Genomic DNA, 57,671 nt, shown 5'->3' with positions numbered 1-57,671 from the left:
AAAGAAACTATTGATAGATATTCAAGAAGAAATATATATAAAGCTGAAGAATTTTCTAAGAGAATGAGAAAATTAATTGATAAATATAATAATCGTGATGAACAAAAAATAATTTCAACTGATGATATATTTAATAAATTTATTGATTCTTTAAGTCAAGAAGCTGAAAAGATTTTTGAAGATTTGAAGAAAGATAATGAGAAATACACTAAACTAAAAATTGAATTTGATGAAGCAACATTTTATGATATTTTAATTGATATTCGTGACAAATATGGATTTGAATATAAAGATCAAGATATTGTGGGATTAGCAAAAAAAATTAAAGAAATAGTAGATAGTAAAACTAAATACACAGATTGATCTTCAAAAGAAAATATAATAGCAAATTTAGAATCAGACATTATTCGTCTATTAAATAACAATAATTATCCACCTGCAACCTTTAAAGATGTTTATAATAAAATTTTGACTCAATTAAAAAATTTTGAAGGATATCAAAATAATAAATTTTTGTGATAAATGCTTTTATTTTGCTTTTAAATTTATTTATTAAAAATTAATGATCTAAAGGAATGAATGTATCAGCTTCAACAGCATTTTCTCTTTCAAGACAAATAACTTTATAGTTACATTGTGGAAGTTTGGTTTCTATATTTATAGAAAAATTAATTTCCATAATATGTACACTACTTATTTTTGAAATATCAGGATATTCAAATTCAAAGTATTTTTTAAATACTTCATCTTTGCATAATGCAAAGCCATTTTTTTTATATTTATTTATTAACTTTTCCATTTCGTTTGCATGTTGATATGAAAAAGGTGAATTATTTTTTGTTTTGAATATAAAAGCATTTTGAATTTCTTGAAGTTGAGAACTAGAAAGACGCAAATTACTATCATTAGAATTTTTAGTGTTATTGCATTTTAAAGAAATAGGTAAAATTAACATAGTAGGAACTAATGACGTGGTAATTAGTAGTGTTTTTAGTTTCATAAATTGCCTTTTTATGCCAATAATTTTAAAAATTTTTCAATGATTGAATAATTTGTATCTTCATTTAAGATTGTAAAAATTATATTGAAATTTTTGTCTAAATCAATGTGATTAACATTATCATATATATTTTGCTTAGCATTTTTATAATCACCATAAAATTTCAATAATTTGCCTTCACTTTTACCTTGTTTAATTTCTTCAAGGACATCTTTTAAAAGTTTAATAACATTTAAAAGAGGGGGCGGGGTTTCTTCTTCAAAAATTTTTAAATCATAGTTTTTATTAACAATAAATTCATCATATGATTTATCAATTTCTATTTTAGCATCCTCTAATTTTGTAGGATTTTTATCAAAATCATTATTTTCTAAATAAAAATTTAAATCTGAAAGACGTGAAATAATAGTTTTAATTAATCAATTTAATTTAAATAACGATTTTGAAAAAGGTTCAATATTAGCATTTTCTATATTAAAGTTTAAATCATAGTATTTTTGTAGGTTTGATTTTAAAACTTCTATAGATTGTTCTACAATTAATTCGCTAAATAAAGTTGCAAGATTGCTATATTCTTGAAAAAATAAATAGTATTTTTCATTAAATTCACGCATTATTTTTTTAATTTCTAATGCTTTATTTACAAATTTTTGTTGAAAATATTGATTAGTTTCACTATTAACGACATTATTATTTTCAACTGGTTTTATGTTTTTACAACTTATTGTTGTAATAAAAGTAGTTGAAGCTAAAAGCATAGAAGAAAATAAAAGCTTTTTCATATTATATTTTCCTCTTTTCTAAAACTTTAAAACCATTTGGCTCTGAACCTGAATAATTTAAAAAACCATTAATTTGTATTTTGAGTTTATAAAAAGGAGTTTCGTTTTTGGTTTTGAAATCTAAATCTTTTTCATTTAAAAACTTATAGAAATTAAAGGTTAGTTCTAATGTTCCGTTATTGTTGCCTTTAATTTCATCAAGCTCAATTTTCTTAATTCCAGTATGAATTTTTTCTTCTTCATTTTCAAGAGCATAAGCTAATAAATAATTATTTAAATGAGCAGTTAACATTAATAAATCATCATTATCTTTTGAAAGAGATTCTGCATTCACTAAATTCCGATTTTTTCATTTTGTATTCATTTTTAAAATCGCTTCTTTTACAAGTGATGCAAATGGTTTGGAAGAATCATTTTCATCGATAAAATCATCTAGCAAAATACCTTTTGGTGCTTTTTGTATATTTTCACGGAAAGTGAAAAAATCGGTGCTTTTGAGTTTATCAACTGAAAGATTTTTTAAAATAAGTCCTTTTAATAAATGCCCATGGTCATCAAAATTTTGGCTTAAAAGAACATAGCGTTTTTCTTCACCTGATTTTTTAATTACTTTAATTATTAATTTAATAATTTGATCAGTGTCAAAATAATTAGTAAATTGAACATCTTCAATTTCATATTTTTCATCAACATCTTTATATATTTTAGGAACATCAAGGAAAAGCAGCTTATCTTTAAATTTAGTAAATAAATAAACCAGTCCTTTTGAATTTCAATAATCAATATTTTGATAAACTTTAATAAAATTATTGATGTTATCTTGTACATCTAAAAAAGATGTACTTTTAATTTTTAAAATAGGATTTTGTACATAATCATTAAAAAGAGGAAGTTTTTCTTGAAGACCTTTTTGTCCTATTCCAAATTTTAAATTTGTTTGATAGTTTCTAAAATTATCAATATAAAAAGTTTTATTTTTTATTTCATCAGTAATTATATTTTTGTTATTAAAATCAATTATTTCACTCAATTTAAATGAAACAAAATCAAAAGTAGAACTTTTATCAGGTTTAATTTCAGTTTTAAGTCAATTAACTTTAATTTCTTTAATGTTTAAATTAAATTTATTTAAATATAAGACTAAAAACTTAAAAAATGTTTCACGGAATATATTTGCTTCTTGTGTAAGTCAAGTAACTGCTTGAATATATTGGTTTTTAAATATATTATTTAAAAACACAGCTTCACCTTTTTTATTAACAATATTGTGATTATTTACAAGGCCTTTATTTATCTTGATGTCTTCTACTAGTCTAAATATAATTGTTTGAAAATCAAAAAAATAAGGATCGCCTATTCTGTAATAATCTTTTTTTGCCAATCCACTTAAAAAATAAAACCAACTAGCATTATATCCATCATATTTTTTAATATCTTCAAATTTATACTCTGTAAAAAGAGCGGAAAATTCATTTGAATTTTTATTATCTTGCACTACTTTAATATTATTATAATTTGAAATTATTTGATTTCAAGGTTTGCGAAATTCAAAATCTAATGTATATCTTTTATTATTTTTATCCAATAACAAATTTCCATTAGCACTAGGCAAAAGTCCTTCAAGATATTTCTTTTCTTGACTTTTTCCTATGATAAATAAAAAAGGAGTTATATTATGCAAATTTATTATTTGATGAAGTGTCAAACGTTTTAAATATTTTCTTGTGATGATATTTTCATCGATTTGGACTTTGATAGTGTTATTGCATTTTTTCGAAAGCAAAGGAATAAAACAAACTGATGGAAGAATAGAAAGAGCAAAAAAATTTATTTTTTTCATATTGTAATTTTTCCTATTCTTCTAAATCTTTTCCTAAATCTAAAAAGACTTTACCACTTCCTTCGGTTTGCTTTCCATCCAAACATCTAATTTTAAAATAATAGTAAATATTTCTTTTTTCAGCATTTCAATCAAAATAGCAATACACTATGTGATTGCCAGCAAAATAACGTAAATTAGGAATATAAACATCTAAATATTTACTAAAATCAGGATGTGATAAACTTTCTGCATAAAATACATATCGTCCTAAACTATCTTTAGAATCTTTAAATCAAACTTTTATTTTTTCTCATAAATCTTGAATATATTTATCTTTTTGAGTAGAAGATTTTAATATTTGGTATTCTTTTTTAGCAAAATCTGTCATTTTAAAAGCAGCATTTTCAATAACTTCTCTAACTTTTTGTGCTAATTCTTCACCAATTAGTCCCTCATCACGATTAACATCTTCACCTGGTTTTTCATCTGAAAATAAATCAGCATTAGGATTTTTGCAAGATACTGAAAACAAAAAAGATGTACTTATAGCAATAAGTGGTAGTGAAAATAAGGCAATTTTCTTTAAAGAAGGCTTTTTTAAATATATATTTTTCTTTTGATGTGGCATACAATTTGTTAATGTAAAATAAATTATATTATTAATTTTTTCGAACTTTTTCAATTAAATAATAATTGCATTGACTAACAAATAACACTTATTTGGCGGTATTAAATATATAATTTTTATAGTCGCAAAAAAATACTTTATCGCAGACAAAGGAAAAAAAATCTCACAATATATGAAAAAACAGAAGATTATAGCAATTGTTTCACCATTAGCAATTGCATCTATTTTAGCCCCAATTGCAACCATTTCAGTTCAATGCGGAAGCAAAGCATTGCCAAAAGATTTGGAAGTATATAAACAATTTCAGTCTTTCATAAATACAACTCATGGGAGGAAGACCGGAAATTTAAATAATTTTAAAAAAGAAAGTCTAGAAGCCGAATTTAATGCAGATGGCTCTCTAAAAGCACACAAAGGTATAAAACTTCCAGCAGGAAAAGAACTAACATCAGAAGTGCTACAACCATATTATCCATTAGAAGATGCTAATGTGGATAAAAAAGTTAATATATATGGAAGCTATAGAGCATTCCAATATTTAAGAAAAACCATTGCTGATATGGGTTATAAAGACCATACCGGCAATATAATAAAATATCCTAAGCAAAATAAAGTAGAAGCTACAGCTATTACTGCCGAAACAGGAACAAGAATAGCTAATTTAGAAGATGGAGAAAAAACTATAACAGTTTATTCTGATGACCAACCAATTGTAAAAGAAATGAAAGAACACATCAAAAAAGATGGTTTCATCTCACAAGGTTTCTTATATCAATTAGGTGGTACAAAAGGACAAGTAATTAATACTAACAATATTGGAACTAATATTGTAGTAACAATTAATCCTTCTGAAAAAGTAACCAAAACTAAAGATGGCAAAACATTAGAAGTAAAAGATTTCTATATTGTCTCACACTTTGACTCAACAAATAATGTTGGACCTAAGGGTGTGTCATGAGGCGCTACTGATAATGGTTCAGGAGTTTCAGTAAACCTATCACTTTTAAAATACTTTTCAGATCCTAAAAATAGAGATAATTTAGGAGTTAGATTACACCTAGTATTTGTTGATGCAGAAGAAATTGGTGTTATGGGATCGCAAGCATTTGTTGAACAATTCTTGATTTCGAATATCCAAGGCAATAAAGAAACTAATGAGCTTCTAGCAAGCTCATTAGGTATGATAAATATGGATACAGTTTCAGGTGGAGACAAAATGTATGTTCACTCACCAAATACAAAACAAGATCCAAACTTAGGTTCGGCAAGTGGTAATTTATCAACAACAATTCGTGATCAACTACACTCACTTTCAAAATTAAGAAGTCAAAAATTAAATGATTCTGCTCAAGAACTTGAAATTCACCCACAATTTAGTCCAACTCAATATGGTGCGGGTGAAACAGGAGATTGATCAGACCACTTCCCATTCTATAATAAAGCTAAATTACCTGTAGCATATATTGAATCAACTAACTTTGCAATATTTTCAAAAACTGGTTCATATGATGGCTATGCTCAAACTACAAATCCAAAAGCATGAGTACTTAAAAATGGTAAAAATATGCAACTTGTAAAAAGAACATTAAATGGTGGATTACTTGAAGTTTATGATTGACCTGAAGGCATAACAAGAAAAGATATAGCTATAGCTGGTGACATTTGACATAGTGATCTAGACACTAACAAATGAGTAGATGAAAATCTAGGTGCGAGATTTTATAGACAACTTGATACCGTGCTAGAAACATTAAAAACATTCTTAGTTTCTATGTGAGAAATAGGTGATGATGGTAATGGAACACCTATAATCAACTACACAATATAATCAATTTAAAATAATAATTAACGCGATTGAATCTTTAATCGCGTTTTTTATATGTATAAAGTCCTAAAAAAAATCCCGACATATAGTCCCGAAAACAAAATTTTTATCTTATTTCAAAACTATTATTGTTCTTCAACAAATATTTTAACCCAAAAACTAAATAAATGTAATTTCTTTCATATTTTTATCATAAAAAAATCACTTATTTTGTTTTTTATATGCAAAAATTACGTAATAATTTCTTTTAGTTGCATACGTTTTAATGTATTTGAAATTGTTAAATTTGTTATTTGGTTTAACTTGAATTACATAAGTTTTATCATTAAAACTAGCTATTAGATCTATTCCAATAACAGCGTCAAGTATTAAAAAGCTTGGTTTTACAGAAAAACCTTTTTCACTTAAAATATTAAGTAATTCTTTCTCTCTTTTCTGATTAATATAACCATAATAAAATATGACGTTATAAGCCAATGAAAAGTTTTCTGCGGTGTGTTTGTTGTTCTTGTGCAAATAATGCCCTAAAATCGCGCAAAAAGGGGCAGAATAAGCGTTTTTAAAATCTTCAAAAGTCTTAAAATCATTCTTTCAAAGAATTTCTTTAATATTTATCCCCAAATCTTTATAAGTTGGAAGTTTTAACATATATACATTTTAAGTAAAAAAAATAAAAAAAATAGCAATAGCTATTTAAATAATTAATTTTTATGTTTTAAGATATCTTCTTCAACCAAATGAAGCGAAAAGAAACTATTATTTTGTTGTTCTAATTTTGCTTTTAGATTTGCAATTTCTTTTCTTAATTTTTGATTTTCTATATTCAAATCAATTTCGTTATTTTTATTATTTGTATCAATTAAAAAATTAGATATATTATGTTGCATTTCAGAAAGCTTTTTGTTTGCTAATGTAGGATTATATGTCAAATATGTTGAAGCAGTTACACTAGAATTAACGTGACCTAATATTTTAGATATTTCTTCGATTGTATGATTTTCAGCTGAAAGAGTAACAAATGTATGCCTTAATATATGAGCTGATATCTTATTTTTAAAATCTTTATGTTTATTTAATACATATTGTTGAAATACTTGGAAATAGTTTTTAATCGTTTTAGTTTTAATGTTTAAGTTTATATCGTTATCTATAGCTTCTCGAATATCTTTGAATATCCCATTATCGCTTTTTATTATTCTAAATGCTCTAGGGTTATTGTTCTTAGAAGTTTTAATTATTGTTTCATAATTATTTGCTTTCAAAGCTTCTCAATTAACATTTTCTAATTCACTAACTCTCACACCTGTTGTTAATAGTATTTTGAATATTATTTCGAACTTATAATTTCCAAATAGCTTTAATTCATTAAGCAATAACGCTAATTCTTCTTTTGTATATGATCTTCTAGTACCTCTTTCGATTCTATACTTGTTAATTCTTTCATTAAAAGGTATATAAACTCTATTTCTTTTTGAAAATCATTCACAAAAGCTTCGATAAATTGCTCTTATTGTAAATAGTGAATTAGTACATAAATTTGAATTATCTAATATGAAATTTATTTGATTTAATAATTCATCAACAGTTTTTCAATTTGTTAATTTATTTAAAGCAAACTTGTATGTTGCAAGTGTCTTTGCACTTCTATTATTAGTTGAAATACTCTTTTCAAAATCTGCGTAGAATATTTCTAGTTGTTCAATATTTTTCATTTTTCTCCTTTTAATTGGAGAAATTAACAAATTATTTAAATAGCAAGATATTCTATGTTATAATAATTATGCAATTTCTCGGTGAGATAAATTAGGGAGAAATTGCTCTTTTTTTTATTAATTTCTCCGTAGGTTGCTAAAAATAAAAAAGTGATAAATATTACAGTAATACCTACCACATGTCTTTAGTAAATGAAATGTTATTTTAGAAAATTTGCTAAATCATATAAAAAAGTAAAGGTGAGGTAGGTATTACTTTTTATTTTTTAGCATAATTATTATACTACATTAAAAATAACAATTATAATTTTAAGTATGACGAAACAAGAAAAAGAAGAAAAATTAAAGCAAGAAGCTGAAGAAATCGCTAGAATAAACGAGAAAAATGCAAAAATGTGGAAATTTAGACTTAAATGAGTAAAGATTTACTTAATTTATTTCTTTATTTTCATTGTTGTTGAACCTATATTAATTGCTTTAATAATCACACGCCCTCATACTAATAATTTTTTAATTCCAATTGTTTCGATACTTTTTATATATTGATTTGTACTTTATATAGTTTTTGGTATGAAAGTTAATTGGAAAATGGAAGTTAATGTTGGCTGATTTATTGTAACAGCTTTTATTTTTATCGGTGGTTTTATTATTGGTCTTTGCTATGCATTTACTATATTAAAGTATTGAAGAGAAGAACAAAGAGGTGAATTTTTTGTTTAATTAATACCTTTCTAAAAAAAAGTACTAAAAAAATACCCCCTCAAATGACAATTTTGTTGTAAAAACGTATAGTTATACATATTTTGCCGTTTTAGAGGGTATTTTTTATTAATAAAGCGTTGCTTTTACGGTACTTTTTGTCGTTTCTTCTTCTACTTTGGAACTTTTAACTAAATCTTTTATATTCAAATTTTCTTCTTCTTTAATTTTATTTTCGCTTACGATATTTTCTTTTAAAACTTTAATTTCAGTTTGCACTTCTGCTAAAGTAGCTTTAAGATTTTCGTTTTCAATTTCTTTAGATTTTAAAACCTCTCTCATTTTAACTAATGCTGTTTTATACTCTTCATTAGAAGCTTCTAATTTTACTAAATATGGATCTCCAGCTTTAGTTTCAATTTTTGATTTTAAAAGCTCAATAGTATTTAAAGCTTGCACTAATTGCTCTTTTAAATCTTTAATTATAATGTCTCTTTTAGCTAATTCTTCAGTATGTCTGATTTGTCGTTTTTGTGTTTCTTCATTTAATTTAGTTATTTCTTCTTTTAAAGTTTTGTAATTATTTTTGGCATTATAAACCTTAACAAATAATGCACTAATAACTCCACCTAATGTAACAATAAAAGGTGTAATTATTAATAGTAATTCTTTAATTGTTTCTAATTTCATTATTTTCTCCTTATTTTTTAAAAATTCTAAGTTTTATAAATAGTCAATTCAATCAACTTATTTCAAAGTTTTTATAAACTCATAGCAAAGCAAGAAATATGAATATTAAGCTTATTATTGTTCCAATAATTCATTTAAAAAATTTCATTTAATCTTCTTAAATACTTAAAATAAAAATTTAAAAGCTTCTTTCTACATTCTTCGTAATATGACAAATCTTCTACATTCTCTGTATATTCTTTAAGTCTTTGTATTATTTCCCAATTAGGCAAAGAATTATCAACTAATGAAGATATATAGCAAATATGATAGATATTTTTTCTACTAGTTTTTTTGTAGCTATAATATCTAATATTTATTCAAAGTTTTTCTATAAACTTAAATAATAGCTCATTTAACTTATTGGTAATTAACTCTTTAAAACTAGAAAAGTCAAAATCTTCACTTTTATATAATATATGCTCAGGTTTTAAAAATAAATATTGTAAAAGTACTATTTGTTCAAAAATGCTCTTTTTTACCGATATCTTTAATTCTTTATTTATGAAAAATATATCTATGTTATCTTCTTTGTAGCTTTTTGGTAAATCATTAGTATCTACTAGTATTTCGATATCAGTATCAGAGTTATTAGAAGAAATCCCTAACATTTTTGAACCCTTTAAAAATATAGCTTTTGGGTTATATTTTTCAACGTATTTATTAATGGATAACATTACTTACTTAATTCCTCACTTTCTTCTAATGTCATATATTTGTAATAATATATAGCACCTTCATAGTTTCCTCGAGTATCGGTTATTTCTTCTCATATAATATCTAAGATATATATTTTTTTGCCTTTATAATCTACAATATCTCCTATCTTTAATTCCGGTTCATTGGGTAGTTTCTCATAATCAGCTTTTATAAAATCAACATTTAAGTTTTTTTCGTTATTTTTAATTAATTTATTAACAAAATTTATTAAAACTTTAAGAATATCAATATCTTTTTGTTTTAGCGCCGTTAATTCATTATCAATGTTTTTTATTGTTATATTAGCTTTATTTAAAATATCTATTTTGTTGCTAAAAGCATTATTTTGTACTTCTTGATTAGATTTAAATTTAGAAAACGATAATTTAAGATTCTCGTCTGATTGTGAATTATCATTCAATAACTTCTCAATTCTATTGTCAAATTGATTTAATCTTTCTAAGGTTTGGGTAAATGAGTTGATTTTATTTTCTAAATCTTTAGTTTTATCTAAATTAGCATATAACGATTTAAGCTTGGATAAATTCAATTGTTCTTTGATTTTCACGTCGTTTATTTCGCCGGAAAATGTTAGATTTTCATTATCTATTGTAATTTCTTCGCTTCCTTCACCTGGTGCTGCTAAAGTAATATTTCCTGGATTTATATCACTATAAAAGTATTCACTTTTTACTGTAATACTTGGTGCTTCTTGTCCAAAGTTAATGATAATGCCGTCTTCTGCAATACTACTGCCTAATTGTTCTTCACTAGTAATGTTTTCCGAAAGAAATTTCTTTATTTTTTCAGGCAGTTTCTCTTCTTTTCTAATATTTAAATCATTAATTTTATTTTCTAAACTTGTATTTGATTCTAATTGATCAGATTTAAATTTAGAAAACGATAATTTAAGATTCTCGTCTGATTGTGAATTATCATTCAATAACTTCTCAATTCTATTGTCAAATTGATTTAACTTTTCAAGTACTGGAATAATATTTAAATAATCGTCTTTATTAGCTATTTTTAAATCATTTCAAGTCGGATAAGTTAAATAAGCAATTGATTCAGGTGATAATAAACTTTGGAAATTACTAAATTCTCTTCCAGCTGAGGCAACTGAAAAATTTGAAGTAATTAATTTATCTTTTTGTGAAAACTCCGGGAATTTTTCAGTAGCTAATCTATATTTTATTTCAGTATAAATTGAACTAATGAAATTTTTTACCCGCTGTTTACCTAAAATATCTTTAATTTGTTCTAAGGTAATATCGAGTGATAAAAATTGTGACATTTTTTGATTAATAAACAAATCACACGTTTGATACACATTTAACAATAACTTATTAAATAATTGATCTTCTGTAATATCTGGTTCGATATTTTTAATAAATTGTGGAATTTCGATAGTTTTCGAATATCAATATTCTGTTTTAAAATCTGAAATATTTAATTTTAATTTTTCTATTTCCTCTTTCACCTTCTGCCTCCCTTAGGCTTTTTATAACTGTAATTTTTAATTTTCTTAGAATAAGCTACATAAAAAGCAGCTTTTTTAATTGCCTTTTCACCAGCTCTAATTGCATAATTTCCCTTGCCCTCTATAGCACTTCTTGCAACGCTAATTGCAGGTCTAATATATTTAAAGTTTCAACCTTTTAAAGCACCTTCTGTTGCTCCCTTAAGCATATCTGCCTTAATATCTTCAAAGTTTTGCTTTCATAATCAATTATCTTTTTTAATAGATTCGTGAATTGCATTAATTGTTCGATAACTATTAGCCAAAGTTCCTATTAAATTACCAAATAGAGGGATTTTAGTTAAAGCAATAAAACCACTATAATTTCTTAAAATTTTGCCTATATCTCAACCTCAAGCAAAATACTTCAAATAATGCCGTCCAGGTGAAGAAGTAGTCAAAAATTCCATTATTAATTTAGAATCCTTTTGTCATAATACGACCGGTTTTTTATTATTTGTTTCGCGTTTTTTAAATCTAACAATTGCATTGAGAAATTTTAAACTTCAAGTATTATCGGGTTGTATTATTGTTATATTGTCTAATCAAGAACTATTTAAAGGTATTCGCTTCATAGCCTCTCTTAAAGTTTTTTTACCTTTTAAAAATACTTCTTTAACTTTTTTACTAATAAAGTTATTAAATATTTTTACTATTTTTTTTCTAGGTTTTTTTATAGCTATATCGATAGCTTTTTTAGCAGCATATCTAGGAGAAGTTAATAAGGATACAAAAGTTCTGATTTTAGTAAAAACTTTTGTAGTTTTATTTAAAAATGTTTTAGTTTTTTCAAAACTTTGTTTTGAGGCTATCGCTGTTTCTTTAAATATTTGCTTTGATTTATCTAATGTTTTAACTAATTCCGAAGAAGTGTTTTTAAAAGCTTTATAGTTTGGTATTGCATTTTCTTTTAAAGTTCTTGTTCCAAACAACGTAAGTTTCTTAGCACTATTTTTAAATTGGTTTTTAAATTGCTTGCTACTATCTTTAATGTTATCTGCTAATGATAAAACGTTATTTTTTACTCTAGCAGCTTTAAATTGTTTAAATACTTTTGAAATAGCACCAGCAGCATTAAAACCGGCTGATAATCCAAAATCTATAAAGTCTATTTTTCCTTCGTTTTCAATTAAATTGAACATTAAATCAATTAGTGTATTTAATGCAAATTCAATAAATGTTCCTAAACCAGGAATGAATACATCAATAAATTTTCCAAGTATTCCTATACCTATAGCTGAAACTGTTTGCACAATAAGTCTTAATCATTTTCACCACCAGGTATTTCTTACTAAATATTCTTTAAATTCTTTTGCCTGATTTGCTTTTATTGATAAATAAGCATATTTGCTCTTACCGCTATATAAAAGCATTATTTATTGAAAATACTTCTAAAACAAGTTGGATAAGCAATTCCGAATAAAGCCATTGCTTCGTAATACATACCATAATCGTTTGTAGGCGCTAGTCTTTCATAATTAGCAGCATTTACATTAACCATTGAAGCTACTGCGAAATTTGTACAAGCGATTGCGTCAATATCAGTTAAATATTTATTTGCTATAACTGTATAACCGCCTACTGTTGCTATTGAATATTGACCACCAACAAACATTTGTTCGGCATAGTTTCCAACTAATCCAGCTTCACTTAATCTGTCTAATACTTCAGGTTTAACGTGAATTATAATATCTGATTTTTTAATTCCATTAATCCCTTCTTTATCGTCTTTATGCTTTGTTAAGGCTGTACCTAGTGCAACCACTATTTTTCTTACCTCTTTATCCGTAATTGAATCAGCTAATAAATCTTTTACTTGTTTGTGTGTATCAGTTGTTTTAACTTTCTTTTCTAATTCACCTCAACAATAGGTTTCAAAATTATCATTAAAATCAGCTGAAGCTTTTTCAATTTTAATTGAAGCTGCAGCAGGTACTCCCAACAGTGTATCTGCATGTGTAAAAGCTAATGATTGATATTGTGGTGTATTTCAATTAAAGCTAATTTTTGTATAGTTACCTTTTTCAAATTCACCAGGTCCAGGATTTTTCTTTTCGTTTCAACTTTGTCCTATATTTTTAATAAAAGTTGCTGAAGCTTCAGAAACTGAACCTAATGCTAAATTAGTTCCTAATGTTCCAATTAATGAATATTGAACTATATAAGAGTTAATTTCGTTTCTAGTTTTTTGATCTAATGAAAATGCTTCATTTTCTTTTTGATTAGCAAATAATGCGTTTAAATATTGTTTAAATTCCATTTCTTTTGTTCCTTATTTAATTCTTCTTGCTCCTATATCGAATGATTGTGTTCCGTTTAGATTATTGTTTGGTGATTTTATATTTTCGATTTGTTTTGGATCTACAATCTCAGGAGTGATATTTTTTAATTTAGCAATTCTTAAAGCTTCTGATTTTAAATTTAAAAAATCTAAATCTTCGTATTTAATATCCTCTAAATTTGTTTTAGGTAGTTTTAAGCTAACTCATTCTTTTTCTAAATTGTTTTTAATTTGCGCGCTGATTTTAGAAAATTTGTCTTTTAGCTCATTATTAACCTTTTCAAAATCAAGTAAAGTTTTATTTTTATTATCTAATTCTTCATTTAGCTTTTCAACTTCACTTATTTTGTTTTGGACTTTATTTTTAATATATGTTTCCAATTCTGTTTTATCTAGGAAAAGACCATAAACACCTAGCGCTTCTTTAATTTCCTTAGTTGTAGCGTCTGGTTTTAAATTTAATTTTTTTGAAACTTCTGCTTCTTCTAATTCAAATAATTCAGCTAATTTTTTAAGTAAATTCATTTTTACTCTCTTTCTTCCGTCTTTAAAGGCAGCAGTTCCTTGTTCTTTTTATTCAATATGCTTAATATGTAGTTGTGTTAAATTCTTTATGTTGGGTAATATAAAACCTGCATTATTTATTTCTATTACACGCGGTAAAAACATACCTTTTATAATTAATTTTTCTCCCGGATTAATATTGAAGTCAAAAGGTTCAATTTCACCTAATGAACTTGCGAAATTCTTTCAAGTCGAAGGAGTTAAAATAAAATTATTTTCAAATAATAGTTTTGTTGAATAAGGGTATTGTTCAAAATTTGTCTTTTCGTCTTTTTGAATTCAAAATTCAACCGTATTTATAATGACGGTATGATAATAATGAGGCAAAGCTATAAATGGTAATCCGAATATAAGAATCGTAGCGATTCAGGCAAATACAACTTGCGAATTTCCTGAATGATATCAAAGTTCTTTAACAAGCGCTTTAAATTTAAAGTCAAATACTTCATTCACTTCTTTTCAATTAGATTGCTTATCATATTGAATTCATTTTTTATGATATTCAGGCACAAAATTATTTACATTAACATAATAATTAGTAGCATTTACCGATTCGTTTGCTTGATAATATATATCCATTGGAACTTCGCATTTTAAAACTTTAAAGTCAGATACTATATATCACTCTTTGCCATATTTTTCTTTTACATAATTTTTAATATAATTAGCGTCATAAACTTTATTTAATTCAAAATCAGAGGGATTTAAAATTATTTTCTTTTTTTGTTTTGGATCAAATTCTTTTCCAGCTGCATTTATTGCATTTTTATCTCTAAATAAAAAATCATAAATTAAATAGTTTTTATTAGGTACTACTAAATTTAATTTATATTTCAAAAAATCAGGAGTTATTTTAGAATAATCTAAATCTATATTTACTTCTTTTAAACCAATCGGTAAATCTAAATAATCAATTGCTTGTCAGTTTCGATATTTTTTATTAGTTGTGTTTTCTATTACTGGAATGTAATAATATTTATATTTTTTTCCAACAATTTCTCCTGTATCTGACGGCGGTATTCCTCCACCCATATCGTCAGTTATCTTGGGATTCATATTTACTGACATATTTATCTTTTTCTCCCTTCGCCTCTTTTACTTCTACGCTTTCTTTCTTCTTCGGCTTTCTTTCTTCTTTCTTCTAAAATTTTCAATTGTTCTTCTTTTCATTCTAAATCTTCTTCAATTTTTCAAAGTTGAGGTTTTTCTCGCAACTCATAAAATTCACTTTTTAAATATAAAACTCCACCTTGTATATCAAAATAAAACGGCAAAATATATTTATGTAATGTTGCAAAACCGCCGCTAACACAAAAAGCAGATTTTAAGAAACCAGAACACATTAAAATTAATAAATCTACCTGGTCTTTATCAAAAAGCGAATTATCTCTTAGTAGTGAAAGCTCATAATTAACATATTCTTCAGCATTAGTTCCATTATAGATTTTTTTAAATTCTTCTACTTCTTCTTTTGTTTTATTAGCAAAACCAGACATTATCAAATTCTGATTTTCATATATTTTCATTATTTTTTTAAAAAATTCTTTGTACCTATTATCGTATTGATTATCGTAATAAATGGAATAATCTGATTCTCCGATACAAATATCTCTAATATCTAATAAACCAAACTTTGATAATGTTGTCATAAATACTTTTGTTTGATCTTCATTAACTTCAATAGGATTACAAATCATTGATAGAAAATTCTTATCAATGAATTTAATTTCACGCAATAAATTTTCTTTGTTTTCAACAAATGCTTTTTGAAACAGAAAATTTTCTCTAATTTTAATATTTACTTTTTCAAGCCGCTCAGTAATTAAGTTAGGAAAGATAATAAATTTCTTGTTGTTTATGTAGTCTTCTAATTTTTGACAAACTGCAACATTTACAACTTCGTTTAGTTTTTCAGGTGAAAATGTTGTATTAATGTTTTCTACTACATAATATTCATTTTCAACTATTGCATTTTTTAAAATTAGAACTTTATTTGTGAAATTTAATTTTTCATTAAAAATAATTGAACATTTAGCGTCTGAATCTATTTGCTCAGTTAAAGGTGTTTGATTGTAAGATAAATCACTAATCATACCTTTAATTTTTTCTAATTTTGATAGATTAAAATCAATTATATTAACTGAACCGGGAATGGTACAAATTTCATTTATCGGTATTAATTTAGCATAAAAAGTTTGTAATACCGATTTATCAACTACTTCATTAATCTTGGTTATTTCCATTACTTTCCTCTTGAGCTACTAATTGATTTTGATTTATAACGCTTCCGTCTAAATTGACTGCATATTTTTTAGCTTCTGTAATTAATCATTCTGTCGAACCGTAGATTAAAACTTTTTCAACATTTAATTCAGGATAAAATTGATTTAGAAATTCTTTGAATTGCAATTCTCTTAGATTTGCTTTTGATTCTATGTAATCTTCAAAATCCGAGTTTAAAGCTTGCGCTTCAACGTTATGCATATTCTTTGTTCCAACGGTATTTGAATCTTGTTTTAAATAAGCAAAACGTTTTATTCAACTAATATTTTTTTCGATTTTTTGAATAACTATTTGTGATTGTGAATTACTTTGTAATATTCTTAAAGGGTCGAATTCATACATTTGTAGTTGAGGGGATATTCCAATAAATCTTTTATCTAAATCCTCTAAACCCTCTTGAATTTGCTTTTTAATACCGTTATTATCTATTGCAAATATTCAAGGAGCAGATAAATAAGAATCTTTGATTAATACTTCTATGTCTTTATCTAAAAGCTTAAAAAATTCTGCATTTACTAAATTTAAATCAGGCTGTTTTAATGTATTGTTATAAAAAATTTTGTATGGAATTTCAATATAAGTAACAGGTTTGTATTCACAAAAATTAAATAAAATATCTTTAGCTTCTTTGTCCGTAACCTTATCAGGTTTAACAATCGTATAGTCAAATAATAATTTGTCGTTTTTATATTCAAAAGTTTCAAATACGTAGATTGGCGTTTTAGCACTGTTAAATTCGAGCTTTGTTTTGAGATATTTTAGTTTTCCTTGAACTTCTACATAATCTAAGACATCCGCAACCAATCAATTATTCCGTAAAGCAGCGATTCCTTTTTCATACAATATAGCCTCAAGTTTTTGCAGGGACAATAATTTATACGTCAAACTCAAATCATTCGATTCTATGAGGTTTTTGCTATGTATTTTGGGGAAATTACTTCATAACGTTTGTATCGTTTGTTGAATACCATATTTTAGAAACTGATTTTTGCTATTTACTGGTTCTTTTTTAGGCTTAAATGATTTCTCATTTAATTGTAATTTGAATTTTTCTAACGCTTCTTCTGTGGTCATATTATTTTGTTTTTATTTCCTTATTCTTTTTCGATTAGTTTTAAAACCGCATTTTCAAAATCTTCTATGCTATTTCAAACTTTGTTAAAATTTGGAAATCTTTTCAAATTTGAAACAACACAAAAATCTTTTTCTTCAGCGCCCTCACGTAAAGTAAAAACTTTTCGATTAGTATTTAAGTTAGCATGGTTTTGCAAAAAATCTCAGAAAAAGGAAGGTTCAGAAGATTCGTAAATTATTAAATAATTTTTGTCTTTGTGAATTGTAATGCTAAATGCAATTGAAGCTGCTATTCATTCATTGTGTAATCTAATTCTTTCTCATAGAATGTCTCTATCGTTAGCATAATTAACACGTCTTACCCCTCAAAGATCGGCCTCGATTTTTGTATAAGGGCAAAGAGGACTTTTTTTATCTCAAAACGTTGTATTAAAATCTTTATAAACCACTAGCTTATAATCAGAGTGAAATAAACTTGTAGCTACATAATTTGTTTCATTACAATTGATATGTTTTATCGGTTCGTAATTTTCTTTTGTAATCATTTTATATTTCTCCTTCGTTTTCTAATTTTTCATAAATTAATGCATATTGATATCTGAACAATAAGCTACTGCTCATTTCAAAAGCGTTAATCACGTCATATATTTCGGGATTTATAGATTCGTCTCTTTTTTCGATTTTGTCAAGTGGCTTTGTACTGTCTTTAATGACCACTTGCTTGGCTAAACATTTAAGCAGTATTTCATTATTGGGTAAGAAATTAATTAAATTATTTTCGAATATATTTTTTTGTCACATTTGTCTATCAACAATGCCGAATTGTTGAGTTGGTTTTCTAACAGCTTTGATTGCAAAACAATTAATCTTATTTTCTTCAAACAGTAAATTTAATGCTTCAATACTTGCGTGATTATCACAAAAGAGCACTGAAGTTTTTGAATACAAGAAATTTTTACTTGAATAGCCATAAGGTAAATATTTTTCAATTTCTTTATTTTGCTTGTTGATAATTTGTGTTATTTTTTCATTAATTGCTTTATTTTTTCAAATAGTGTTTTTAGGAATTAGTAGCTTTATGTCTTCAATGACTTTTAGAACAATTATTCTTCCGTCTTTATGCAGTGCAACAGTAACAAATGCTGCATTATCATGAATACCTGGGTCATACCCGTGATAAATTCCTAAGATTTCACCATTGCTTAAATATTTATGAAATTTATTTTTCGAAATAGTTTTTATTTTTTTTCTTACGTTTCCCTCTTCGTCAAAAATGATATTTTTCATAAAATAATTTAACTTAGTATCTTCAAAGTTAAATGCATATCCAATAACAGTAATTACTCATAAACGATAATTTGTTTCTTTCAATAAATCTAAATTCTTTTCTTGAATTTCAGAAAAATATTTTTTAGGTATAAAGTATTTAGAAAACATTGTTACGATTATTCCTAGACCATTACTAAATTCAGTATTTTCTTTTTGCAAATAATGATTTTCTAATAGTTCGTTTAATACCTTTTGGTTTATCAAATTATCTTCTTCCAAAATTTTTATTGCTTCTTGGTGATAATTCTTGATTAAGAAATGGTTTGTGGTAAATATGTTGTAAAGAAATGTCACATTTATCCTAAAACCATTTGGTGATACTTCTCTTAAAACTGTATTAGCAATTAACAAAGGTAATTTCTCTTCTTGTAATGCATATATTTCTTCCAATTCATGAGGTAATTTATTACTATCAGCTGTATCCTCTAATGGTTCGTCTATGACTAATTCACCAAATCTGAAATTAGAATTTTTTAACGTAAAACCTTGAAATGCTTGTATCTTTTCTCAGTTTTGGAAATATATTGCTCTATCTATTCCACCGTCTTCATATTTTCAATAAGCAGCTTCATTTGTTACGTAAAAATAATCTCTAAAATCTAAATTATGTTCTTCAGCTAAGTAATATAAAACTTTTTCTAACATTGGTCTTAATGTATTGCGAATATGATTAAATTGATTTCTACACCATACAGAACAAAAATTATTTTCATTAACTACACGATAAATAGTTTCTATCATTCTACTAAAAGATTTAGAAACACCTTTAGCACCTGAATAGATTTTATAAAATGAATTTGATTTATATGCCTCATATGTTGGATTTGCTTCTTGATCTGTATAGTGTAATAATTGTCTTAATTTTTCTTCTGTAAATTTAGGTGGTTTATTTGTTATTTTCATAAAATTGTAAGTATTATCTTGATTAAAATTATGTGTTCTTATTGTTTAAAGTTTTTGTTTTGCTATAATGGTTTTAGGACAATTTTTTGTATCGTATTGTGTATTGTAATTATATCTACTTGTATGTATGTATATATACCTAGATATATAACTTTAGTTATATCTAGTATATACATACAAGTGGATACAATATGCTACTTCAGAACTTCACTAATATCAAACTCTTGAACTCATTATGATGAGCTTAGATCTTTTTCTAGATCTAAACGAATTTTTTTCATTTGTTCTGAAGATAATTTAGGATCTGCATATTTTGATACGTCTAGATTTTTTTCAAGCCCTGAAATAATTTCATTCATTTGGAATGAATCGAATTCCGGTTTTGCATATCAAGAGACGTCGAGACCATAGAAAAGACCATAACGAATCGCAAGCATTTGCCTATAGCTAAATTTAGGATCTGCATATTTTGATACGTCTAGATTTCCTCTAAGACCTAAATAAATTGTAGTCATTTGATGTCGATTAAATTCCGGTTTTGCATACCAAGAAACATCTAGACCATAGAAAAGACCCCGACGGATTTGTTCCATTTGCTTATAATTAAATTTAGGATTTGTATATCAAGAAACGTCAAGATTGTCTTCAAGACCTAAAATAATTTCAATTATTTGTCTTTGGGTAAAATCCTTCTTCTTAAGATTATTTTGTTTAAAATATTCTTTAATTGTCATTTTTTATTCCTTGTGTTATTAATTTGTTATATTTAATGTTTTTAAAGAATTTGAACTAATTCTTTATCGTCAAAGATTAAGTTAATTAAAAATTTTGTTTTAGTAGGAACAAATCTATAATTTTCATAAAGAAATTTTTTATATTCTTCAGGATTAAAAACACTGAAAAAAATTGTTTGTTTCCGATTTGCTTTACGAGTTAGTAAAATATTCATTAATGTGCCAAAATGTAAAAAACTTTTTGTTGGTTCTAGTCCTAATCCGTCAAGGATTAATACTTCACAATTTTTAGCGTCTTCCAAGAACGTAGATATTTTGCTTCCGTCTTCTATGTTAGCTAACAAAAATTTATGTAGTTTATCTAGACGTGTATATCCAATAGCGATTTTTGATTGCAAATATCCATTTGCAATTAAATTTGATATTTCATTTAGTTTAGTAAAGTTTTTCGAATGTACAAAACAGCTAGAACGTTTTTTAACTAAATCAACTAATTTTTTGATTTCTAGATTTTCATATTTTAAAATTATTTTAGGGTTAGTATCTTTTGAAAAACTATCAATGTATGAAAGTGTTTCATAATCAATTGGTTTTATACTATTGTAATCAACACCAAATTCAAAAACTAATTTACCGGTTTTTTTATCACGAAAAACAGAAGTATAAAAACCATTTCTTTTTTTTAATTTAACTATGTTAAAAAATTCAACAAAGTGATTTTTAATTTCTTCGTTTGAAATATTTAATTCCCTTATCAACTTTTTTATGTCATTGTCACTTAGGATTTCTTTAACGTATTCGTCGTCTCAAAATTCCAAAGGTTTTGAGTCAAAATCACTGTTTAACTTCACAAATTCTGTTTCCATAATTATCATTTTTCCTTGCACTAATCATTTATTTTTTCGCTTCTAGTTTTTTCAATAACTATAAAATTGTCTTTTTCATAAAACTTTCCTTGCTCTGTATTGAAGATTAAACTTGAAGTATTGCATAAACCATTGCGATTTTTTGCAATGGTGAGTTGAAGCTCTAAAATAGAATTATTGTTGAGAATATTATTATCTTGTGAATACAAGAACATTATTACGTCTGCGTCTTGTTCAATGGAACTTGTACCTTTTAAATCACTAAATGTAGGGATAACAGTTTTACGTTTTTCGTATTCTCTGCTTAATTGCGCTAGGCAAAATACGTTAATATTATTTATTTTTGCAATTTGTTTTAATTGTTTCGAAGTATCTTCTTGAGCTTTGTATTCAATAGCATTGAATAAATTACTATCAAGCAATTGAAAATAATCAATAAATATTGCTTTAATTTTAATGTTTCTTTCTTTTAGTTCGCTTAACATTTTTTGAATATAAGTAGGCGTTATTTGTTCATTTGTTTCATTATCAAAAATTAAAATATTTTTGTTTGCAAATTTGGTTTTGATTTTTTCAAATTCTAATTTAATTTGGTCATTGGGTTCATAATCATTAATATCAGATTTAGTCAAAATATCACTTTCAATTTGTAAAAATCTCTTATATACGTCAACAACGGACAATTCCAAACTTAAAAATAAAATATACTCGTCAGCTTTTAATTGTTTCGAAGCATTATTCATAATATTTTGTAATAATGTAGTTTTGCCAACACCGGGTCTTGCTGCTAAAATAAATAATTGTCTATTTTGCAGTCCGTCAGTGAATTTGTCTATGCTTTTAAATTTTGTAAATAGAATTTTGTCTGTTTTTTCAATCTCTTTCATGTCTTCATACTTTTTGAATAAGTTAGATAGTTCGTAGATTTTAGAACTCATTTATAAACTTCCTTTCTAAAATATCACATAGCATTAAATAAACAAAGGGGGTAATTTTTTTCAGGGGAACGATATATAGTCCCATATAAAGTCCTGAAAATTGCCTTTTTGGGTACTATATGTATATATAGTCCCGAAAACTTTAACACTTTTAAATTCATATCAAGAAGGATAAAAACTTTTAAATTATCTTTATGAGTGTAATCGAGCGGTGCGTATTGTTCGCGAGTTTCATATATACTTTATACGTAATACGTATAAGTATATATGAGCGAACATACGCACTATTGATTAGAAACTAGTAAAATACTTTAAATTTGTTCCTTATTTAGTTAATTTAAAAGTGTTAAAATAAAACATATTTAATAAACTATTGTGATTTCACTTTTCATTCACCAAAGAACATTTAATGCCTGAGATTTAAAAAAGTCCGCTTGTTGGGGACTTTATATGTATAAAAAAAAGAAAAAAAGACGAAGTTTCGCCTTTTATAGATTGAAAAGGATTTTTTTGGTGTTCTTTCAAACAATGGTGGAGAATGAGGGACTCGAACCCACGACCCTCGCCTTGTAAGGGCGATGCTCTCCCAACTGAGCTAATTCTCCATGGTGACCCTAGCGGGACTCGAACCCACGCATGTATGGATGAAAACCATATGTGTTAACCACTTCACCATAGGGCCATAAATGGCGCCGACTATTGGGATTGAACCAACGACCAACTGGTTAACAGCCAGCTGCTCTACCGCTGAGCTAAGTCGGCACAATTTTTTTTAATAAAATGCTTTATTATTATACTAAAAAAAGAACTTTTTTATATTTTTACAAAACATTTTTTTTATACCAATATTCGACTTGGTAATTTTCATTAAATGGTGCTGGTTAGAAGAATCGAACTCCCGACCCATTGATTACGAATCAATTGCTCTACCTACTGAGCTAAACCAGCATTTTTAAGGTAAATTATATTAAGTTTTACTATCGATTTTTCAATTTTTATCAAGTTTTAATATTTAACTTATATGCATATATGTAATCTTATCTTATTAATAATTTACCACTCGCAACATTTTCTTTCATCGTAACAGTAATTTTTAATAAAAAATCCTTCTATTTTCTTACATAGTAAGAAAATTGTAATTTTGTTTGCTCAAAATTACCATCGATTATTTATCTGCTTTTAATTTTAAAAACTGCCAAAATTCTTAATTTTTAAATTTAAATAAATTAGCTCTTTTTCAAGAGCTAAGGCTATTTTCTTAGCTAGTTTTTACAAAACAAGCATTTTGAAAATAAAAAATATTAATAAAAAAATAAGTCAAGTGGGAAAAAATATGTTAGAATTAGGTTGATAGTGGAAAGAAGTGGAAATGTTTGGAAAATATTACAGAACACTAGATGATAAGAACAGGATAGTAATTCCAACAAAAATTTTGAAGGAATTAGGATCTAACTTTTTTATCACAATAGGTTTAGACCGTTCACTTGTTTTAAGAACAGCAGCTGAATTCAATAAGTTGAAAAGCCGTTTGGAAGAAAACAATGAATTAGATAAAGAAATTCGGAACTTGAAAAGAATTATCTTTGCAAATACCGAAGAACTTGTCTCAGATAAACTTGGTAGAGTTACGTTTCCGAAACATTTACTTGAAAAAATCGCTATCAAAAAAGAAGTAGTTTTCATAGGCACTGGGAGTCAATGCGAAATCTTTGCAAAAGAAGAATTCGACAAAAACGAAGAGATGTATGAAAACGAAGAAAACCTTGATAAGTTAGCTGAAAGCCTATTTGAAAAGGGAGTAAAACTATAAAATGCACATACCAGTTTTATTACAAGAAGTCATTGACTATCTTGAAATAAAAGCTGATGGGGTTTATGTAGATTTAACCTTAGGCAGAGCAGGACATAGTCAAGAAATACTCAAAAAAATAAAAAATGGTAAATTAATTTGTTTTGATAAAGATATTGAAGCAGTTAATGCTAGCCAAAAGCTTCTTGAAAAAATAAATAGTAATTTCGTTCTGATTAAAAGTGATTTTAGAAACTTAAAAGAAGAACTTGAGAAACTAAATATAGCACAAGTTGATGGCATTCTGGTTGACCTCGGAGTATCTAGTCCACAATTAGACACTGTTGAACGTGGATTTAGCTACTCAGTAGATTCTCCTCTTGATATGAGAATGGATAGACAATCAGAATTAAAAGCTAGTGATATTGTGAATAATTATCCACAAGAAGAACTCGAAAAAATCTTAATCGAAAATGCTGATGTAAAGTTTTTCAAAAAAATTGCGAAAGCAATTATCGAAAATAGACCATTTGAGAGTTCAAAAAAACTTGTTGATGTAATAAAGCAATGTCTTCCAGCTTTTGAAGTGAGAAAGAAAAATCCAGCAAAACAGATTTTTCAAGCACTAAGAATGGAAGTTAATGATGAACTAGGTGCTTTAAAAACACTTTTAAAGCAAATTCCTAATCTTTTAAAAGAAAATGGTAAATTCCTGGCTATCTCATTTCATTCAAAAGAAGATAAACTCATAAAAGAGTTTTACCAAAAACTAAATTACGAAAATCCAAAAATTGCTAGATTACCCATTTCTAGCAAACAAAAATGAAGTCAAAAAATCATCTTTCCTTCAGAAGAAGAAAAGAACATAAACAAAAGATCGCAAAGTGCAAAATTAAGAATCATTTCTAAAAGGTAATAAGTATGAAGAAAACTGTTATAACAACTCTAAAACTACTAGCAAATTCATGAGAAATTGAAGCGGTAGAAAAATATGGAAATCAAACACTTCCTATATTTAAAGATGCGATTAACAGTTTGGAATTATCTAATTTAGATAAAAAATTCTTCATTCGTAATTCAAAAAAATCAATTGAAAAATTGATTAAGGGAAAGCTAAATGATCTTATTCTATTAATATCTTTTGAAAACATTGAAAGCAGCGCTAGAGTTGATAATTATTTGATTTCAGTAAACAACGAAAAAGAAGACGACAGATTCTTAATCGTAAATCAAATTGAGCAAAAATACTTAATGTCAAGTAAGAAAATTATTGATATTGTAGTTGATTCTAAAAATAAAACAAATAATTCAGAAACTGAATTAAATGTTAACATTTCAAGTATTAGCAATGATTTTTGAGAAACTATTAGTTCATTTATAGCAGAAAATGAACTTAAAATAGTGAAAACAGAAATTATGGAACATAGCAAAATTTCTTATTACAATCAAGCAGGATGAAACATCTTTATTGATATAAATAAAGAAGGTAAATTGAACTTTTATTTAACTCAAAATAATAAAATTTTGAAAAATGAAGGTCAAAAACTTGAAAGTAACCTATTATTTGAAAATTATTGAAACACCCCTTATGCATATTTCGTTTTAAATAATTTAAAAACTAATAATGTTGAATTTTTAGATGATAAACACACAAATTTCGAAGATTTCTATACGGAAATATTTGAAAAAACCACTAATTTCATTAAAAGCTTGAAAATATTAAACAGTAATTTCATCAATTTGAATTTCATTGGAAAACTAGTTACTAAAAATAAAGAAATTGAAATGTTTTTCAAAGAAAAACTTTCAAGATCTAATATTTATTCACTAGCACATGAAAATGAATTTGTTTCTACTGAAATGCAAGGCTTAATTAATCTACTTGATACTGCAAAACTACATGAAGACACCAGTGAAAAAATTATTAAAACCGATGTTTTCACAATCAGTTCAGATGTTATTAAAAATATTAAAAATAGTAAAAGAAAATCAATATTTGCATAATCTCTATATAATATTATAAATAATTGCAATGTTTCTATTTGAACCAATTTAGGAGTAATTATATATGAACAATAAATATGATGATGCAAATTACAATCCAGTTGCTAGCATAAAAGTTGTTGGTGTTGGTGGTGGTGGTAATAATAGTATTAAAACCCTATTAAACACTCAACTTGATGGACTTGAATTCATCATTGCTAACACAGATAAGCAAGTACTTGAACAATTTGATCGTTCTGTTACCTTACAATTAGGTGATAAAAAAGGACTTGGAGCTGGGGCTAAACCCGAAATAGGTCGTGCTGCTGCCCTTGCAAGTGCTGATGAAATTAAAACCAGATTAAAAGGTGCTGATTTAGTTATTATTACCGCTGGTATGGGTGGAGGGACTGGAACCGGTGCTTCACCAGTTATTGCCAAAATTGCAAAAGAATGCGGTGCTTTAGTCGTTGCAATTGTTACAACTCCTTTTGACTTTGAAGGTCCTAAGCGTACAAGAATAGCAAATGACGGTATAAAAGAATTAATTAAACATGTTGATTCATATATTGTTATTTCTAATAACAAATTACTAATGCAATATGGAAATGTTTCATACAATGATGCTTTCATATGTGCTAACAATGTTTTAAAACAAACTATTAGAACACTTGTTGATGTTATTGCTGTTCCTGGAATTATTAATTTAGATTTTGCCGACCTGGAAACCATTATTAAAAATAGTGGTGAAGCAGTGGTTGGAATTGGTGCTGCAAGCGGTGAAGATCGCGCCACAAAAGCTATTACTAGTGCAATATCTTCTCCAATACTAGAATCAAGTATCGTAGGAGCAACTGACGCCATTGTTTATTTTATTGCAAGTAAACAAGTTACTTTAAATGAAATTCAGCGTTCATTAAAAGCAATGCGTGAATTGGTTGGGCAAGAAATTAATATAATTTTTGGTCTAACAAATACCACTTCAGAAGAATCAGAAAAATTGGGTGAATTATTTGTCTCAGTTATTGCAACTGGACTAAAAAAAGATGCCCCTCACACTCCTGAAGAAATTCAAAAGGAGATTTCTGAAAATCTTAAAAAAACTGAAGAAATTGAATATGATGATTTGAAAACAAGAGAATTTCTTATTGACAATCCTTATATTCCAAAAGATTTTTCAAACAATAGTTCGAAAAATAACATTAGCGATGATTTAGCTGATATATTTAAAAAAATATAGATGAAGTAAGAAATTTATATTTTAAATATAATACCTAAATTCATTAAGGAGCATTTGCTCCTTTTTATTTTCACAAATAAAAAGAGAAAACACAAAATATAAAAAATCCTCCTTGATTATAAGGGAGAATTTTGTTGATTAAAAGTTAACCGTTATTTTAATTGAATTTTGATTTTGTAAGTTTCTTCTGAAAATTGTCCGCCACCTTTTTCATATTTGAATAGTCTGAATTCAAAAGTAAGTTCATCATTATCTGTTGTAAATTGAAAATCGGTATTTGCTGATCATTTTTGTTGACCATTGCTCATATATGAATTTTCAGGAGTTTCTTTGTTAGCTACTTGAATGTCACCAAATGTAGGAATTTTGAATAATGCTTTTTCTTTTTGTGCTTTGAAAGATTTATCTTTGTGATCAAAGTAAATTTTCTTTTTATCTTTTAATTCATCTTTTAGGTTTTTTTCAAGAATTTCAATGGTTTGGGCTTTAGGATCTATTTTTAAATTGCTGTCATAAGTATATTTTTTACCATTGTTATTTCCAGGTGCTTTTAATTCTGGTGTTGAAGTTCCAGTTAATTCAATTGATGTTGCTGCTTTAGTTTCTTGTTTAAATCCAGAAAGTTCTAATTTAACATCAAATGATTTTTCGGTTTTTTTGCTTACTACTGTTACTACAACTATAACTTTAGTACCATCTTCACTTGGAAGAATTGATGAAACTGTACATGTGAAATTAGCTTCGCTAAAACCTGCAATTTTGATATCAGCAGGAACAACATCATGTCCACTTTTGTTTTTCAATGTGTTTTCTTCAGCACTTATTGTTATATTTTTTGATGCTTTTTCAGGATCTGTATTAAAGCAAGAAATTACAGTAAGTGGAGTTACTAGTAGTGATAGAGATGATAAAGAAACTAGCAAACTTTTAATTTTTTTCATTTTTTGTTGTTTGATTTGTAAAATACCTTTCAAATATTACTAATAATATTTTAGTTGAAAATAAGCAAAATTGTTTGCTTTTAAAATAAAACTATTAATTGAAAAGTAATAAAGATTACAAAAAATTAGTCAATATTTTCTTCATATTCATAAATTTTGCAAATAATATCGATAAGTTGATCACTTCTTTTATCAATATGTCGAGAAATATCATTTCAATCATTAGGTAAGGGATTTTTTATAGGTAAAAGTAGTCCTTCATCATCACCGCTTGTTATTATACACATACGATTTTTAGATTGTTTTTCGTTACCCATTCTATTACTATTTCTAATATTGGATTTTTTATCTAGTAAAGTAAAATTACCTATTTTTTGAATATATTTATCATATTCATCTTTATTGTAATTTATTAATTTATCTAAATCTTCTTTCTTTGGGACTTGCGGGTTGTGATGTTCCACTTCTAATTTTGTAGTTGGATCAAAGTAATTATTTGTATATTGTGATGGAGTATCATTTCTATCATAATCTAAATAAATGTTTTTATTATTCAAAAGATAAAAATTTATTCTAATTAAGAAATGTTTAATGTCATCAATTGCTTTTTTAGGCCTATTTTTGTATCTATCTAATAAAGCATTTTTTAATTTTTCGTTTCTTTCCTTTGGACTACTAATTTCTGCAATAGAATCTAAAAGTTCATTTCTGAAATTATTTATTGAATAATTTTTAAAAGTTCTAATCTTTTTTGCAATAGCAAAAAGTTTTTGAGAAAGTGATTGACCTTTGAAATATACTTCTTTTCAATAAATAATAAATCTTTCTATTTCAAATAATCATTTGGAAGTTTCAGAAATATTATTGTAGTTTTTTGTAACATTAGGTTCAAAACTTTTATGTAGGATATTAAATTTATCACATATTGCTCATGTTAAGGGTATTGCAACAGTCTTTTTGCTAGAATGTGTGGCATTAATTGCTGTATTAAAAGCATAAATTTTTGTTATTTCTATCATTTCCAAATAATCTTTATTGATATTTTCAAATTTACAAATTACATACAAAAATTCATTTAAGTATATATTTAATTTCTTTAATGCTTTATAAATTTTAAGTTCTTCAATATTTTCTTCTTCTACTTCCTTTGAAAATATAAGATTTTCAAGAATAAAGTTCATTTTTTGAGCATATAAAATATCTTTGTTAATATCACTTTGTTTGTTTCATAGGATATTAAGTTTTAAAAATAAATTATCGATAAAAAGTTCTAACAATTTTTTATCTTCTATTTTTGCTGAATTATTTTTTTTAAATTTATCAAATATATTGGTGTTGAAATATTTAATAATTTCCTGAATAGTTTTTTCTTTTTCTTGATTTTCTTGCAAATAAAAATTTTCTTTTAATTCTTTTTTACATTCTGAATATATTCAGTTTCTTACTAAATCAAGTGAACTTAAAGTTTTTTGAATGGTATTTAAATTAGCAAATATTTTATCAGGATTTTTATTAGTTAAATTAGTATGAGTGAATCTAGTTTTTGTTAGAATTTGTTCTTTAAATTTATCAATATCAATATTTTTAGTTTTAATAAATCTTACAATTTTAATTAAAAGTTTTCCAACTTCTAAATTACCATTTCATTCATTTAAAATTTGTTCAAATTCTTGATAAATTTGAATTTCGTTCGTATTTTTAATAAAATAGTATTTGATACTATTGTTATCTTTTGAATAAGAAAAAAATAGTTTTTCAAAAAGTTTAGGTACTAGTTTTTCTTCATAAGCAAGAATTTTCATAATACTATATAAGATTAATGTTAATGTAAATAAACGTTGTTGTCCATCAATAATTTCATTATCTGAAGTAATAATGTTATTTAAATAAGTTTCTTTACCATCATTCATATCTAGTATCATACTTTGAATCATCATTTTAATAGCATTTTCATTCCAAACATATGCACGTTGAAAAATTGGAATGGTAAAACCATTGTAATCATAAAAGAAATCTTCTATAGAAGTTATTTTTGAAAATTGGTTTTTTTCACTTTCAGGAGAAGGTTGAATGTATTTATTATTAGTTTCAAATTCTATATTTTTATTTTTTAATATTTTTTCAATTGCTTTTGTGTTTAACCCTAAATAATCATTAATTTCTTTTGCAATATTTTTAATAATTTCATCATCTGCTAAAATTCCAAGTTTTTTAAACGATCTATCTTCAAGTGTTAAATCATACAAAGTTTTAAATTCATCTATTAAATGATAAAAACTTTCATTAATATTTTGTTTTTCACAAAATCCGTTATATCAAATTGAAAAACTAAAATTTATGACTGGACTTTGTTTTTTATTATCTTCATCTTCTTCGTTTAGTTTCTCTATTTGATGGATAAATTTATTAAGTAAATTATTTACTAGATTACTTATAAAATTATCTAATTTATCTTCTAATGAATTACTTTCATTTATGATACTTTTAACGAAGTTCTCGAAATGATAAGTAAATTTATATTCATTATTTTTGTCTTCATTTATAATATTCAAATATTCTAAAACGTGTATGAATTGATTTATAGTTGATTCACTATATGCATAATTGTGTTCAGCTTTTGAAAGATAAACTTTTTTATTTGGTAGCAAATCAAATTTGGCGGTGATAGTTTTATCGGAATTATTGTTTAACACTATTTTAATGTTTTTAACTTTAGTTAAAAATGATTTATCTTTAATTCAATCTAAAATTGAAACATAATAACTATCAAAATTAGTACGTATTTTTCAATACTTAATACATTTATTTTCAAATAGTTTTCTTATTTTCTCATTCATTATTTATCTCCATCAATTCAAAATTTTATTTGTTTCATAATATCTTCAATTAGATTCAAAGGTATAGAGCTTCTTTTATTGTAAGATCCTTTTGCCATATGATCATTATTACTTTCAACTTTATTGTTTAATAGATTTAACTTAATATTAGATTTAAAAATTGTTGGTTTTAGACTAAATTTTGAATCATAACTTGAATAATTGGTGGTATTTTTAAATCCCTCAAAATTTCAATGTAGTTCTTGGAATTCTCATGATTTAGAAGTTTTGGGGTTTTCAATCACTCAAACTTTGGGTTTAAAATGTTTGATTATTTCAATAGTTCCACCAATAGTCGATTCTCCTATAAGTCTTCCTCTTTCTTTTTGCTCAAAATACCTTCGTTTTACAGGATGACAAGTTTTACAATATTCTTCATAATAATGTGCATTCATAACTCTTCAAGCGCCACTTGTATCAAAACCGCGAAACATTTTGCCATTACAATCAGCTGAACTTCAACTTTCACAAGGAGGTGAAGCTAAAATAATGTCTGGTTTAGGTAAACTAGACAAATCTTTTATTAAATTAAAATTCATTAAAGAAAGATCTATTCGATGATAAAAATATAAGTTTGATTCTTCAAACTTAACATCATTGATACCAATTGAATGAACTTCAATTTTTGAATTATTCGAATTATTTATTTGTGCAATAGCTTTTTTATATGATGAATTAGCATCATCATATAAAGCTCAAACTACAAGTTGGTTACTCTCTCTCTCTCTCTCTCTCTCTCTCTCTCTCTCTCTCTCTCTCTCTCGTCTTAGTTTGTTTATTGTATAACTTTTTCATTTCTATCTTTCCTTATAATATCATTGACCTAATTTTGATTATTTTAATTAATTGTTAAATTTAAAGTGTAAAAACACGAATGTGTTTTGAGTTGTTATTTATAAATTGCGATAGTAAAGATTAATCATAATCTTCAGTTTGGTCAGAAATTTTTTCAATTTCTTCATTGGTTTTTTGCATTGATGAGATTTTGAAACGATTTCATCATCTATCAAAGTTTTCGCGCAATAAACTCAATGTTGCATAATCAAGTTCATTAAAAGCAAGCACATCACGACGGATTTTTACAACATCATTAAATAAATAAGGTAAAACTTTATCACGTACTGCTATTTTGATTGTTTCTTCATCTGATGATTCATCAATTAAATTATGTAAATATCAATATCCTAAAAGTCTATCTTCTGGTACTTTTACTCTAATTAAAATATTGTTAATATTTTCACGGAATGTATTTCAAATCTTGTTGATATTTTTTGGAATGCTATTGTAGTCTTTATATAGAAGCGTTCATCTTCTTTTAAAAGCAGGATCTATAGGACGTGATGACACAGCTCCATTCATAGTAGCTCAAATGTATAAATTAGCAGGTAATTTAATTTCTCATTCTTGTTCGCCAACTTGATTTATTAAAGCTTCGTGGGTATTTAATGCTTTATCAAGAGGATCGATTTTTTCTTCATCAAATAAATAACGTGAAAGTTCATAAGAAATAGAAACTGCATAAGAACTATTTCCGTGTTCATTTCTATCTAATAGTTGGAAAAATTCTCCAAAAACGTTAGATGAATCTGCACGGTTAATTTCTTCAATTACACAAACATAGTTTATATCAGGATTTTTATAAGCACTAGCTAGCATTTTAGTAAATTCACCTGGAATAAATTTAACTGTGTTTTTGCCTTGAACATTAGCTACTGGTTTATAAGACCCTATAAAATTAGAATAAGAAGTTCCGATGTGGAATGTTAGTCTTTTGTGTTCAAGTGCTATTTCTGAACTATTTTTATATTTATTAATAACTTCTTCGATGAAATAAGATTTTCCTGTTCCAGGTGCACCAAAAATTAATCATTGTTTAGGTTCTGGAAGCAAGTTTTCAGTATAACTTTCGAAATTGTAGTATTGAGAGTAAAGTTCATACATATTAATCATTAAACGAGGCAGACTAGTGATAATAATTCTTTCATTATCATTAATCATTTCTTTATTTTTTAGTTGAGCGTAGTGAACTAAGTTCAATACAATACATTTTTTAAGTTCTTCTAAATCAATTGAATTATTAAACACTATTTTTTGAAAATCAATGTTGTTTCCATAAACATTATTTGTAGTAAATATTGAGTTAAATTCTCTTCTAATAAAATATTGAGTGTAATAATTAATATTAAAACTTTCAATTGGTGAAAATAATGTTTCTTGGAAAATTCTATTAATTATATTAATAGCACCAACTTCACATCCTTTTCCTTCAGGGGTTTTAAATCAGTTGATATGTTCAATGATTTTACTAATTTCACTTGTTGAAATATTAGGGGGAGTCATTTTATTATCATCAAAATAAGTAATTCAGTTAATTTGATTTGCTAAATATAATAAATCATTGAAATTATGGATATAGTAATTAATTTTGTCAAGTTCAAAAAGTTTTTTTAGCCCAATTTTTTTATAAATAGCAATTTGGAATGTCAGAACCAATTTTCTTATTAAAAGAAGTGTGTTTTTATCAAGAGCATATTGAAACTCGCTACTGCTATGGTTAATTCAAGAAAATTTTTCTCATAATGAGATTATGAATAAAACTTTTTTCTTAGTTTCATCATCGAAAGAAGTAATGTTATCAGCAAAAATCTTGTCGCTTGAAGTTTTCAAAAACAATCTTAATTGTTTTAATCCTTTTTGTACACTTGATTGTTTTAAAGTAGAAAGAAGATCAACATTTTGAACGAAGTTATATTTAACTTTTAATTTATTAATTTCTTGTTTTATTAAAGAAGTGATTTGAGGAACATGATAGTAAGAATCTAAAACTTTTTGTTCATAATTTTGAACTTGAACTTGTGGTTTTTGTTTAATTTCAGGTTTTTTAGTTTCAATTCTCTCGAATTTTTCTGTTTGATAAGCGCTTTCGTCTTCTACTTCTTGCTTAGTTTCTTTTACTTCTTCTTGTTTATTATTGCTAAATCATCTTGCGTGTACATTTTCTCTAAATTGACGCAAGAAATTATCTTGTTCTATTTCTTTTGTTGATTTTACTACTTCTTGTGGTTTTTGAATTTCAGGAGTTTGAACTTCTTGAACTATTTCTTCTTTTTGATGAATTTCTTGCTTAGTTTCAACTTTTTCTTCTTGTACTGATGGTTTTTCTTGAACTTCAGATCTAGTTTCTATTTCTTGTTTTTGCGCTTCGTGTTCAGGCTGTACTTTAGGGCTATTATAAATTTGAAATATAGGACGAGAAGAAGTTTCTTCTACTTCTTGTTCCTTGGTTTCTTGTTTTACTTCAGATTTTTTATGATACTTGCCAACAATACTATCTATTTTTCTAGCACCTTCAATATCAAATTTAGCAGTTTCAATAATGTCAATGATTTCTTTTGTTTTTTCATCAACTTCATTGTCATTAGCGAAAATAATTTCAAACTCTTTTGTTTCTTGGTCTAAAAGATAGCTGCTTTCATTAATATTTTTTTTATCTTCTGACATAAAAGTTTCCTTTTTAATATAATTACTACTAGTTATAAATTATACTTTTAATTATTAAATAATTGTATTTTACTCAAAATGACTGAAGAGGTGTTATGTTAAACAATAATGGTAGTGGTGATGGTAAAAGTTTAAAACGTGAAACTAAAATCATTGATGGTAATTATGTAAATGTATTTATTTACCAAGCTTATAAAGAAGATTTATATAGTAAATTATTAAAATACGAAGAAAAACATCCAGCTAGATTAAATGGATTTAAAAAAATGCAAGATGAAGCCGGTTTTGTATTGATTAAAAAAGATCCACTTGCTTATGCAGATGGATATGTTTTTAAAATAAGCCTGCAAGAATTAATCAAATTAGACCGTTGATTTATTTTCCCTGTTCACGTTCGTTTTAACGCAAATATAATCACACTAGATAATAACACTTTTATAGATGACGCTGAAATTTATACTAAATTAGAGTTGGGTGCAGCCAAACCTAATGATGATGAAAACGCTAAAAGTCCAACAGATATTGAGCCTAATGTAGAAATGTTTTTGAAATTCGAAGAAGTAGCAATCAAAGATCCGCTTTATGATTTCATCTTTTTATATGAAATTTCAGATGAAGAATTTGAAGAAATTAACAAAATTCCATATCCTTTTTTAATGATAGTAATCAAATCTGAACAAAATAAAGAAAGCTATATCACTCTTGCTGCAAGTATGATAGCTATAAAATCAATGGACAAAAAGCAAAGCTTTGCAGCTGTTACAATTTTTGGTCGGAATGATTTTATGAACGCAATTGATTATTCAAGACTATTTAATAACACTCACCCTAGTGGTAAATGCAGCATTGAAATGAATTTAACTTTCTTGGATAATAAACTTCTACCAAAATTTTTAAAAGATAAAAAACCTGATTATTTCCTATCAATTAAAAAAGATGATAAAGACTTTGACAAATTAGGAATTAAAGATAATTCTTTCGAACAAAGAGTAGCAGATTTTCCTGCTGATCCTTTTGATCGCTTCAATATCTTACTAACTCAATTTTTTGAAGCTAAGAAAAACAAATTGCTATAAGCCAAATGATTGATAAAACAATAATAAATAATATTTCAGAAGAACCTGGTGTTTATCTATGAAAAGATAGTGAAGGTAATGTTTTATATGTTGGCAAAGCCAAAAATCTAAAAAAAAGACTTTCTCAATATTTCAACAAAAATATGTTGAATTCTTATAAAACACCTAAACTTATGGAACATGCTAGTTCTGTTGAAACTTTAATATGTAATTCCGATCGAGAAGCTTTTATTCAAGAACGTAAGCTTATTTTAAAATATCGTCCTTTTTATAATGTTATTATCCCACCAAAACTAACTTTTCCTTTTATAAGGATAAAACTTATAAAAAATGGTATTGAAATAAAAAGAGTTGATTATTATTCTAAAGAAAATAACACGATTTTTTTCGGACCTCTTCCAAACAATCGCAACATAAGTTCCCTTATAAAATACCTAGAACATATTTTAATTTCTAAAAATGGTGAATATATTAAATCAACAAATGCAGAATTCTGACAAAATCAATTTGATTATGCAAAACAAATTATTAAAAAACCACATAATTTATTTGTTTTATTACAGCAAAAAATAGAAGATGCCAAAAAAAATCTTGATTTTGAACTAGCTAAGTTTTACAAAGATGTATATGAAACTTTTTCATACAATCAAGCAATGCAAAAAACTTTCATTCAAACCAAAAAAAACATTAATGTTATTGGTTGATACAAACACAATAATTACCTACTATTATCAGTTATTTTTTATAATGATGGTATTTGATTTTTACAAAAAGATTTTACTTATCAAATACTTTCATCTCCTGAAAATACTATCAATGAATTTTTAAATTCATTTTATGCAAAATTTGAACTTCCTGAAATGATTTTGCTTGATAAAGCTTGTAAGGATTTTGAATATGATTTAGCTGAAAATATTGTATTTTCAGAAACTAAAAGTCTAGAAGATTTTATTGAAATAGCTAATAAGAATGCTGAAAATAACTATCGCGAAAAGATAAATAAATACATTTCTACCAATAATTTATTAAAAGTTCAAGACAAATTAAGTAAATTATTAAATGTAGATTGTTCTTGTATTGCTATATTCGATAACTCGTTTTTTGTAAATAGCGAAACTGTTGTGGGAATGGTTTGTGTTTTTGAAAATGGAGAACACAATCAAAAACTAAACAGACATTTTTATCATAAAGTAAATTACAATCGTAATGCTGATGTTGAATATATGTTTTGAACTATCAAAAAATATTTAATGAAATTTTCTGATGTGCCTAGTGTTTTATTTATAGATGGTAGTAAAATGCAAATTGATGCAGCTGTGGAAGCTAGAAATTTATTGGGTTTAAACATTCCGATATTTGGTCTTAGTAAAAATGAACGCCACCAAACTGAAAAAATGCTTGATGAAAAAGGCGAAGAAATTAGTTTTGAAGATATTGAAATATTTAACTTTTTATCTGATTGTCAATATATAGTTGATAAATATGCTAAGTACTATTACAACAAACAAGAAATTAAAAATGAACGCTACAATTTTCTTTTAGATATTGAAGGCGTAGGTTTAAAAACTCTAGAAAAACTTATCAAAAACTTTCAAACTTATGAAAACATAAAAAGTGCAACATATGAAGAACTTTGTAAAGTAGTAAACAAAAATATCGCACTAAATTTAACAAAAGCAAAAAAATAATTTAGAATTTATCTATATTTGCGACATCATCAAGTGAGAATAAATGACTAATTTTCTAAATAAATTTGTAAATAATTGAGAATGATATACAACCAAAAGTTGATTGGTAATTATTCCAATTGCACTTTTTTGTTTAACAGTTTTATTTTGCTGAATTACTGGACTTAAACGTGGAGTTTGAGGTGGATTGATGTTTTCATTATTTGCCTGAGGAGGATTTGCACTTTCTATATTTATAGCTCCTTTAATAAGTGCAAAAATTACCCAAAGAGTTGCTAATCTTATAGATTTTAAAAAATATGTTAATGAAAATGATGCCAAAGAAATCCTAGCTGGTCTTATAAATGGACTTATTATCTTACTTTTAACATTAGCAGTTGTGTTAGTTGGTGAAATCTTTTATCTAATATTTAGAAAAAAAATCACCAAACCAATTAGAAAAATTAAAGCTTATAATGAAACTATTGGTGAAAATGGAACTAAAAAATCAACTGCAAAACTTCGTTTTGGTGGAATGATGCTAGCAACAGCTGGCGCAGTTCCGATGGCAGTACTTATGGCCAATCCAGCGGGAATAGTTATGAAAAATAATAAACTTATGAATGTAAATGATTTAATTTTACGTAAAATAAGTTTCAATAAAGCAGTTGGAATGCAACAATATGTGCCTGGATTAATTTCTCTTTCTACAATTGGAGTTGATTATATTAAACATAAAGATGATAAATCAAATAGTTTAATTGGAAATATGGAAAAATATTTCCAACAATTCTATGAACAAAAAAATTTCAGAATCAAAGACGTTCCTAAAGTTGATTTTGATATCTGAGATGGGAATATTACAATAGATGCAGCTATAGCTTTTTATTTCTCATTAAAAAAAGTAGATGATGATTCTTTTAAAGATGAAAAATATGAAGAAGAAATTATTGATAAATTCTTCAATGGCGATATCAATAAGATCTTAGATGGATTTTTTGCTAATGATGAATGCTACAAAATGCTTGATCTAATTATCAAAAAAATTACAACTGATATTGATGGTAAGATGCCTGAAAAAGACAAGTATATAAAAAACATCCAACAAATGCTTAATAAAAACCCAGGTATTAAATTCAGCTCAGATACTACTAACATTAAAGTATTTTCAAAAAAATGACAAAGAATTGAAATTAAAGAAAAATACTATGATAGAGTTAAAAAAGCAATTTTAAAAATTGCTGGTCTTGATGAAGTTGAATACACAGAAGATCCAACAAAACTTCAAACAAATGCTAAAAGCTTAGTTCGTTTCGTTGTTGAAAGACAATTAAATGCACTACTTGTGAAAATAAAATAATATAAGTTTGCAGCCTAATCCACATTTTTTAAAAAATATAAATAACTAATAAAATGTGCTAAAATTTATCAATGTGTGGTCGCGTAGCTCAGGGGATAGAGCACATGCCTTCTAAGCCTGTTGTCGCAGGTTCGATTCCTGCCGCGATCGCCATTTTTTTATTTTCTTTTTTAATAATTAATTAGATTCATATATATTTTTGGACTTAGCATCAAAAAAAAGCAATGAAAAAAGCATAAAACCCAGTTACCGGACTGGGTTTTATTTGGTTGTTTTATAAAAGTTACTACCTTCCATAAAACAAATGGTGCGGATGAAGGGAATCGAACCCTCGTATTCAGATTGGCAACCTGATGTTCTACCATTGAACTACATCCGCAATGGTGCAAGTGAAGGGAATCGAACCCTCGTATTTAGCTTGGAAGGCTAATGTTCTACCATTAAACTACACTCGCAAATAAGCAAAATACATTATATACTATTTTTCTTTTTTGTTTGTTTTTCTATTATAATAATTTATACAAAATAATTTATTTTTGATGTTTTACGTTAATAATTACCAAGGAGAATTAATGTCAAAAATTGTTAAGATTAATGCTTACGAAGTTTTAGACAGTAGAGGAAATCCGACTGTTAAAATTGAATTAACCACTGAAAAAGCTTATGCTGAAGCATTAGTACCTTCAGGAGCTTCAACAGGATCAAAAGAAGCTCTTGAATTGCGTGATAAAGGTACCAAATATGAAAAGAACTGATTTGGCGGAAAAGGTGTTCAAACTGCTGTTGATAATGTAAATAACATTATTGCTAAAAAACTAATTGGAAAATGTTCATTACAACAAGCAGAAATAGACAAATTAATGATTGAATTAGATGGAACTCCTACAAAATCAAAACTTGGAGCTAATGCCATTTTAGGAGTTTCACTTGCAGTAGCAAAAGCTGCAGCAATTGAAAAAGAACTTCCTTTATACGAATATTTAGCTTCGCTAGATTCAAGAAAAGCCTACAAACTTCCAGTTCCAATGTTAAATGTTATTAATGGTGGAGAGCATGCATCAAACACCATTGACTTCCAAGAATTTATGATTATGCCACTTGGTGCTAAAACTTTTAAAGAAGCTCTTCAAGTTGCAAACTTTGTTTTCCACACACTTGCTAAACTTCTAAAAAAAGCAGGACATGGTACACAAGTTGGAGATGAAGGTGGATTTGCACCAAACTTACATACTCATGAAGAAGCATTAGAATTTTTGGTTAGTGCAATTAAAGAAGCGGGTTTTATGCCAGCTACATCAGGTGATAAAGCTGTTGCAATAGCATTGGATGCAGCTTCATCTGAATTATATTGCCAAAAATCAGGTAAATACATTTTTAAAAAATTTAAAAATGCTATTGAAACCAATGTACCAGGTTTTGAAAAATACAAAGCTATGAAATATGAATTCACTTCAGATGAATTTGTTGAATACTATGGACATTTAATTAACCAATTCCCTATTATTTCAATTGAAGACTCACATAATGAAAATGATTGACAAGGATTTGCTAATATGGTGAAAAAATTTGGCGATAAAGTTCAACTTGTAGGAGATGATTTAATTGTTACAAATCCTCATTACATCAAAGAAGCTATTCAAAAACATGCAATTAATGCTTCATTAATTAAAATTAATCAAATTGGAACAGTAAGTGAAACTATTGATGCTATTAAATTAACGCAAAATGCTAATATGATTCCTGTTGTATCACACCGTTCAGGAGAAACCGAAGACACTTTCATTGCTGATTTAGCTGTTGCATTTAACACCGGTGAAATTAAAACCGGATCACTTTCAAGAACTGATAGAATTGCTAAATACAATCGTTTATTAAAAATAGAAGCTGAATTAGGTAAAAATGCTAAATACGAAGGTAGAAAAGCATTTACAAACTTAAAATAATAATTAATTTATGCCAGTTAAAAACTGGCATTTTTTAATATAATAATTTATATTACAGAAACTTACATCCACTACATTGAAAGAAGTTATATATGCCACAAGATTTTTCTGAACTAATTTATTTAATTGAAAAAACTAAAGATGAAGATTATTTAAAAGCTATTGCTTTAATTGAAGAAGGATTTAAAAACTTTTTTACTAAAGAAGAGCATGACGTTTTAAATTCTTATCGTGATTTTATACTAGCTAAAATCAAGTTAAATAATCTTCAAACCAAAACTAACTTACCCACTCTTGATTTAATAAATATTATTAAATCAAAAAAAATGGACCATTTATTTTTTGTGTGCTATAACATTTTAAAAACTCGTGAAGATGTAAAAGATTATGCTTCTGAATTTCAATTTTTTTTCAACTACAAAAACTTTGATGATTCAATGTTTTCTCCTTTAATTTATGATCTTTTAGTAGAACATCAAATTGATTATGACTATAAAGTTGAACAAAAAACTATAAATCCTAAAAAACTTGGTTCAGTTTTAAAAAATAAAGATATTGCTAAACTTGAAGAAGAGTTAAAAGAAGAATATGGGAAAGATATTGCTAAATTCAAAATAGTTAATCAACTTTTTTCAATCTATATTTTTAAAAACTGAAGCAAAATCTTATTTAATGAAACCAAAAATGACTATATAACCATCAAAAATGTAGCTGAAGTATTACTTGGAAACAAAGATAAATCATCTCTTACAACAGATGAAGAAAAAGAATTTTATAAAATGTTTTTATAACATTTCTTAGTTTCAAAAATTTTACTTACCAGCTTATTAAATTTTCAAAAAATGCTAGTTTTAAACTTTTCCATTATTTGGAAATTTTTAGCATATTTTATTATAATTTTTAAAGTTTTAATTTAACTTAATTAAAGGAGAGAAAATGCCTAAAACTCTTGATAAAAATACTTCAACAATGACTATCACCTACAGTGTTGAAGGCGATATATGATATCAATTCGTGGAAAGAGCAAGGAAAGCTTTAAGATTAAACACCGTAGTGCCTGGGTTTAGAAAAGGTCATGCTCCAGCTGCTAAAGCAGATGCTTATATTTCACCAACAAAATTATTTGAAAAAGCTACTAGCTATTACGAAGAAGTTGTAGATAAATACATCTACCCTCAAATAGTTCAAGAAGATGAAATTTATAATGACAAACCTTACAGCATTAGAATGAAAGAAAACCCTAAAGGTGAAGGATACATTCTTGAATGCGATTTTATGACATTTCCAGAAATAAAACTAGGAGATTATCACAAAAAACCTATTAAAATTTTAGATTTCAAACCAACTACTGAAGATATTGAAACTGAAAAAGCAAAACTATTGAATAAATATATAGTAATGGTTGAAAGTGATCAACCTATTAAAAAAGGTGATGAAGTTAACTTTGATTTTAAAGGATACATTGATGGTAAAGCTTTTGAAGGTGGAGAAGCTACTGGATATGATCTAAAAATTGGTTCTAAACAATTTATAGCTGGTTTTGAAGACCAAATGATTGGTCTTAAAAAAGGTCAAGAAAAAACTATTGATGTTACATTTCCAGAAGATTATGCTAAAAACTATGCTGGCAAAAAAGCTAAGTTTGATTTAAAAATCAATTTTGTTAAAACCATCTCACTTCCTGAACTAAATGATGCTTTTTTCAAAAATGCAAATCTTTACTATGCTAAAAACATTAAAGAGTTCGAAGAAAAAGCTAAATATGATGCACTAGCTTTAAAACTTAATTTAATGAAAAAAGATTTTGCTGAAAAAATCCAAAAAACTATAGCTAAAGTAGCAAAAATGAACTTAAATCCAGAAATGATTGAACGTGAAATTGCTAGAAGCTATGATTCATTCTTGAAAAATTTAGCTGATAAAAAAATAAGTGAAATTGAATATTATGAAATTACTAATTCTTCAAAAGAAGAAGTAAAAGAAACTTTAAAAGAAAATGCAATTCTAGGACTAAAAGGTTCATTTGGGTTTGGTCAAATTGTTAAAGAACAAAAAATTGCTACAACTGAAAAAGAATATGAAAAGCATATCAATGAACTAGCCACTTCATTTGGTGTATCTGCACAAGTTATAAAAAGTTATCTTTCATTTGATAGATATGAAATGGAAAAAACCACCGATAAAGTTATTGATTTTCTATTAAAACAAAATGGTGAAGAAGTATATGCCGAAATTTCTAAACTAGAAAAAGAAGTAGAAGCATTTAATAAAAAAATAACTGATAGAGCTAATAAAGCAACCAAAATCGAAAAAGAAAAACTAGAAGCTAAAGCAAAAGAATCTAAAGAAACAAAAACTCCCGCAACCGAAAAATAGTACTTAAAATGGTTAATACTAAAAACACACAACAATTGGACAATAAAAAAATAGTTGATCTTAAAAAGAAAAAGAAATTTTCTTTTAAATCAACTGAAATGCGGATTGCTGAAGCTACTTTAAAAAAGATTAATAAACTTGAAGAAAAAATCATCAAACTAACCGATAGTGAACTAAAAGAAAAAACTGGTGAATTTAGACAAAGACTTAATATGGGCGAAACTTCTGATGACATTCGTCCAGAAGTTTTTGCTGTTGCTCGTGAAGCGACTAAAAGAATTTTAGGCAAACGCCCATTCGATGTTCAAATGATTGGTGGGGTTATACTTGACCAAGGTTCAGTTGCTGAAATGAAAACTGGTGAAGGTAAAACCATTACTTCTATTGCTCCTATTTATTTGAATGCATTAACTGGAAATAGTGTTATTGTTTCAACTGTTAATGAATACCTTGCTAAACGGGATGCTGAAGAAATGGGGCAAGTATTCAAGTTTTTAGGACTAACTGTTGGAATTAACTTGGCTCAACTAGAAAATGACCAAAAAAGAGCAGCTTATGCCTGCGACATCGTTTATTCTGTTCACTCTGAACTTGGTTTTGACTACCTAAGAGATAATATGGTAATGTCAAAAGAAGAAAAAGTTCAACGTGGACTTGATTTTATCTTATTAGATGAAGTTGATTCAATTTTAATCGATGAAGCTAAAACTCCTTTAATTATTTCAGGTGGAGATGAAGGCACTACACCTATTTATAATATTGCTGATTTATTTGTTCGTACATTATCAAAAGATGATTACACTATTGATGAAGAAACAAAATCTGTTTATTTAACCAATGAAGGTATTCAAAAAGCTAATAAATATTTCAACTTTGAAAACCTATATGACATTCAAAACTCTGAACTAGTTCATAGAATTCAAAACGCTCTTAGAGCGCATAAGGTAATGAAGTTGGACGTTGAATACATTGTTTTAGATGATAAAATCGAGCTAGTTGATTCATTTACCGGAAGAATTATGGAGGGACGTGCTTATTCAGAAGGGTTGCAACAAGCAATTCAAGCTAAAGAACGTGTTGAAATAGAAGCTGAAACTAAAACACTTGCTACAATAACTTACCAAAACTTCTTCCGTTTATTCAAAAAAATTTGTGGTATGACCGGTACTGCTAAAACTGAAGAAAATGAATTTATTGAAATTTATAATATGCGTGTCAATGTAGTTGACACTAATAAACCTATGGTTAGGTTTGATGATGAAGATGAAATTTATGTTACAATGAATGCTAAATGAAAAGCTGTAACTAAAGAAGTCAAAAGAGTATATGAAAAAGGTCAGCCTATTCTAATTGGAACAGCACAAGTTGAAGATAGTGAAGTATTACACGAAATGCTTTTAGAAGAAAGAATACCACATGCTGTTCTTAATGCTAAACAAGATGCTAGTGAAGCTGAAATTATTTCAAAAGCTGGTCAAGTTAAAGCTGTTACAATAGCAACTAATATGGCAGGTCGTGGAACTGACATTAAACCCTCAAAAGAAGCACTTGAATTAGGCGGATTATATGTTTTGGGAACTGAAAAAGCAGAATCACGGAGAGTTGATAACCAACTAAAAGGACGTTCTGGTAGACAAGGGGATATTGGATATTCTAAATTCTTTTTATCGCTAGATGACCAATTAATCCTACGTTTTTCAGTTCAAGATAAATGAAAAGAAATCTTTTCAGTTTATGGAAACGATCCTATTGAAGGTAAGCAAATTAAATCCGCTTTTTTAAGAGCACAAAAGAAAATTGAAGGTTTTAACTTTGATAATCGTAAAAGTGTTTTAAACTTCGATGATGTTATTCGTCAACAAAGAGATTTAATTTATGAACAAAGAGATTTAATTTTAAATCGAGATGATTTAGGTACTATCATCAAAAAAATGATTTCAGTTTCAACCATTCAACTTGTTGAAAACCCTTATTTCATCAATAAAAATAACACTTTAGAATTAAATTCTTTCACTAAGTATTTAAATGAAAATTATATGAACTTATGTGATTATAAATTTTCTGAAACAGAACTTAAAAAATTTGATAAAGATGATTTAATTGAATTCATTATGAAAGTTTTAAATGATGAATATGACAAATTAAGACAAAATATCCTAGAAAAATATGGTGTTATTGAACTAACCAATAGTGAACGTGAAATCATTTTATCAGTATTTGATGGTGCTTGACAAGATCATATCAACGTAATGGATAAACTTCGTAGATCAGCACACTTAGTGCAATATTCACAAAAAAACCCTTACCAAGTTTATACCAATATGGGTTCGAAGAAATTTAAAGAATTAACTAATAGAATTGCACTTGAATGTATTGTTAATTTAATGAATAATTACTATGCTGTTAAATCTTCAAACGCTTCAATTGACCTTCCTTTTATATTTGATAATAATGAAGCTAATGTAGATGATAAAGAAAAACAAAAAGTAGTAGACTTTTTAAATATTTTACTTGATAGCGAACGTCAAAAGCTTTACCGTTTAGGTAAAGGATCTGATGAAATTGAAAAAATTATTCTTACCAAAAAAGCAGAACTTGAACGTGAGCTAAGAGTTAAATTCGAGAAAGCTAAAGAAGAATTAGAAAATTCTAAAAATTAATTATTTGTTTCTTATAAGTAAAAAAACAATCTAATTCTTAATGATAAAGTTAGGTTGTTTTTTTGTTATTTAAAATTATAGAAAACATAAAAATGCACTTATATAAAGCACTTTTTTTGCTTATCTTTATTTTTGGTGGGCATTTTTTTTTTTTTTTGTTTTCACAATAAAATTCCACCAGTTTAACTATATATATTCCTGCGTTTCGGGGTTAATTAATAAAAAAAATCATTTTATCCTTATTTATAGGAAAAAAAGGAAAATGATTTTTTAAATTACATACTAATTTTTGAAATAATTTTCTCAAAAATCTTGTAGTTTTCGTAATTAATTAAATTCGAGTCATTTGTATGATATTTTCTTTTCATCTCATTATCTCTATAATATGAAATGGTTACTGTAGCTGATTCAATAGCATCAATAAAATTTTTGTTGGTTATCTTATCTAATAAACCATAATCTTCTTCAAGTTTTTTATTATTATAAAATATAACACCTAAACAATAAGAGGCCAGCAATTCTTTAAACAAAGCAAATCAAAATCACTGCTGGCTTTTTATAAGTATTTGTTTTATTTTATGAAAACTTTAATTTATATTAGTTCATTTAAATCATTTTTTTAAGTTTATAAATACAATTTTCATATAACCTTTATCTTCTATTTATATAATAAATAGAAAGATAAAGAATTGATAATTTAAATAGTATTTAAAATTCAAAAACATTATATTAAAACTTACTCATAGAAATTAAAGTTTTCATAAAGTTTTATTCTATTATAGAATAAATTGTAATGATGAAATTTTTTAGAGATAATATTTTTTATTTTCCCAAAAAAAGTAGAATTCTACTAAAAAAGAGAATTTATTAGCAAAAGGAAAATTTTTTTTAATATAATTTAATCGCAAAAAAAGTAGAATTCTACTAAAAAAGAGAATATACATGATAGAAAGAAAGTTGTATTTATCTAAATTAATAGCTTTAAAAAATAACGGTTTTCCAAAGGTAATCACCGGAATAAGAAGATGTGGAAAATCTTATCTTTTAAAAGAAATATACAAAAATTATTTAATTGAAAATGGTGTTTCTGAAAGAAATATCATAATCGTTGAACTTGACGATTTAAGAAATATTAAATATCGTAACCCTATTGAATTAGATAAATATATCAGAGAAAAATGTGATAAAAGTTGCGTAAATTATATATTTATTGATGAAATTCAACTTGTTGATCCAATTGTTAACCCCATATACACTAAAGGCGAATATATAATTGCAAAAAAAGATAATAAGAACATTATTTCATTTGTTGAAGTAGTTTTAGGACTCTCAAGAGAAAAATATATTGATTTATATGTTACTGGTTCTAATTCAAAAATGTTATCATCTGATATCATCACAGAATTTAGAGATAAAGCAATTAATATTACCTTGGGTCCTTTATCATTTGAAGAATTTTGCAATTTCAAAAAAAATTCTTCTTCAGATACTGTTTTTGAATATATGCAATATGGTGGAATGCCATTAGCAGTACTAAAAAATACAAATGAAAAAAAAGAATATTTAAAAAACTTATTTGAAACAACATATTTCAAAGATATATTAGAGCATAATAATCTTACAAAAACAGAATTATTAGATTCACTTTGCAATATTATTAGCGAATGAACAGGCAATCTATTTAATTCAGAAAAAATTGTTAACACTTATAAAAGCATTACAAAAGAAAAAATTGATAAAGACACTGTAAAAAAATACATTGATTTTTTTATTGATTCTTTTATTCTAAAAGAAGCTAGCAGATATGATATTAAAGGCAAAAGAGAAATAGGAGCACTTAGAAAATATTATTTTGTTGATAATGGGTTAAGAAATGCGAGACTTAATTTCGCATATGAAAATGAAGGTCAAATGCTTGAAAATCTAATTTACAATGAATTAATATATAATGGCTATACAGTTAATATAGGTGCTTTTGGAAAAAAAGAAAAAAATGAAGCAGGTAAAAGCATTAGTAAAATTTATGAAATTGATTTTATTGCAACAAAATGCCCTAAAAAATATTACATTCAAGTAAGTAATGATATTTCAAACCCGGAAATAAAAGCAAGAGAATTAAAACCATTTCTAGCTCATAAAGATCATATTCAAAAAATATTAGTAATTAATAAAACACTTGAAGAAACAACAGACAATAATGGTTTTACCATTATTGGGGTTAGTGATTTTCTCTTAAAATTCATTAAATGAAATTAAAACTAAAAATAATATTTTTTTAAGAAAAAAAGTAGAATAAAAAACACATTTATTTGTAAGAACGTGTTTTTTTATTTTGTGGTTTTCTTATAATTTTTGAAAACCTTATAAGCAGTTTTTAGCATTTGCTTATCTTTTTTGTAATGCAGTTTTAAAGCTGCAATTCCAATAGAATATCAGCCTATTTTTTGAATTTCAGCATCTTGTTTTTCTAAGTTTATATTCTTAGCCTCAGCACAAAAATAAAATACATCTTTTATACAATTTTGATAAGGACTATAAGTGTTTTTATCTTTAAATCCTTCAATTATATTAATGTCTATATTAGTTTCTTCTTTTAACTCACGAATAGCAGTTTGTTCATGTGTTTCACCTTGTTCTTGATGACCTTTAGGAAAGGTAAAATAATGTGAATTTTTTTGTTTTATGAGCAAGACTTTGGTAAGTCTAAATTTTCTTTTAGAAAATGTAATTGCTCCACATGACACTTCTTTTATCATATTATTTTCCTTAATTTGCTTGTTTTGAGACTTAAATTTAACTAAGTTCATTCTATTATACTAATCAATTTAAAAAACTCAATAATTTAAAATAAAAGTTTCATATGCTTCTAACCTACATAAATTTTAATGTTAAGTTCATTAAAACGCACATTAAAATTTATTTGTTGCTTTACTAGAAATCACATAATTTGTGTTAATATTTATTATAAGTCAAAAGGAGAATACATGGAAGGTAAATATAAAACATTATATCGACATTATCGTCCTAAAAAATTCAATGAAGTTAAAGGCCAAGACAACATTATAGTTACACTAATTAATGTTATTAAAAACCGTAAAATAAGTCATGCTTATTTATTTTGTGGACCTCATGGTACGGGTAAAACTTCTGTTGCTAAAATATTTGCTAATACCATAAATTGTATTCATACTAATGATATTCTTACTCCTTGTGATGAATGTATTGCTAATATTGAAAGAAATTTAGATATTATTGAAATAGATGCTGCATCTAATTCTGGAATTGATGACATACGTGATTTAAAAGATAAAATCAATCATATGCCTATTAATTCAAGATATAAAATTTACATTATTGATGAAGTTCATATGCTTTCAAAAGCAGCATTTAATGCACTTTTAAAAACCATAGAAGAACCACCATCACATGCTATTTTTATTCTTGCAACTACTGACCCACAAAAAATTCCACTAACCATTTTAAGTAGAGTTCAAAGATTTAATTTCAAACGCATTGAAAAAAATATAATGATTGAACACTTACGTGAAATTTTTAAAAAAGAAGGAATTAAAGCCGATCCAAAATCATTAGATTTAATTGCTTCTTTAAGTGAAGGTAGTTTTAGAGATGCACTTACTATATCTGATCAAATTGCTATATTTGTTGGAAATAGAACAATAACTGAAAAAGATGTGCAAAACTTCTTTGGTATTTTAGACAAAGAAAATCTAATCAAAATCCTTAATTTAATAGCAGCACATAACATTAAAGAATTTTTGAATCTAAATGCTAAATTAATAAGTGATGGTATTGATATTGAAAAAATGGTAGTATCACTAATTAATCTTTTAAAAGACTACTTTATTTATATCAAAACCCAAGATGAAAACTTGCTTGAATATGCTTCTGTAGAAGATCTTAAAAAAATCGATATATCAAAACAAAAAGTTAGTGAATTCATTACTGAACTTGTAAAAATTTTAGAAGACATTAAAATGAGTGATCTTCCACTTCAATCACTAGAACTTGGTTTTATAAAACTAGCTTGTTTAAAAACTGATGATGAAAATTTCATTAACACTATAACTTCTCCAATTTCATCAGTTTCAAAAGAAGACACTAATGACTTTGAAATTGTTAATATTCACCGTTCTGATACAATTGAAAAGAAAACTACTAAAGAAACCACTAAACCAAAATCTAACAACAACAAAATCAATGATTTTCTAGGACTTGGTGATATTGCAAATAAATATGACATTAAAATGAAACCAGTTGATGTTAGTGAAATATTAAATAAAACTGATGAAATTTTAATTGAAGAAAAAACTAAAGAAGTTGATTTAGGTGAAATGCGAGACACATTAATCACTAATATTAATGAAATTCCATCACCCGATCCTGCGCCTAAGCAAAATAAATCAAATGCTAAAATAGATGAAGAAATTCAAAAACTAGAAGCTATGATTAAAGCTAACAGTGGGCTTATTACAGATGAATTAATTTATGATTGCATCTATGTTTCGCAAAAAGATCGCAACATACCTAATTTTATCGATTATAAAAACACTGATAAAATGAATTTCAAGCTTTTAAATACTAAATTAAAATCAGAAAAAGAAAACGAAGCTAGAGTGCTATTACAGGATTTAAACTTGATACTATCAAGCAAGGACTTTATTGTATTTAGTTCAAATATCGCGCAAATCATCAAAAAACTAAATGAAAATTCTTATAAAGAATTTCTAGTAAATGCAGCATACAAAGTTTTTGGTAGATATGTACATTTATTTGCAATTACAAAGGCTCAAAAACAAAATGCTGAAGATTGATGAAAGAAAAACAAAGATAAACCTAGAACAATTGAAAAACTTCCAAATTTAGAAAAGAAATTTAAAAAAGATAAGGAATTAGATGAATTTCTTGATGATTTTGGAGATATATATCAAAAATAAGGAATTAAAGAGTTAATTATGGCAATGAATATGAATGAAATGCTTAAAAAAGCAAAAAGATTACAAGAAGAAGCAAGTTTACAAGAAGCTGAAATTCAAAAAAAAGAATTTAAAGTAACCAAACAAGGAATTGAAGCAGTATTACTTGGTTCAAGAAAAATTAAATCATTGAAAATTAATCCTGCATTAATAGATCCAGAAGATCCAGAACTTGTTGAAGATTTAGTAGTTCTTACAATTAATGAAGGTCTAGCACTAATTGAAGAAGAATATGAAGAACTAAACGACAAATTCTCGGGTTTAGGTTTCTAATGGATAATGAATTTTATAATAGTTTATTTTTAAAACTAAGCAAAATTAAATCTTTATCAAAAAAGCAAGTAAAAGCAATTTTGCTTTATTTTATTAATTCTGACGAAACCGAAATTACTGAAATTAACAAGTTAATCTCCAAACTAAATGAAACCATCAAAAAATGTGTCCAGTGCAACTTGATGCAAGAAAATGAAATATGTAAAATTTGCAGCGACCATAGCAGAAAAAATAAACTTATTGTAGTTAATACAGATTCTGAAATCGAAAAATTTGAAGCACTAGAAATTTTTAATGGCAAATATTACATATTTGAAACACTTTTTAGACAACCCACTAAGATAAAAGAAGAAAATAATGATTCATTTTTTGATGATATTGAAAAACTTACAAATCTAGTTAATCCTAGAACAGAAGTCATTCTTGCATTAAATCCTACCCTCGAAGGGCAAATTTCAATGCAATATATAAAAAAATACTTGCTGCAAAAGTATAAAGAGTTAAATATCTTCCAACTTTCTATAGGGCTTCCTATAAATGGAAATGTAGAATATGCTGATCCTATTACTTTAAAGCAAGCTTTAATCAACAAACAAAAATTATAAGGGGCAATTATGTCAAATAAGAGAATTCCAAAATTTATCGTTTTTGAAGGAATGGATTGTGCCGGCAAATCTTCCATATTAAAATTAATTGAAGAGAAACTTAAAAAATCTGCTAAAGCAGATAACTATGTATTTACAAGAGAACCTGGCTCAAAAAATTCCAAGGAAGCCGAACAAATAAGACAAATTATTTTAAATAAAGAAAATAATTTGTCTACTACAGTCGATGCACTACTATTTATGGCTTCACGTCGTATAAACTTGGAAACAACTGTTTGACCTGCTCTTAAAGAAAATAAAACTGTCTTTTCAGACCGCTACTGACATTCATCTTTTGTATATCAAGGAATATTGGGCGATTTAGGATATAAAGTAGTACGCAAATTAAATGAAATTATTACTAGCAACACCAAACCTGATTTAATAATATTTTTCGACTTGATGCCAGAAAAAGTAGTTGAAAGATTGAAACGTTTGCGTAAAGAAGCTGATCGTATGGAAAGAATGAATGAAGAATACTATCAAACACTTTATTCAGCTTATCGCAGTGTAATTAATTATGACAAGCATAAATTTGTTATCATTGATTCTAATTGTACACTTGAAGAATTATTTGAAAAAACCTGAAAAATATTAGTTGAAAGAAAAATAGTCGATGACGAATAATCATTATTACGAAATAATAGATAACTCAGTTAAAAAAAATAAACTTTCCCAAGTTTATCTTTTTACTGCACTTCCCAACACCAATATTTCAAAATACTTGATATATTTTATTAATTTAGTGAATGGTGAAAGCTATAAAACCGAAAAAGATATCATTTATGGTGAACTTTATTTTATGGTTGATGGTTCTAAAGTTTCAATTAAAAAAGAAGAACTATTAAAAACTGTAAATAAAGCTAGAAACCTCCAATCATCACATGAAAGTAGTAAAACTAGAGTTTTAATTATCAAAAATATCGAAAATGGTTCGCCTAGTGTATTAAACGCTTTATTAAACTTTTTGGAAAACTGTCCTGATAATTTGATTGTTTTAATTACAACTAATAACCGCAACCGTGTTTTAAAAACTATAAGATCTCGTTGTTTTGAAATCAGTTTTTCAAAAACTACAATAAAACACAAAAAAGAAGAAGACGATGATAAATTCAAAATGTTTTATGAATATTTATTTGAAGATGAAGAAAAAATGGCTGAATATTACACTAATGAAAATATTCAACTACTTTATGATCTAAAAAAACATTTTGCAACTTCATTTAATAATCACTACCCTCTTTTGATTTTTTTAGAAAAAAAATTAAATGATGAAAACTTTTTCATTTTACTTTCTTATCTACTATTTAATTTAATTGAAATTCATTCTAAGAAAAATAATATTAAAATAACAACTAATTTTATTGATGAAGAGCTTTTTCAATCATTTGAAGATGATGAATTTCCTTTTATTAATTTAATTAATCTAATTAAAAAGTATTTAATTACCTTTAAAATACCTAACAATAACTTTAAACTTCAAAAAGCTGCATTTATTGGTAAATTAGGTGATGAATATGATAAATAGCAACCTCAAAATCAATATAATAGCAACTCCACTTGGTAATTTAAAAGATATTTCACAGCGTGCTATTGAAGAATTAATGTCATCAGACATTATTTTATGCGAAGATACGCGTATGACTCATAGGCTATTTTTAAGTTTAGAACTAAAAGTAGAAGCAAAATTAGTTTCTTATCATAACTTTAATGAAAAATCAGTATCTCCTAAAATTTTAGAGGACATTAAAGTTGGTAAAAAAGTATCTCTTGTATCAGATGCGGGACTTCCTTGCATATCTGATCCTGGTTTTGAAATTATTAAATTATGTAAGCAAAACAACATTTTCATTAATGTTATAGGTGCAGGGAGTGCATTTTTACATGCTATTATCAAAGCTAATTTCTCAAATACCTTCACTTTTCTAGGTTTTATTCCTGATAGTTCAGAAAAAAGAAAGAATTTCTTGAAAAAACTCACACCCTATACTTATGTTTGTTATGTATCACCACACAAATTAGAAGATACATTAAAAGATTTTGCTGAAGTATATGGGCAAACTGTAAAACTTTATTTAATAAAAGAAATGACAAAACTATATGAAAAAGACTATGAAGGCTTTGCGAGTGAGGTAGTTGATTTAGTTTTACAAGAACCTATAAAAGGTGAATTTACTTTGGTGTTTAGTTTTATAAAACAAAAAAGCAACAAAGTAAATAAATATGGTAAAATAAATTAGTCATTTTATGGCGCGCGTGGCGAAGTGGTTAACGCTCCGGGTTGTGGCTCCGGCATACGTGGGTTCGATCCCCATCGCACGCCCCATTTTTTTTATTTATTTTTTATTAACTTTATTTATAATAATAAATATTAATTTAGCAAAATCCAAGGAGCAATATGTCTTTAAAAGCCGGAATAGTAGGATTACCTAATGTTGGAAAAAGTTCACTTTTTTCAGCTTTAACTATGCAAGAAGTTGAATGTGCTAATTATGCATTTACTACAATTGAACCTAACACTGCAATTGTTAATTTATATGATGAACGTCTTGAAAACCTTGCAAAGTTGGTTAATACTAAGAAAATTGTTCCTGCTTTTTTCCAATTTGTTGATATTGCTGGGCTTGTTAAAGGTGCTTCTAAAGGCGAAGGGCTTGGTAATAAGTTTTTATCTAACATCCGTGAAGTTGATGCAATAGTGCATGTAATCAGATGTTTTGAAAATCAAGATGTTTTACACGTAAATAATAAAATAGATCCCCTAAGCGACTTAAAAACCATTAATTTAGAACTTATATTAGCTGATTTGCAGACTGTAGAAAATGTAATTAACCGAATTGGTAAAAAAGCGCAAAATTCACCTGATAAGAACTTAAAATTCGAATTTGAAGTTGCGCTTAAATTAAGAAAAGAACTTGAACAAGAAAAAATGTTGAAAGATATCGATCTTAATGAAAAAGAACTTGAAGTTGTAAAATCTTATCAATTACTTACTTTAAAACCAACTATTTATGTAGCTAATCTAGATTCAAATGATTTTAAAAACCTAGAAGCAGCAAAGCATTATCATATGTTAAAAAGCTTTTTAAAAGATGATATTGTAATTCCTATTTCTATAAAAATAGAACACGAGCTACTTCAATTTACTGCTGATGAAAAAACTGTATTCTTACAAGAATACAATATAACTGAATCAGGTATTAATGTAATTATTAGAAATAGCTTCAAACTTTTAAATCGTTCAACATTTTTTACCGCTGGTCCCGAAGAAACACGTGCTTGGATTTTCAAAAATGGACAAAAAGCAAACGAATGTGCTGGTATAATTCATACAGATTTTGAAAAGAAATTTGTTAAAGCTGAAATTATTAAATACGAAGATTACATTGCCTTAGGTGGTGAAAAAAACTGTAAAGACAATGGAAAGATGCGGATTGAAGGCAAAGATTACATTATGCAAGATGGAGACGTGTGTTATTTTAGAATAGCAAAATAGTCTTTTTTATAGGGGATTAGTTTAATGGTAGAACTGAGGACTCCAAACCCTCTGGTGTGGGTTCAATTCCTGCATCCCCTGCCATATAAAAAACCAAAAGTGAGCATGCTTTTGGTTTTTTGATTATGTTTTTTTGGTTTTTATTTGAAAATACTTTCAAATATTTCGTCATAGTATTTAACTGGGATAAACTCAACAACTTTTTTAACTTCGGCAGGTACATCAACTAAATGTCTTTGGTTGTCAAATGGAATGAAGATCTTTTTAATATCAAATTTTGAAGCTGCAAGTGATTTTTCTTTTAACCCACCTATTGCTAGCACTTTGCCCCGAAGTGTAATTTCTCCAGTCATTGCAATATTAGCTGGAACTGGTTTATTTAATAGCGCACTTATTATAGAAGTGGTAAATGTTACACCTGCGCTAGGTCCATCTTTAGGAACAGCGCCTTCCGGAACGTGGATATGAATAGAATATTCATCAAAATCAAATTTAATTCCGAATTTATCAGCATTATGTCTTACATAAGCTAGTGCTATTTGTGCCGATTCTTTCATAACATCTTTTAAAGAACCAGTTAATTTTAAGCCTTCTTTGCCTTTAAAAGTAGTTACTTCAATAGCAAGAGTAGATCCGCCAAAGTTTGTATAAGCAAGTCCATTAACTACACCTACTTGAGCTTTGTTTTCATTTTCATCTTCAGCAAATTTTACTGGTCCTAAAAATTCTTTGATGATATCTTGTGTGATAATAAATTCATTTTTGATTTTTTTATCTAAGATTCTAATAACAATTTTACGTGCTATTGTGTCTAAGATTCTCTTTAATTCTCTAACTCCGCTTTCACGAGTGTAATTTCTAATAATAAATTCTATAACTTCATCAGAAATTTGATATTGTTTAGGTTCAATTTTATTTTGATCTAATACTTTTGGAAGTAAATGTGATTTAGCAATTTCGATTTTTTCAATGACTGTATAAGTAGAAAGTTCCAATAGTTCCACACGGTCAATTAAAGCAGCCGGAATAGAATCATAGTAGTTAGCAGTTGCAATAAATAAAACTTTTGAAAGATCGTATTCTAAATCTAAATAGTGATCTTGGAAGTTAGCATTTTGTTCAGGATCAAGCACTTCAAGCATTGCTGAAACTGGATCACCTCTAAAATCAGCTGACATTTTGTCAATTTCATCCAATAGAATAACTGGGTTAGATACACCTGCTTTTTTAATAGCATTGATAATTTTTCCGGGCATAGCTCCAACATAAGTTCTTCTATGACCTCTAATTTCAGCTTCATCTTTAACTCCGCCTAGTGAAACTTTGATGAATTTACGATCTAAAGCTTCAGCTATTGATTTAGCTAACGTAGTTTTACCAACCCCAGGAGGTCCAATTAAAGTTAGAATAGGAATATTGTTTATAGGTTCGTTTGTTACAGTTCCAAGTTTGTTGATAAATAGTTTTGTATCCACAAAATTATTAGGATCATCTTTTATAGGAATATATTCTTGATCTTTTTCTTTGCTTTTAGTATGTGTTAGAACAGAAATGAATTCTAGAATTCTTTCTTTTGGTTTTTCAAGTCCGTAATGATGTTTGTTTAAAATTTTTCTAACATTATTGATATCAAGAAGTTCTTTGCTTACTTTTCTTCAAGGAAGTGCAAGCAGTAAGTCGATGTAGTTTTTGGCAATATTAGCTTCAGGGCTTGATGGCATCATATTAGCAATTCTTGATTGTTCTGCTTGAATACAATCAATCACATATTGTGGAAATTGTTTCATCTTTTCATCATCAGATAAGATTTTTTCAAGTTCTTTAGTTCCGTCATCTTCTTTTAGCATCTTTTTGATTTGACGCATTTTTTCACGTAACAAAAAGTCTTTTTGTTGCTCATCAAGTTCATTACGCATAGTTGTTGAAATTTCGCTATCAACTTTTAACATTTTAATAATGTTTGAAATTTTAGAAATTAATATGTCATAAGCTTCAGTTATACTAATAGTTTGTGAAAGTTTAGTTAATTCTTCTAATGATAAATCACTTTTTAAAGCAGTTATTACTTTATGTATATTAATTCATTCAGTATCATAATCTAATGAATCAAATAAAAGTGCATCTTCTGCACTAGCAAATTCATTTTTAGTAATTGATGTTGATGAAGATGATTTGTCAATACCAAATCTTACATCCATAGCTTTGGCTGCACGTATAAGTTCAAGTAATGAATTTCTTAACTTATAAACTACTTCTCTATTATATATTTTTTCTTCCGGTGGAATAAATTCAAAATCAATCAACTGTTGATCTTTATCATCTGTAATAAGTTTTTTAACTCTTATTATATCAGCGCCACATTGTAATGTAACTTGATAAATTGATGATTTTTGTTTAGTATCAAGAATTTTGGTTAATACTCCATATTCATAAATATCATCTTTTTTAAGTTCTTCACCAGCAAC

Annotated in this window: 49 protein-coding genes and 9 tRNA genes (2 of these 58 cut by a window edge); 25 read left to right on the top strand and 33 right to left on the bottom strand. The window is 26.5% G+C overall.

Features of this window, described 5'->3' with window-relative positions; genetic code table 4:
- Positions 1–522, top strand: the 3' portion of a protein-coding gene (locus JN03_RS09265) for a type I restriction endonuclease subunit R (protein ID WP_051599322.1). The gene continues 2,643 nt to the left of window position 1, outside the view; 522 of the gene's 3,165 nt are visible here — the last part of the coding sequence; its start codon lies beyond the left edge, outside the window; its stop codon occupies positions 520–522.
- Between the two features lie 37 nt (positions 523–559).
- Here JN03_RS09265 and JN03_RS01965 read toward each other — a convergent pair whose 3' ends face one another.
- Genes JN03_RS01965 through JN03_RS09250 form a run of 4 tightly spaced genes read right to left on the bottom strand, consistent with a single transcriptional unit; the run spans position 560 to position 4,232 of the window.
- Positions 560–1,000, bottom strand: a complete 441-nt coding sequence (locus JN03_RS01965; RefSeq protein WP_036441565.1) for a hypothetical protein — start codon at positions 998–1,000, stop codon at positions 560–562.
- A gap of 11 nt (positions 1,001–1,011) precedes the next feature.
- Entirely contained in the window at positions 1,012–1,782 is a 771-nt protein-coding gene (locus JN03_RS09260; protein ID WP_134076615.1) for a hypothetical protein, read from the bottom strand.
- A 1-nt stretch (position 1,783) separates the two neighbouring features.
- A complete protein-coding gene (locus tag JN03_RS09255) occupies positions 1,784–3,622 on the bottom strand; it encodes an MAG3240 family lipoprotein (RefSeq protein WP_134076614.1) in 1,839 nt (612 codons plus the stop codon).
- A 13-nt stretch (positions 3,623–3,635) separates the two neighbouring features.
- The gene (locus JN03_RS09250; RefSeq protein ID WP_036443170.1) at positions 3,636–4,232 is read right to left on the bottom strand and encodes a hypothetical protein; all 597 of its coding nucleotides are present in this window, start codon (positions 4,230–4,232) and stop codon (positions 3,636–3,638) included.
- A 172-nt stretch (positions 4,233–4,404) separates the two neighbouring features.
- Between JN03_RS09250 and JN03_RS09245 the strand changes: the two genes are divergently transcribed.
- A complete protein-coding gene (locus JN03_RS09245; RefSeq protein WP_036443167.1) occupies positions 4,405–6,060 on the top strand; it encodes a M28 family metallopeptidase in 1,656 nt (551 codons plus the stop codon).
- Positions 6,061–6,216: 156 nt separating this feature from the next.
- Here the strand turns inward: JN03_RS09245 and JN03_RS09240 are convergent, their stop codons facing one another.
- Positions 6,217–6,705 carry a hypothetical protein gene (locus JN03_RS09240; protein ID WP_134076613.1) on the bottom strand — a complete coding sequence of 163 codons (489 nt, stop codon included), beginning with the start codon at positions 6,703–6,705 and terminating at the stop codon, positions 6,217–6,219.
- A gap of 53 nt (positions 6,706–6,758) precedes the next feature.
- Complete coding sequence (locus JN03_RS09235) at positions 6,759–7,769, bottom strand: site-specific integrase (RefSeq protein ID WP_134076612.1); 1,011 nt, start codon at positions 7,767–7,769, stop codon at positions 6,759–6,761.
- A gap of 315 nt (positions 7,770–8,084) precedes the next feature.
- On the opposite strand from JN03_RS09235, the gene JN03_RS09230 reads away from it, so the two are divergent.
- A complete protein-coding gene (locus JN03_RS09230) occupies positions 8,085–8,489 on the top strand; it encodes a hypothetical protein (RefSeq protein ID WP_134076611.1) in 405 nt (134 codons plus the stop codon).
- Between the two features lie 108 nt (positions 8,490–8,597).
- On the opposite strand, the gene JN03_RS01925 is transcribed toward JN03_RS09230, so the two are convergent.
- The 18 genes from JN03_RS01925 to JN03_RS01840 all read right to left on the bottom strand — a co-directional run bounded on the left by JN03_RS01925 (position 8,598) and on the right by JN03_RS01840 (position 23,335).
- The gene (locus tag JN03_RS01925) at positions 8,598–9,158 is read right to left on the bottom strand and encodes a hypothetical protein (RefSeq protein ID WP_134076610.1); all 561 of its coding nucleotides are present in this window, start codon (positions 9,156–9,158) and stop codon (positions 8,598–8,600) included.
- Between the two features lie 134 nt (positions 9,159–9,292).
- Positions 9,293–9,874: a hypothetical protein gene (locus tag JN03_RS09225; protein WP_134076609.1), complete on the bottom strand. Its 582-nt coding sequence runs from the start codon at positions 9,872–9,874 to the stop codon at positions 9,293–9,295.
- On the bottom strand, positions 9,874–11,376 hold the full coding sequence (locus tag JN03_RS09220) for a hypothetical protein (protein WP_134076608.1): 1,503 nt from the start codon (positions 11,374–11,376) through the stop codon (positions 9,874–9,876). Before JN03_RS09220 ends, JN03_RS09225 begins: the two co-directional genes overlap by 1 nt.
- Positions 11,361–12,788 (bottom strand): hypothetical protein, encoded by a 1,428-nt coding sequence (locus JN03_RS09215; RefSeq protein ID WP_134076607.1) that lies wholly within the window; start codon positions 12,786–12,788, stop codon positions 11,361–11,363. The genes JN03_RS09220 and JN03_RS09215 overlap by 16 nt, the downstream gene beginning before the upstream one ends.
- Positions 12,788–13,675 (bottom strand): hypothetical protein, encoded by an 888-nt coding sequence (locus JN03_RS09210; RefSeq protein WP_134076606.1) that lies wholly within the window; start codon positions 13,673–13,675, stop codon positions 12,788–12,790. Before JN03_RS09210 ends, JN03_RS09215 begins: the two co-directional genes overlap by 1 nt.
- 12 nt (positions 13,676–13,687) lie before the next feature.
- Entirely contained in the window at positions 13,688–14,221 is a 534-nt protein-coding gene (locus JN03_RS09205; RefSeq protein ID WP_134076605.1) for a hypothetical protein, read from the bottom strand.
- A 48-nt stretch (positions 14,222–14,269) separates the two neighbouring features.
- Positions 14,270–15,316 carry a hypothetical protein gene (locus JN03_RS09200; RefSeq protein WP_134076604.1) on the bottom strand — a complete coding sequence of 349 codons (1,047 nt, stop codon included), beginning with the start codon at positions 15,314–15,316 and terminating at the stop codon, positions 14,270–14,272.
- 14 nt (positions 15,317–15,330) lie between these two features.
- Positions 15,331–16,503 carry a hypothetical protein gene (locus tag JN03_RS01890; RefSeq protein ID WP_134076603.1) on the bottom strand — a complete coding sequence of 391 codons (1,173 nt, stop codon included), beginning with the start codon at positions 16,501–16,503 and terminating at the stop codon, positions 15,331–15,333.
- Complete coding sequence (locus tag JN03_RS09195) at positions 16,484–17,617, bottom strand: htpn (protein ID WP_134076602.1); 1,134 nt, start codon at positions 17,615–17,617, stop codon at positions 16,484–16,486. Before JN03_RS09195 ends, JN03_RS01890 begins: the two co-directional genes overlap by 20 nt.
- A gap of 20 nt (positions 17,618–17,637) precedes the next feature.
- Positions 17,638–18,162: a hypothetical protein gene (locus JN03_RS09190; protein ID WP_134076601.1), complete on the bottom strand. Its 525-nt coding sequence runs from the start codon at positions 18,160–18,162 to the stop codon at positions 17,638–17,640.
- 1 nt (position 18,163) lies between these two features.
- Complete coding sequence (locus JN03_RS09185) at positions 18,164–19,849, bottom strand: hypothetical protein (RefSeq protein ID WP_134076600.1); 1,686 nt, start codon at positions 19,847–19,849, stop codon at positions 18,164–18,166.
- Between the two features lie 233 nt (positions 19,850–20,082).
- Positions 20,083–20,583, bottom strand: coding sequence for a hypothetical protein (locus tag JN03_RS09180; protein ID WP_051599447.1), 501 nt, complete (start codon positions 20,581–20,583; stop codon positions 20,083–20,085).
- A gap of 41 nt (positions 20,584–20,624) precedes the next feature.
- Positions 20,625–21,449 (bottom strand): hypothetical protein, encoded by an 825-nt coding sequence (locus JN03_RS01865; RefSeq protein ID WP_134076599.1) that lies wholly within the window; start codon positions 21,447–21,449, stop codon positions 20,625–20,627.
- A gap of 20 nt (positions 21,450–21,469) precedes the next feature.
- A complete protein-coding gene (locus tag JN03_RS01860) occupies positions 21,470–22,336 on the bottom strand; it encodes a DnaB-like helicase C-terminal domain-containing protein (protein ID WP_166666758.1) in 867 nt (288 codons plus the stop codon).
- A gap of 580 nt (positions 22,337–22,916) precedes the next feature.
- Positions 22,917–22,992, bottom strand: a tRNA-Val gene (locus JN03_RS01855).
- A gap of 1 nt (position 22,993) precedes the next feature.
- Positions 22,994–23,069 (bottom strand) — tRNA-Glu (locus tag JN03_RS01850).
- A 5-nt stretch (positions 23,070–23,074) separates the two neighbouring features.
- A tRNA-Asn gene (locus JN03_RS01845) sits at positions 23,075–23,149 on the bottom strand.
- 110 nt (positions 23,150–23,259) lie between these two features.
- Positions 23,260–23,335 (bottom strand) — tRNA-Thr (locus JN03_RS01840).
- Positions 23,336–23,756: 421 nt separating this feature from the next.
- On the opposite strand from JN03_RS01840, the gene JN03_RS01835 reads away from it, so the two are divergent.
- The 4 genes from JN03_RS01835 to ftsZ all read left to right on the top strand — a co-directional run bounded on the left by JN03_RS01835 (position 23,757) and on the right by ftsZ (position 27,399).
- A complete protein-coding gene (locus tag JN03_RS01835; protein ID WP_036441548.1) occupies positions 23,757–24,197 on the top strand; it encodes a division/cell wall cluster transcriptional repressor MraZ in 441 nt (146 codons plus the stop codon).
- 1 nt (position 24,198) lies between these two features.
- Positions 24,199–25,092, top strand: coding sequence for a 16S rRNA (cytosine(1402)-N(4))-methyltransferase RsmH (rsmH, locus tag JN03_RS01830; protein WP_036441545.1), 894 nt, complete (start codon positions 24,199–24,201; stop codon positions 25,090–25,092).
- A gap of 5 nt (positions 25,093–25,097) precedes the next feature.
- A complete protein-coding gene (locus tag JN03_RS09175; RefSeq protein WP_134076597.1) occupies positions 25,098–26,180 on the top strand; it encodes a hypothetical protein in 1,083 nt (360 codons plus the stop codon).
- A gap of 64 nt (positions 26,181–26,244) precedes the next feature.
- Positions 26,245–27,399 carry a cell division protein FtsZ gene (gene ftsZ / locus JN03_RS01820; protein WP_134076596.1) on the top strand — a complete coding sequence of 385 codons (1,155 nt, stop codon included), beginning with the start codon at positions 26,245–26,247 and terminating at the stop codon, positions 27,397–27,399.
- Positions 27,400–27,551: 152 nt separating this feature from the next.
- On the opposite strand, the gene JN03_RS01815 is transcribed toward ftsZ, so the two are convergent.
- The 4 genes from JN03_RS01815 to JN03_RS09160 all read right to left on the bottom strand — a co-directional run bounded on the left by JN03_RS01815 (position 27,552) and on the right by JN03_RS09160 (position 34,717).
- The gene (locus JN03_RS01815; RefSeq protein ID WP_036445261.1) at positions 27,552–28,340 is read right to left on the bottom strand and encodes a hypothetical protein; all 789 of its coding nucleotides are present in this window, start codon (positions 28,338–28,340) and stop codon (positions 27,552–27,554) included.
- Positions 28,341–28,465: 125 nt separating this feature from the next.
- Complete coding sequence (locus JN03_RS09170; RefSeq protein WP_134076595.1) at positions 28,466–31,177, bottom strand: DUF262 domain-containing protein; 2,712 nt, start codon at positions 31,175–31,177, stop codon at positions 28,466–28,468.
- Positions 31,177–31,755: a DNA cytosine methyltransferase gene (locus JN03_RS09165; protein WP_273569477.1), complete on the bottom strand. Its 579-nt coding sequence runs from the start codon at positions 31,753–31,755 to the stop codon at positions 31,177–31,179. Before JN03_RS09165 ends, JN03_RS09170 begins: the two co-directional genes overlap by 1 nt.
- A 376-nt stretch (positions 31,756–32,131) precedes the next feature.
- Positions 32,132–34,717 carry an AAA family ATPase gene (locus JN03_RS09160; protein WP_134076593.1) on the bottom strand — a complete coding sequence of 862 codons (2,586 nt, stop codon included), beginning with the start codon at positions 34,715–34,717 and terminating at the stop codon, positions 32,132–32,134.
- A 95-nt stretch (positions 34,718–34,812) separates the two neighbouring features.
- On the opposite strand from JN03_RS09160, the gene JN03_RS09155 reads away from it, so the two are divergent.
- From JN03_RS09155 to JN03_RS01780, 4 genes are all read left to right on the top strand, one after another.
- Positions 34,813–35,793 (top strand): gamma-glutamylcyclotransferase family protein, encoded by a 981-nt coding sequence (locus JN03_RS09155; protein WP_134076592.1) that lies wholly within the window; start codon positions 34,813–34,815, stop codon positions 35,791–35,793.
- Positions 35,794–35,798: 5 nt separating this feature from the next.
- Positions 35,799–37,481, top strand: coding sequence for a GIY-YIG nuclease family protein (locus JN03_RS09150; RefSeq protein WP_134076591.1), 1,683 nt, complete (start codon positions 35,799–35,801; stop codon positions 37,479–37,481).
- A gap of 43 nt (positions 37,482–37,524) precedes the next feature.
- Complete coding sequence (locus JN03_RS09145) at positions 37,525–38,820, top strand: hypothetical protein (RefSeq protein ID WP_036443138.1); 1,296 nt, start codon at positions 37,525–37,527, stop codon at positions 38,818–38,820.
- A 77-nt stretch (positions 38,821–38,897) separates the two neighbouring features.
- Positions 38,898–38,973, top strand: a tRNA-Arg gene (locus tag JN03_RS01780).
- A gap of 152 nt (positions 38,974–39,125) precedes the next feature.
- On the opposite strand, the gene JN03_RS01775 is transcribed toward JN03_RS01780, so the two are convergent.
- Both JN03_RS01775 and JN03_RS01770 read right to left on the bottom strand, forming a co-directional pair.
- Positions 39,126–39,199 (bottom strand) — tRNA-Gly (locus tag JN03_RS01775).
- 2 nt (positions 39,200–39,201) lie between these two features.
- Positions 39,202–39,275: transfer RNA gene (locus tag JN03_RS01770), tRNA-Gly, on the bottom strand.
- A 117-nt stretch (positions 39,276–39,392) separates the two neighbouring features.
- Between JN03_RS01770 and eno the strand changes: the two genes are divergently transcribed.
- The 4 genes from eno to secA all read left to right on the top strand — a co-directional run bounded on the left by eno (position 39,393) and on the right by secA (position 45,799).
- Positions 39,393–40,763, top strand: coding sequence for a phosphopyruvate hydratase (gene eno / locus JN03_RS01765; protein ID WP_134076590.1), 1,371 nt, complete (start codon positions 39,393–39,395; stop codon positions 40,761–40,763).
- A 92-nt stretch (positions 40,764–40,855) separates the two neighbouring features.
- On the top strand, positions 40,856–41,554 hold the full coding sequence (locus JN03_RS01760) for a hypothetical protein (protein ID WP_134076589.1): 699 nt from the start codon (positions 40,856–40,858) through the stop codon (positions 41,552–41,554).
- A gap of 145 nt (positions 41,555–41,699) precedes the next feature.
- Positions 41,700–43,139, top strand: a complete 1,440-nt coding sequence (gene tig, locus JN03_RS01755; RefSeq protein ID WP_134076588.1) for a trigger factor — start codon at positions 41,700–41,702, stop codon at positions 43,137–43,139.
- A 98-nt stretch (positions 43,140–43,237) separates the two neighbouring features.
- On the top strand, positions 43,238–45,799 hold the full coding sequence (gene secA / locus JN03_RS09140; RefSeq protein WP_422385923.1) for a preprotein translocase subunit SecA: 2,562 nt from the start codon (positions 43,238–43,240) through the stop codon (positions 45,797–45,799).
- Positions 45,800–46,074: 275 nt separating this feature from the next.
- Here the strand turns inward: secA and JN03_RS01745 are convergent, their stop codons facing one another.
- Positions 46,075–46,317, bottom strand: coding sequence for a hypothetical protein (locus JN03_RS01745; protein WP_036444828.1), 243 nt, complete (start codon positions 46,315–46,317; stop codon positions 46,075–46,077).
- 424 nt (positions 46,318–46,741) lie between these two features.
- Here JN03_RS01745 and JN03_RS09135 point away from each other — a divergent pair, with 424 nt between their 5' ends.
- Complete coding sequence (locus JN03_RS09135; RefSeq protein WP_134076586.1) at positions 46,742–48,055, top strand: ATP-binding protein; 1,314 nt, start codon at positions 46,742–46,744, stop codon at positions 48,053–48,055.
- Between the two features lie 71 nt (positions 48,056–48,126).
- Here JN03_RS09135 and JN03_RS01735 read toward each other — a convergent pair whose 3' ends face one another.
- Complete coding sequence (locus JN03_RS01735) at positions 48,127–48,606, bottom strand: NUDIX domain-containing protein (RefSeq protein ID WP_080697570.1); 480 nt, start codon at positions 48,604–48,606, stop codon at positions 48,127–48,129.
- A 177-nt stretch (positions 48,607–48,783) separates the two neighbouring features.
- Between JN03_RS01735 and dnaX the strand changes: the two genes are divergently transcribed.
- The 9 genes from dnaX to JN03_RS01690 all read left to right on the top strand — a co-directional run bounded on the left by dnaX (position 48,784) and on the right by JN03_RS01690 (position 55,290).
- Positions 48,784–50,754 (top strand): DNA polymerase III subunit gamma/tau, encoded by a 1,971-nt coding sequence (dnaX, locus tag JN03_RS01730; protein WP_036443107.1) that lies wholly within the window; start codon positions 48,784–48,786, stop codon positions 50,752–50,754.
- An 18-nt stretch (positions 50,755–50,772) separates the two neighbouring features.
- Complete coding sequence (locus tag JN03_RS01725) at positions 50,773–51,066, top strand: YbaB/EbfC family nucleoid-associated protein (protein ID WP_241851632.1); 294 nt, start codon at positions 50,773–50,775, stop codon at positions 51,064–51,066.
- On the top strand, positions 51,066–51,671 hold the full coding sequence (locus tag JN03_RS01720; protein ID WP_051599373.1) for a toprim domain-containing protein: 606 nt from the start codon (positions 51,066–51,068) through the stop codon (positions 51,669–51,671). The genes JN03_RS01725 and JN03_RS01720 overlap by 1 nt, the downstream gene beginning before the upstream one ends.
- A gap of 9 nt (positions 51,672–51,680) precedes the next feature.
- Positions 51,681–52,337 (top strand): dTMP kinase, encoded by a 657-nt coding sequence (tmk, locus tag JN03_RS01715; RefSeq protein WP_036441478.1) that lies wholly within the window; start codon positions 51,681–51,683, stop codon positions 52,335–52,337.
- The gene (locus JN03_RS01710) at positions 52,327–53,238 is read left to right on the top strand and encodes a hypothetical protein (protein ID WP_036443104.1); all 912 of its coding nucleotides are present in this window, start codon (positions 52,327–52,329) and stop codon (positions 53,236–53,238) included. The genes tmk and JN03_RS01710 overlap by 11 nt, the downstream gene beginning before the upstream one ends.
- Positions 53,228–53,950 carry a 16S rRNA (cytidine(1402)-2'-O)-methyltransferase gene (rsmI, locus tag JN03_RS01705; RefSeq protein WP_036443100.1) on the top strand — a complete coding sequence of 241 codons (723 nt, stop codon included), beginning with the start codon at positions 53,228–53,230 and terminating at the stop codon, positions 53,948–53,950. Before JN03_RS01710 ends, rsmI begins: the two co-directional genes overlap by 11 nt.
- A gap of 10 nt (positions 53,951–53,960) precedes the next feature.
- Positions 53,961–54,036 (top strand) — tRNA-His (locus JN03_RS01700).
- 72 nt (positions 54,037–54,108) lie between these two features.
- Positions 54,109–55,206, top strand: coding sequence for a redox-regulated ATPase YchF (ychF, locus tag JN03_RS01695; protein WP_036441469.1), 1,098 nt, complete (start codon positions 54,109–54,111; stop codon positions 55,204–55,206).
- Positions 55,207–55,216: 10 nt separating this feature from the next.
- Positions 55,217–55,290 (top strand) — tRNA-Trp (locus JN03_RS01690).
- 56 nt (positions 55,291–55,346) lie between these two features.
- Here the strand turns inward: JN03_RS01690 and lon are convergent.
- A protein-coding gene (gene lon / locus JN03_RS09130) for an endopeptidase La (RefSeq protein ID WP_036444837.1) crosses the window boundary here: on the bottom strand, positions 55,347–57,671 show its 3' portion. 156 nt of this gene lie beyond the right edge of the window; only the last 2,325 of its 2,481 coding nucleotides appear in the window; its start codon lies off the right edge, out of view; its stop codon occupies positions 55,347–55,349.

The sequence above is a fragment of the Metamycoplasma hyosynoviae genome, assembly GCF_004365165.1.
Lineage (GTDB): Bacteria > Bacillota_I > Bacilli_A > Mycoplasmatales > Metamycoplasmataceae > Metamycoplasma > Metamycoplasma hyosynoviae.
Note: the sequence above shows the minus strand (reverse complement) of the source record. Positions and strands in the feature narration are given on the sequence as shown.